Annotated in this window: 56 protein-coding genes and 1 pseudogene (1 of these 57 only partly in view); 26 read left to right on the forward strand and 31 right to left on the reverse strand. The window is 44.3% G+C overall.

Annotated features, from left to right (window positions below; genetic code table 11):
- The 3 genes from arcC to nfsA all read left to right on the forward strand — a co-directional run.
- Positions 1-307: the 3' end of a carbamate kinase gene (gene arcC / locus L1D37_RS07905; protein WP_239847485.1), read on the forward strand. It extends 602 nt beyond the left edge of the window; only the last 307 of its 909 coding nucleotides appear in the window; the start codon falls outside the window, past its left edge; the stop codon is at positions 305-307.
- Between the two features lie 125 nt (positions 308-432).
- Positions 433-1,053, forward strand: a complete 621-nt coding sequence (locus L1D37_RS07910; protein ID WP_176679185.1) for a TetR/AcrR family transcriptional regulator — start codon at positions 433-435, stop codon at positions 1,051-1,053.
- A gap of 94 nt (positions 1,054-1,147) precedes the next feature.
- Complete coding sequence (nfsA, locus tag L1D37_RS07915) at positions 1,148-1,870, forward strand: oxygen-insensitive NADPH nitroreductase (RefSeq protein WP_239847486.1); 723 nt, start codon at positions 1,148-1,150, stop codon at positions 1,868-1,870.
- 121 nt (positions 1,871-1,991) lie between these two features.
- Here nfsA and L1D37_RS07920 read toward each other — a convergent pair whose 3' ends face one another.
- Together L1D37_RS07920 and L1D37_RS07925 are read right to left on the reverse strand one after the other, a co-directional pair.
- Entirely contained in the window at positions 1,992-3,524 is a 1,533-nt protein-coding gene (locus L1D37_RS07920; protein WP_239847487.1) for a phospholipase D family protein, read from the reverse strand.
- A gap of 205 nt (positions 3,525-3,729) precedes the next feature.
- Positions 3,730-4,299: a TetR/AcrR family transcriptional regulator gene (locus tag L1D37_RS07925; RefSeq protein ID WP_239847488.1), complete on the reverse strand. Its 570-nt coding sequence runs from the start codon at positions 4,297-4,299 to the stop codon at positions 3,730-3,732.
- Between the two features lie 93 nt (positions 4,300-4,392).
- On the opposite strand from L1D37_RS07925, the gene L1D37_RS07930 reads away from it, so the two are divergent.
- From L1D37_RS07930 to L1D37_RS07955, 6 genes are all read left to right on the forward strand, one after another.
- Complete coding sequence (locus L1D37_RS07930) at positions 4,393-4,926, forward strand: dihydrofolate reductase family protein (protein ID WP_239847489.1); 534 nt, start codon at positions 4,393-4,395, stop codon at positions 4,924-4,926.
- Between the two features lie 235 nt (positions 4,927-5,161).
- Positions 5,162-5,953: an oxalate:formate antiporter gene (locus tag L1D37_RS07935; protein ID WP_239847490.1), complete on the forward strand. Its 792-nt coding sequence runs from the start codon at positions 5,162-5,164 to the stop codon at positions 5,951-5,953.
- Positions 5,954-6,195: 242 nt separating this feature from the next.
- Positions 6,196-6,693, forward strand: a complete 498-nt coding sequence (locus tag L1D37_RS07940) for a hypothetical protein (RefSeq protein WP_176679180.1) — start codon at positions 6,196-6,198, stop codon at positions 6,691-6,693.
- Positions 6,694-7,269: 576 nt separating this feature from the next.
- Complete coding sequence (locus L1D37_RS07945) at positions 7,270-8,670, forward strand: thrombospondin type 3 repeat-containing protein (RefSeq protein WP_239847491.1); 1,401 nt, start codon at positions 7,270-7,272, stop codon at positions 8,668-8,670.
- Positions 8,646-9,788, forward strand: coding sequence for a hypothetical protein (locus L1D37_RS07950; RefSeq protein WP_239847492.1), 1,143 nt, complete (start codon positions 8,646-8,648; stop codon positions 9,786-9,788). The genes L1D37_RS07945 and L1D37_RS07950 overlap by 25 nt, the downstream gene beginning before the upstream one ends.
- Before the next feature lie 508 nt (positions 9,789-10,296).
- A complete protein-coding gene (locus L1D37_RS07955) occupies positions 10,297-10,587 on the forward strand; it encodes a putative quinol monooxygenase (RefSeq protein ID WP_239847493.1) in 291 nt (96 codons plus the stop codon).
- A gap of 122 nt (positions 10,588-10,709) precedes the next feature.
- On the opposite strand, the gene L1D37_RS07960 is transcribed toward L1D37_RS07955, so the two are convergent.
- Genes L1D37_RS07960 through L1D37_RS08025 form a run of 14 tightly spaced genes read right to left on the reverse strand, consistent with a single transcriptional unit; the run spans position 10,710 to position 22,409 of the window.
- Positions 10,710-11,330: an OmpA family protein gene (locus L1D37_RS07960; protein WP_239847494.1), complete on the reverse strand. Its 621-nt coding sequence runs from the start codon at positions 11,328-11,330 to the stop codon at positions 10,710-10,712.
- A gap of 8 nt (positions 11,331-11,338) precedes the next feature.
- Positions 11,339-12,949 (reverse strand): TadE/TadG family type IV pilus assembly protein, encoded by a 1,611-nt coding sequence (locus L1D37_RS07965; protein WP_239847495.1) that lies wholly within the window; start codon positions 12,947-12,949, stop codon positions 11,339-11,341.
- Positions 12,949-13,494, reverse strand: coding sequence for a tight adherence pilus pseudopilin TadF (gene tadF / locus L1D37_RS07970; protein WP_239847496.1), 546 nt, complete (start codon positions 13,492-13,494; stop codon positions 12,949-12,951). The genes L1D37_RS07965 and tadF overlap by 1 nt, the downstream gene beginning before the upstream one ends.
- Positions 13,481-14,002: a TadE/TadG family type IV pilus assembly protein gene (locus tag L1D37_RS07975; RefSeq protein WP_239847497.1), complete on the reverse strand. Its 522-nt coding sequence runs from the start codon at positions 14,000-14,002 to the stop codon at positions 13,481-13,483. Before L1D37_RS07975 ends, tadF begins: the two co-directional genes overlap by 14 nt.
- 3 nt (positions 14,003-14,005) lie before the next feature.
- Positions 14,006-14,719 (reverse strand): tetratricopeptide repeat protein, encoded by a 714-nt coding sequence (locus L1D37_RS07980; protein WP_239847498.1) that lies wholly within the window; start codon positions 14,717-14,719, stop codon positions 14,006-14,008.
- A complete protein-coding gene (locus tag L1D37_RS07985) occupies positions 14,719-15,570 on the reverse strand; it encodes a type II secretion system F family protein (RefSeq protein ID WP_239847499.1) in 852 nt (283 codons plus the stop codon). Before L1D37_RS07985 ends, L1D37_RS07980 begins: the two co-directional genes overlap by 1 nt.
- The gene (locus L1D37_RS07990; RefSeq protein WP_239847500.1) at positions 15,567-16,472 is read right to left on the reverse strand and encodes a type II secretion system F family protein; all 906 of its coding nucleotides are present in this window, start codon (positions 16,470-16,472) and stop codon (positions 15,567-15,569) included. Before L1D37_RS07990 ends, L1D37_RS07985 begins: the two co-directional genes overlap by 4 nt.
- A gap of 2 nt (positions 16,473-16,474) precedes the next feature.
- Positions 16,475-17,749 (reverse strand): CpaF family protein, encoded by a 1,275-nt coding sequence (locus tag L1D37_RS07995; protein ID WP_239847501.1) that lies wholly within the window; start codon positions 17,747-17,749, stop codon positions 16,475-16,477.
- Positions 17,746-18,990 carry a chromosome partitioning protein ParA gene (locus tag L1D37_RS08000; RefSeq protein ID WP_239847502.1) on the reverse strand — a complete coding sequence of 415 codons (1,245 nt, stop codon included), beginning with the start codon at positions 18,988-18,990 and terminating at the stop codon, positions 17,746-17,748. Before L1D37_RS08000 ends, L1D37_RS07995 begins: the two co-directional genes overlap by 4 nt.
- A complete protein-coding gene (locus L1D37_RS08005) occupies positions 18,990-19,475 on the reverse strand; it encodes a hypothetical protein (protein ID WP_239847503.1) in 486 nt (161 codons plus the stop codon). Before L1D37_RS08005 ends, L1D37_RS08000 begins: the two co-directional genes overlap by 1 nt.
- Complete coding sequence (locus L1D37_RS08010; protein WP_239847504.1) at positions 19,472-20,836, reverse strand: pilus assembly protein N-terminal domain-containing protein; 1,365 nt, start codon at positions 20,834-20,836, stop codon at positions 19,472-19,474. Before L1D37_RS08010 ends, L1D37_RS08005 begins: the two co-directional genes overlap by 4 nt.
- A gap of 2 nt (positions 20,837-20,838) precedes the next feature.
- The gene (gene cpaB, locus L1D37_RS08015) at positions 20,839-21,681 is read right to left on the reverse strand and encodes a Flp pilus assembly protein CpaB (RefSeq protein WP_239847505.1); all 843 of its coding nucleotides are present in this window, start codon (positions 21,679-21,681) and stop codon (positions 20,839-20,841) included.
- Between the two features lie 49 nt (positions 21,682-21,730).
- A complete protein-coding gene (locus L1D37_RS08020) occupies positions 21,731-22,279 on the reverse strand; it encodes a prepilin peptidase (protein WP_345779430.1) in 549 nt (182 codons plus the stop codon).
- Positions 22,203-22,409 (reverse strand): Flp family type IVb pilin, encoded by a 207-nt coding sequence (locus L1D37_RS08025; RefSeq protein ID WP_239847507.1) that lies wholly within the window; start codon positions 22,407-22,409, stop codon positions 22,203-22,205. Before L1D37_RS08025 ends, L1D37_RS08020 begins: the two co-directional genes overlap by 77 nt.
- 395 nt (positions 22,410-22,804) lie before the next feature.
- On the opposite strand from L1D37_RS08025, the gene L1D37_RS08030 reads away from it, so the two are divergent.
- From L1D37_RS08030 to L1D37_RS08050, 5 genes and pseudogenes are all read left to right on the forward strand, one after another.
- On the forward strand, positions 22,805-23,662 hold the full coding sequence (locus L1D37_RS08030) for a LysR family transcriptional regulator (RefSeq protein WP_239847508.1): 858 nt from the start codon (positions 22,805-22,807) through the stop codon (positions 23,660-23,662).
- Positions 23,663-23,964: 302 nt separating this feature from the next.
- Positions 23,965-24,403 (forward strand): annotated as a pseudogene (locus L1D37_RS08035) (transposase); the annotation flags it as partial.
- 286 nt (positions 24,404-24,689) lie between these two features.
- On the forward strand, positions 24,690-25,448 hold the full coding sequence (locus tag L1D37_RS08040) for a helix-turn-helix transcriptional regulator (RefSeq protein WP_239847509.1): 759 nt from the start codon (positions 24,690-24,692) through the stop codon (positions 25,446-25,448).
- A 65-nt stretch (positions 25,449-25,513) separates the two neighbouring features.
- Positions 25,514-26,701, forward strand: coding sequence for a GGDEF domain-containing protein (locus L1D37_RS08045; RefSeq protein ID WP_239847510.1), 1,188 nt, complete (start codon positions 25,514-25,516; stop codon positions 26,699-26,701).
- 166 nt (positions 26,702-26,867) lie between these two features.
- Positions 26,868-27,854 (forward strand): LysR substrate-binding domain-containing protein, encoded by a 987-nt coding sequence (locus L1D37_RS08050; RefSeq protein WP_239847511.1) that lies wholly within the window; start codon positions 26,868-26,870, stop codon positions 27,852-27,854.
- On the opposite strand, the gene L1D37_RS08055 is transcribed toward L1D37_RS08050, so the two are convergent.
- On the reverse strand, positions 27,829-28,710 hold the full coding sequence (locus L1D37_RS08055) for a LysR family transcriptional regulator (protein ID WP_239847512.1): 882 nt from the start codon (positions 28,708-28,710) through the stop codon (positions 27,829-27,831). The genes L1D37_RS08050 and L1D37_RS08055 overlap by 26 nt on opposite strands.
- Positions 28,711-28,994: 284 nt before the next feature.
- Here L1D37_RS08055 and L1D37_RS08060 point away from each other — a divergent pair, with 284 nt between their 5' ends.
- Positions 28,995-30,182, forward strand: coding sequence for an MFS transporter (locus tag L1D37_RS08060; protein WP_239847513.1), 1,188 nt, complete (start codon positions 28,995-28,997; stop codon positions 30,180-30,182).
- Positions 30,183-30,233: 51 nt separating this feature from the next.
- On the opposite strand, the gene L1D37_RS08065 is transcribed toward L1D37_RS08060, so the two are convergent.
- From L1D37_RS08065 to L1D37_RS08075, 3 genes are all read right to left on the reverse strand, one after another.
- Positions 30,234-30,794, reverse strand: a complete 561-nt coding sequence (locus L1D37_RS08065) for a sugar O-acetyltransferase (RefSeq protein ID WP_239847514.1) — start codon at positions 30,792-30,794, stop codon at positions 30,234-30,236.
- Between the two features lie 176 nt (positions 30,795-30,970).
- Positions 30,971-31,969, reverse strand: coding sequence for a LacI family DNA-binding transcriptional regulator (locus L1D37_RS08070; RefSeq protein ID WP_239847515.1), 999 nt, complete (start codon positions 31,967-31,969; stop codon positions 30,971-30,973).
- 110 nt (positions 31,970-32,079) lie between these two features.
- Positions 32,080-33,519 (reverse strand): 6-phospho-beta-glucosidase, encoded by a 1,440-nt coding sequence (locus L1D37_RS08075; protein WP_239847516.1) that lies wholly within the window; start codon positions 33,517-33,519, stop codon positions 32,080-32,082.
- 296 nt (positions 33,520-33,815) lie between these two features.
- On the opposite strand from L1D37_RS08075, the gene yegD reads away from it, so the two are divergent.
- The gene (gene yegD / locus L1D37_RS08080) at positions 33,816-35,168 is read left to right on the forward strand and encodes a molecular chaperone (RefSeq protein ID WP_239847517.1); all 1,353 of its coding nucleotides are present in this window, start codon (positions 33,816-33,818) and stop codon (positions 35,166-35,168) included.
- A 162-nt stretch (positions 35,169-35,330) separates the two neighbouring features.
- A complete protein-coding gene (locus L1D37_RS08085; RefSeq protein ID WP_239847518.1) occupies positions 35,331-36,245 on the forward strand; it encodes a DMT family transporter in 915 nt (304 codons plus the stop codon).
- 53 nt (positions 36,246-36,298) lie between these two features.
- Here L1D37_RS08085 and L1D37_RS08090 read toward each other — a convergent pair whose 3' ends face one another.
- Positions 36,299-36,823 carry a hypothetical protein gene (locus tag L1D37_RS08090; RefSeq protein ID WP_239847519.1) on the reverse strand — a complete coding sequence of 175 codons (525 nt, stop codon included), beginning with the start codon at positions 36,821-36,823 and terminating at the stop codon, positions 36,299-36,301.
- A 51-nt stretch (positions 36,824-36,874) separates the two neighbouring features.
- On the reverse strand, positions 36,875-37,264 hold the full coding sequence (locus tag L1D37_RS08095) for a VOC family protein (protein WP_239847520.1): 390 nt from the start codon (positions 37,262-37,264) through the stop codon (positions 36,875-36,877).
- Positions 37,265-37,473: 209 nt separating this feature from the next.
- Here L1D37_RS08095 and L1D37_RS08100 point away from each other — a divergent pair, with 209 nt between their 5' ends.
- Complete coding sequence (locus tag L1D37_RS08100; protein WP_239847521.1) at positions 37,474-38,370, forward strand: DMT family transporter; 897 nt, start codon at positions 37,474-37,476, stop codon at positions 38,368-38,370.
- Positions 38,371-38,469: 99 nt separating this feature from the next.
- Here the strand turns inward: L1D37_RS08100 and L1D37_RS08105 are convergent, their stop codons facing one another.
- On the reverse strand, positions 38,470-39,384 hold the full coding sequence (locus L1D37_RS08105; RefSeq protein ID WP_239847522.1) for a LysR family transcriptional regulator: 915 nt from the start codon (positions 39,382-39,384) through the stop codon (positions 38,470-38,472).
- 189 nt (positions 39,385-39,573) lie between these two features.
- Between L1D37_RS08105 and L1D37_RS08110 the strand changes: the two genes are divergently transcribed.
- Complete coding sequence (locus L1D37_RS08110) at positions 39,574-41,646, forward strand: alkyl sulfatase dimerization domain-containing protein (protein ID WP_239847523.1); 2,073 nt, start codon at positions 39,574-39,576, stop codon at positions 41,644-41,646.
- A gap of 129 nt (positions 41,647-41,775) precedes the next feature.
- Here the strand turns inward: L1D37_RS08110 and L1D37_RS08115 are convergent, their stop codons facing one another.
- Positions 41,776-42,690 (reverse strand): LysR family transcriptional regulator, encoded by a 915-nt coding sequence (locus L1D37_RS08115; protein ID WP_239847524.1) that lies wholly within the window; start codon positions 42,688-42,690, stop codon positions 41,776-41,778.
- A 9-nt stretch (positions 42,691-42,699) separates the two neighbouring features.
- Entirely contained in the window at positions 42,700-44,073 is a 1,374-nt protein-coding gene (locus tag L1D37_RS08120; RefSeq protein WP_239847525.1) for an MATE family efflux transporter, read from the reverse strand.
- Between the two features lie 329 nt (positions 44,074-44,402).
- On the opposite strand from L1D37_RS08120, the gene L1D37_RS08125 reads away from it, so the two are divergent.
- From L1D37_RS08125 to L1D37_RS08135, 3 genes are all read left to right on the forward strand, one after another.
- Positions 44,403-45,248, forward strand: coding sequence for an enoyl-CoA hydratase/isomerase family protein (locus L1D37_RS08125; protein WP_239847526.1), 846 nt, complete (start codon positions 44,403-44,405; stop codon positions 45,246-45,248).
- Positions 45,249-45,420: 172 nt separating this feature from the next.
- Positions 45,421-46,245, forward strand: a complete 825-nt coding sequence (locus L1D37_RS08130; protein ID WP_239847527.1) for an SDR family NAD(P)-dependent oxidoreductase — start codon at positions 45,421-45,423, stop codon at positions 46,243-46,245.
- A gap of 219 nt (positions 46,246-46,464) precedes the next feature.
- Positions 46,465-47,340 (forward strand): radical SAM protein, encoded by an 876-nt coding sequence (locus tag L1D37_RS08135; protein WP_239847528.1) that lies wholly within the window; start codon positions 46,465-46,467, stop codon positions 47,338-47,340.
- Between the two features lie 126 nt (positions 47,341-47,466).
- Here the strand turns inward: L1D37_RS08135 and L1D37_RS08140 are convergent, their stop codons facing one another.
- Entirely contained in the window at positions 47,467-48,051 is a 585-nt protein-coding gene (locus tag L1D37_RS08140) for a TetR/AcrR family transcriptional regulator (RefSeq protein ID WP_239847529.1), read from the reverse strand.
- 119 nt (positions 48,052-48,170) lie between these two features.
- Between L1D37_RS08140 and L1D37_RS08145 the strand changes: the two genes are divergently transcribed.
- Positions 48,171-49,061, forward strand: coding sequence for a DMT family transporter (locus L1D37_RS08145; protein WP_239847530.1), 891 nt, complete (start codon positions 48,171-48,173; stop codon positions 49,059-49,061).
- 9 nt (positions 49,062-49,070) lie between these two features.
- Positions 49,071-49,481, forward strand: coding sequence for a tRNA (N6-threonylcarbamoyladenosine(37)-N6)-methyltransferase TrmO (gene tsaA, locus L1D37_RS08150; protein ID WP_239847531.1), 411 nt, complete (start codon positions 49,071-49,073; stop codon positions 49,479-49,481).
- Positions 49,482-49,537: 56 nt separating this feature from the next.
- Here the strand turns inward: tsaA and L1D37_RS08155 are convergent, their stop codons facing one another.
- The 3 genes from L1D37_RS08155 to ascF form a co-directional block, all read right to left on the reverse strand.
- Complete coding sequence (locus L1D37_RS08155; RefSeq protein ID WP_239847532.1) at positions 49,538-50,155, reverse strand: bifunctional 4-hydroxy-2-oxoglutarate aldolase/2-dehydro-3-deoxy-phosphogluconate aldolase; 618 nt, start codon at positions 50,153-50,155, stop codon at positions 49,538-49,540.
- Between the two features lie 31 nt (positions 50,156-50,186).
- Positions 50,187-51,617: a 6-phospho-beta-glucosidase gene (gene ascB, locus L1D37_RS08160; RefSeq protein ID WP_239847533.1), complete on the reverse strand. Its 1,431-nt coding sequence runs from the start codon at positions 51,615-51,617 to the stop codon at positions 50,187-50,189.
- A 71-nt stretch (positions 51,618-51,688) separates the two neighbouring features.
- Positions 51,689-53,167, reverse strand: coding sequence for a PTS cellobiose/arbutin/salicin transporter subunit IIBC (gene ascF / locus L1D37_RS08165; RefSeq protein WP_239847534.1), 1,479 nt, complete (start codon positions 53,165-53,167; stop codon positions 51,689-51,691).
- 242 nt (positions 53,168-53,409) lie between these two features.
- On the opposite strand from ascF, the gene L1D37_RS08170 reads away from it, so the two are divergent.
- Entirely contained in the window at positions 53,410-53,934 is a 525-nt protein-coding gene (locus tag L1D37_RS08170) for a gluconokinase (RefSeq protein ID WP_239847535.1), read from the forward strand.
- On the forward strand, positions 53,931-55,727 hold the full coding sequence (edd, locus tag L1D37_RS08175) for a phosphogluconate dehydratase (RefSeq protein ID WP_239847536.1): 1,797 nt from the start codon (positions 53,931-53,933) through the stop codon (positions 55,725-55,727). Before L1D37_RS08170 ends, edd begins: the two co-directional genes overlap by 4 nt.
- Before the next feature lie 73 nt (positions 55,728-55,800).
- On the opposite strand, the gene L1D37_RS08180 is transcribed toward edd, so the two are convergent.
- Positions 55,801-56,808 carry a LacI family DNA-binding transcriptional regulator gene (locus L1D37_RS08180; RefSeq protein WP_239847537.1) on the reverse strand — a complete coding sequence of 336 codons (1,008 nt, stop codon included), beginning with the start codon at positions 56,806-56,808 and terminating at the stop codon, positions 55,801-55,803.
- A gap of 144 nt (positions 56,809-56,952) precedes the next feature.
- Positions 56,953-57,654 (reverse strand): lipoate--protein ligase, encoded by a 702-nt coding sequence (locus L1D37_RS08185; protein ID WP_239847538.1) that lies wholly within the window; start codon positions 57,652-57,654, stop codon positions 56,953-56,955.
- Positions 57,655-57,671: the final 17 nt, after the last annotated feature.

Here is a 57,671-nt window from a genome sequence, read left to right on the forward strand (position 1 = left end):
CGAAGCGGTCATCGACAAAGACATGACAGCGGCTCTTATCGCAGAAGAAATCGGCGCAGAACATTTGCTGATCCTCACCGACGGATCTCATGTTTGTTTAGATTGGGGGACCCCAAAAGAAGAGAAGCTTGAAAACGTGTCAGTTGAGCAAATGAAAAAGTACACTTTCCCAGCAGGTTCGATGGGGCCGAAGGTCGACGCATGTTGTCAGTTTGTGGAGAAAACAAAACAACACGGACACATTGGTGACCTGTCGAGTGCATTAGAGATCATAGAAGGAAAAACAGGGACACATATTAAAGCCTAATAACGGCTTATCATGCTTTATATAAATAAAGGGTAACAAAGTCTAAGTTTTGAATATTCCAATTGGAACTTTGATTAAAAACCCTTTATGTTTTTCGTGTTCCAAATAACAGTGAGGACCATTAGATGCGCAAAGTAACCACCGAAGAAAAGTTAATTCGAATTCATGATGCTGTTGTGCAACTAATGGAACGCCGTGAAGCGACTGATATTTCAATGTACGATGTTGCCAAAGAGTGTGGAATGGCAACATCCACGGTTTATCATCACTACCCGAATATTGAAAACTTATTCCACAACTTGTTAGACGACGTATTTATTGACTTCGATTCTCTGCTCGGTAAATGTATAGATGTGGAACATGTTAATCACTGGACTGATATCAATCGTATGATTGAAACAGCGTATGTGAATTACTATAACAATCACCCGATTGCTAAAAAGCTTATTTTAGGTCGTCATACATTTACAGAGTTAGGTCATGCAGACACAGAGAATGACTTAATTTTGGGCAAAGAAGTAGAAACGATTTATCGACAGTTCTTTGATGTTCCTCAGTTACCGCAATCAATCAATGTCTTCGCTATCTCGCTGCAAGTTGCTGATAAAATTTACTCTTTGTCCTATCGTCAACACGGTCACATTACTCCAGAGCTTGCAAATGAAGCCATCCGACTCACGGAATCATACCTACAATTGTACATTCCTCACATTTGCCCTAAAACGATGAAAAGCCAAACCCACTAGTCTTCAACAAAGGCTGTTTTGAGGTTTACCCCAACCTCAAATGTCGTTATGGTGATTTGTAATACATCATAAAAACAAGGACAGTCTGAGAGCTATGAACAGTACGATTGAGACCATTTTGGGGCACCGCTCCATTCGCCAATATACGGACCAACCAATAGAACAACAGCACCTCGATTTAATTGTTCAGGCAGGCCTTGCCGCGTCGTCATCGAGCTTACTGCAGGCTGTTTCTATCGTGAGAGTGACAGACAAAGAGAAGCGCAAACTGTTAGCAGAATACGCAGGCAACCAAGCTTATGTGGAGAGTGCTGCCGAGTTTTTGGTGTTTTGTATCGACTATCAACGCCACGCTCAGATTAACCCAGAAGTAAAAACCGACTTTACCGAGCTTACCCTGATTGGCGCCGTTGATTCTGGCATCATGGCGCAAAACTGTATGCTGGCGGCTGAGTCTCTTGGTTTAGGTGGCGTGTACATCGGTGGCTTGCGTAACAGTGCGCAACAAGTCGATGAACTACTGGAACTACCGCAACACACGGCCGTGCTATTTGGTATGTGTTTAGGTCACCCTGCGCAGCAGCCTGAAATAAAACCTCGCCTTCCTGCTCACGTGGTGATGCACGAAAACCAATATCAGCCGTTGAGCTTAGACGAAATCGCACGCTACGACGATTCGATGCAGAGCTACTACGCAAACCGCTCAAGTAATCAAAAGCAAAGCAGCTGGTCACAGCAGATCACACAAAAGCTGTCTGGTGAATCTCGCCCTCATATTCTGCCTTACTTGAACAGCAAGCTGCTGACCAAGCGATAGATCGAGAGCAGATCTAAAGACAGAAAAAGATTCCGATGAACGAGCTCTGTTTTCGCCATCACAAACAAAAATGTCAGCGTATTATGCGCTGACATTTTTCTTTTCTATGAGGTCGATTCTCTTAGAGATATTTCTCTATCGGGAGAAGCTGTAAGAAGCCTGACTGCATTCGTTCCCATTTTCCTGTTTCTGGCTCGCTGTCCCAACTTTGGTCACCTGAGTACCAATACACGTCACCGTCTTCAAGTTCCAAGCGCCAACTGTTGTCTTCGCTCATCGCCTGTTCGATGGTTTCAGCTAGTGTTTCAGCAATCGCTTTGTTCTCGATGATTAGCACCGATTCCGTGTTGAGGTAGGTCGAACGTAGGTTGAAGTTAAATGAGCCAATACTCGCGATACTGCGGTCAAATACGACAGATTTAGCATGCAGACCATAAGCCGTTTCAGGCGCACATTTAGACACGTCTTGGGTAGATGCTTCACACAACTTGGAATCTGGTTTTAGCTCAAACAAGTCGATGCCATGTTCTAACATGTCGTAGCGTCGACCCGCGTAAGCAGAGTGATTGGTCACCAAGTCATTCGAGGCCATTGAGTTGGTCAGTGCCTTTATCTCAACGCCTTCGTTGTTCAACGTTTGCCATTCTTCTAACTGACCGTCATCGAATACCAGGTAAGCCGACTCAAGCAAGATCTCTTGTTTCGATTCGCTTGCGAGCTGTCCTAACAGAACCGCCGTTGCTTTAGGTTCATCAGTATTGTCTGAATCGACAGGCACAGGGCGGTCGTAAGCAAAACGAGCATTCACCCAAGTCATCTCATTAAGCGCCTCTTTCAGCAAGCTATCTGCCGCTTCGCGATTTAAGGGTAACTCTGGGTAGTTTTTGTATTGTGGAACGGTGATATCGTCAATCTTTGAAAGATCCGGTTGTTCGTCGTCACCCAGCATATCAACAGGGTAAGACCAACGGCTGTCCCAATACTCAATAAAGCTGGTTTGGATCGTGGTAACGACTGAGCCCATCACCAATACATCACGATCTCGGAAGTTGATCTCGTCAGAAAGGTCGAAGTATTCATCACCAATATTACGCCCACCAACTACTGACAAGGTGCCATCAACGGTAAACGACTTGTTGTGCATACGACGGTTTAAGCGAGAGAAATCGCCAAGGAAGCTCAACCACTTACTGAAACCACGGCGTGTTGGGGTTGGGTTGAAGATTCGGATCTCGACGTTTTGGTGTGCATCCAGTGCCGATAATAAGCCTTCACGCTCATTGAGGTTAATGTCGTCCAACATCACTCGCACCTTAACACCACGATCAGCTGCGGCTAACAAACGACTCGCTAGGTATCTGCCCGATTCGTCAGAGTTCCAAATATAGTATTGAATATCAATGGTGTGCTCTGCACTTTCAACCAACGCCAAACGCTGTGCTAATGCATCCCAACCGGATTCTTGTAAGCGAACGGCGGTAGTCGCCTGCTCTGATGCTTGTGGTTGATATTCATCCGCTAAAACCGACAAAGTGCTTGGTCCATAAGAGGTGTACGGTTCTGCTGGGTGGTCAATGCCTTCTGGTAATGAAGAACAGCCGCCCAAAATAGCGGCCAAAACTAAGGTTAAACTGATGCGTTGGAGCACAGGCATGTGTCTGACTTCCTTTTCACGATGACGTCTTTAGAAACTGTCCCGACAGCTTTCGACTCACAAGCTGTTCAGGTCTATTCATTGATTATTACTGCTAAAGCCTGAAATTTATAGGTAATTATCCACTATAAATGAAACATCAGCACTCCGTCGCGAGCAGCACATCACTAAACCGCGCCCTGAAACCTTCATCTTGGTTCTGAAATTACTGCACTCTCAGCTGTTCGATACCCAAGCAGTAAAGGCCTAAAGGCTTCCTCACCATCTCGACCGTAATTTCCGTTCTATCTGGGTTGCAGTTGAGTGCTAGCGCATAGCCATGCAGGTAGTCCACCAGCAAATGAAGAGCGTCTTCCGATTGTTCTGATGTTAACTCCAAAGGGCTCATTACCGCTTCAAAGCGCTCGCTAAACACCTCAACAGGCCCAAGAGATTTCATCGTCAGCAGGGTTTCGAGCAACCCTCGATAGTCATTCAACACCGACAGATAACTCACGCTGAGTTGATAAAGGTTCTCTTGCCACACTTGGTTTTGCTCAGGCTGCGCAACTTCTCCTACCAAAGACACAGTGATCGATTCCAAGAGATCATTTTTATTCTTGAAGTAGTGGTAAATCGCCATCGCATCCACACCGAGCTCTGTCGCTAACCCTCGAATACTCGGTACTTTGCCACTTTCGCGCATCATGCTTTTGGCCGTATCTAAGATCTTGTCAGCGCTGAGTTGGCTTGATCCACTCTTTGGTCGACCTCGCTTTTGATCCTTGACAGTCATAACACCACCTCTTAAACTTAATTTCTACACTGTAGAATATTTTAATTTATTACGGTGTGGTTGCCAAGTTCCTGTTCAATTTCGGAGTTAAAAATGTCAAATATTGTCTTTATCGGCGCGAGTCTTGATGGTTACATTGCAGACAAACAAGGTGGCCTAGATTGGTTACACGCGATCCCAAATCCAGAGAGCGATGACATGGGTTACAACGCCCATACTGATCGCATTGATGCTTTGGTCATGGGCCGTAACACGATGGATATGGTGTTGAGCTTCGGTATTGATTGGCCTTACAGCAAGCCGGTATATGTCCTGAGTAACACCTTGACGGAAGTGCCTAAGGAACTGGAAGGTAAAGTGTTTCTGATGAAGGGCGAGTTAACTCAGATCATCGAGGGTCTGAACAGCAAAGGCATGAACAACCTTTACATTGATGGCGGCGTCACCATTCAAAACTTCATAAAAGAAGACCTGATTGACGAACTGATCATCTCGACGATTCCCGTCGTTCTTGGTGGTGGCTCCCCTTTGTTTGGTGACTTAGTTTCTCCTCTCGACTTTACACTGAAAGGCGTCACGACTTACCTTGATGAGATTGTACAAACTCACTACTTGCGTAAGCGTTAAACGGCTAACCCACATACTCGGGTTAATTATACTGATGAGCCAAAACTGACTTGGCTCATCATGAAATACCATCATGCTTGCTAGATTATCCCCCTGCCCACTTTGCCTTAGCTCTTGCCCAAGGCCGTTCTATATTCTATTGACAAGATATGCCGACATTGACATTCTGTAATGCTGCGTTGATTTTGCCGCACTAGCTGCACTGCAGTTCTAACTTTTTCAAGATAGGTAAAATATGAACTACCCAAGCACTCTTCCAGCACCTCACAAAACACTTCTTATCAAAGTGATTGATGTCTTGTCTCGAGACCCTCGAATTTGTGGTATTGCCGCAAGCGGATCTTTTGGATCTGACTCGATGGACAAATACAGCGACTTAGACTTTGTTATCGCAATCAACCCAGCCGACTACGAAAGCGTGATGCAAGAACGATTCGACATTCTTGATAACATTGGCGGTAAAGTTGCGGCATTTACTGGTGAACACGTTGGCGAGCCACGCTTAATTGTGTCGATATTTGGCCCAGAACCAGTACACGTTGATTTCAAATTTGTCTCTCTACCAGATGCAGCCGTTCGAGTTGATAACAACCATGTGTTATGGGAACGAGATAGCTTATTGACCGATGTATTCAGTACCGCTGAACCACACTATCCACAACCAGATCCACAATGGATTGAAGATCGCTTCTGGATCTGGACGCACTATGCAGCAACCAAAATTGCTCGTGGGGAATACTTCGAGACGGTTGAATTCCTCTCCTTCCTTCGTCAAAACGTGTTATCTCCGTTAGCCCTCAAGCAAGCTGGGCTGACGCCATCTGGCGTGAGAAAAATTGAAGAGCGACTGCCTGAATTTACACAAGCACTCGTAAAAACAGTCGCAATGCCAGAACGTGACGCATTGATCCCTGCACTCAAACAAGCTGTCACACTGTACCTTGAGTTAAGAGGTAACGAGCAAGTCAACATTGATGATCACGCTCAGTCATTTTGTCTTCAATATGTGGAAGATGAACTGAGCTAGTTCATACCAAATGAATCCACCCAAAGGGTGTAATTGTTCATCAACCAAAAACGCCGAGAGTGATTTGCTCTCGGCGTTTGTATGTTGCCCTTTGTAATCTGTTCGCCGCTTTTTGTTCGATGTAATGTATTCGCTATAGCCTTTAAATTGTCCTTCCAACCCGCAATAAAATCCTCCCTACCAAAACCTCCCCTAAAGTAGTACCATTTATCGTATCTCATTCTTAATGGTATCTGGGTCTTATGAAGCTTTTAGTCGATCGTACTGGTGAACAGTTTTTAGAAATTCTGGAAGAATCGGGAGACAAACTGACGGTTCAATTCATTAGCAATGAAGGCAATCGAAAGGGTAAACCGTTCCAAGATAGCTTGAGTGGCTTGTTCCTCACAGGTTGGAAGCCTCGCACGACCTCAACTGCCATTGGCCTAGAACGCTTTAAGCAAGGCAAGCTACAAGACCCGAAAGTGAGCTTTGCGCTTCACCAACTCTACCCGCTCGGCCGAGATGTAAAATTGCCTTCTGGTGATATTGCAACAGTCGCAAGTTATGCGAACACTCACAGCGATGGCTACTACATGTTTGTGCGCCTTAATGACGAATTGAAACGCCTGAAGATGACGCCAGAATGGGAACTGCTCCCTTCCGTTGTGAGATTAGCCCTGCCTTATTACCCTGCCCCAAGAAGTCAGCAAGAACTCGACAACATTGATGATTTTGATGCTTGGGCGGGCGGGTTTTAATCTTCATTCAAGGTAAAAAGTTACATTGGATGTTGGGTATGAAGAAAACCCAGACCTCTAATCAAAGATGCTTTTCCTAAAAGAAGTCCGCGTCATATTTAACACTACTCACCCACCCACTTGCCACTGATAAATATATTTCATTATTGCAATTCTTGACGGGAAGAGATTTTTGCATGTTGCTTCAGGTAAACACCAAACCAGTTTAAGCAATATGACTTGCTTTATGAAAACATTCTAAGAGAAAGACACATCACTTCTGCCTAAAACAACGCTATTAAAATAAAAACAAAAATTTACGATCAATTGAAAATTATCAATCGATAGTCGCCGAACCAATTCTACTTTGCTTCGAATACTTAAAATGTATTTTGATGCATCATGCAACCCTCACATTAGCCAAGCCATCAACCAATTAAGCAAATATTCATCAAAAGACCAACCATCAAGATTGATTTACATCAAGTTAGCATTTGATTTACACAATTCATACCTCAGGTGGGTGATGCCAACGCAACCATATTTTTTTAACGTGATTTCAATGCTAGGAACGGCACCTGAAAATATGGAGGCACTATGGAAGTATCTAAAACAGCTATTGCGTTGACACTAGCGACCAGCTCATTGTTGACAGCTTGTAGTGACAATGACAGCGCTTCTTTAAATAACACTGACCACGGGCAATATTCTATAACCGCCATTGACGGTTACCTTAAAAATGCCAAAGTTTGGCTCGATATCAATCATAACTTTGAACACGATCCCGCAACCGAACCTGTCGCCTATTCTAATGGTGAGGGCGTGGCGAACCTTGAATTGGATGGCTTCGAACTGCATGGGCTAAGCCCACAAGAGTATCCTGTTGTCGTGGCGGCAATTGCCAACCTTACAGAAGATCTTTCTAATCCAGGTCAAACAGTCACTTCCGACTTTCTTTTGTCAGCCCCCATAGGGGAAGATACCGTCACTCCTCTTAGTACCTTGGTACATCTGCATATCACTCAAAATTTCGCGGCAGGTACTGACACGACAAAAGAGGAAGCGGTAAGCCACGTTGCCAACACTTTCAACCTCTCACCTTCGCAAGTACTTGGGGATTATATTGCAAGTAACGACGGTTCTTCAGAAGATAATGAGACGCTATTTATCGCAGAGAATATTGTCGCTTCTCATGTTTTGAACCTTAACTCACAGCAACTTGAACAATTGGCTAACACACCTACTGGCGAATCCGAGTTAGATGAAAAGCTAACCGTGGTTTCCGACAAAATTCAGCACGCACTCGAAACAACTGGGACAGAAAGCCCTGTGTATACAGAACAGGATTTCACTCAAGATGATGACGGAGATGGCGTTATTAATGTTGACGATCTATATCCCAATGACTCTTCCAAAGCAGGCGATCCTGACAACGACGGAGTCGATAGCATCCTAGATTTATTTCCCTACGATCCTAGAGAACATGCCGACAACGACTTAGACGAAATTGGTGACAATGCCGATACCGATGATGATAACGATGGTATTTCGGACGATTTAGATGAATACCCTTATGACATATCACGGGCGGGTGACCCTGATGGTGATGGCTACGACACGTTGGTTGATGCATTTCCCAATGATTCAACAGAATGGCAAGACAGCGATAAGGACAATGTGGGCGACAACCAAGACCTGTTCGACGATGACCCGACTGAGTGGAGTGATTTCGACCAAGATGGCGTTGGCGATACAGCCGACCTTGATGACGATAACGATGGTTACCCAGATCTAGAAGACCAATTCCCTAACGATGAAATGCAAGCAGGGGACAACGATAACGACGGAATTGACTCTGTCACAGACAACTGCCCTTTCGATGCCAATCCTTCACAGTCTGATATGGATGAGGATGGAATTGGAGACGCATGTGATAGTCATTCACAGCTTGACGCTACATGGAATCAAACTAAATGGAACCAATCAAACTGGCAGTAACCTTGCCTAAGGATAGAATTATGCGAAATATAAAACGGAACCTGGTCACTACTCTTTTGCTCACCACCACTTCCATAAGTTTGGCCCATGCCCAAGAGCTTGTTACCTTTTCAGCAGGAACCCCAGCGAAGGCAGAAGAAGTGAATGCTAACTTCTTATACCTTGAGGAAAAAATTGAAGCAGCTAATAATAGTGAAGACTCAACGGTATCTATTAACTGCAGTGATGATAGTCAGGCACTAAAAAACCTGCTGGACTCGACCTATTACCCAAGCCCGCTCACTGTAACATTCAGTGGTAATTGCACAGGCCCAATTACCATCAACAAAGACAACCTGCTTTTAAGTGGTGAAGACGGCAGTGTGATCTCTGGTGCAGTTGAAACAGCTGATGACCCAGAGCTCTACGCTTTGATTATTTTAGGTAAAAGTAATATTTCTTTTCAAAACTTTAATATTGCCTCGGGTATGATCGATATCGACAGAAACAGCTATGTTAAGTTAAGCAATGTTGCCCTTCCTGCACCTCAAATACTAGATGGTGAAGTGCTGGACAATATCTACATTAATTCATCAAACCTACGAATAAAACAAGGTAGCTTAGATAACCTTAAACTCGGTGCTTATCATGGTTCGTATATCCGTTTTGATAAAAACCTCACTGGTATATCACAATCAATTAGACTCGCTGGCAACTCTGTTTTAAAAAACAAGTTAAGCCCTTTAAACATTAATGATTCTTTAGAGCTTTACCTAAATGCGACCTTTTATGGCGGAGAATTAAAGGCGCATTCACTGGAGGTTGCAGACAGCTCGACGCTTGAAGCAGAAAGCATCTTGCTCTCAGGCTTTCTTGCTCTGAATGCAAACTCTTCTCTCTCTGTTGAAAAAATAGAAGCGAAAGCTATGGAATGCCACGCTGCTTCTTTTTACCTACCAGGCGATTTTACACTGACAGGTATAGACGAAGAGGCGGGCTTTGCATCATTTGAGGCTTATCATGGTTGCAATGCTGAGATAGAAGGAAGTGTTATCTTTGATGGATTATATGGAGTAGAGGCATGGAATAGCCGAGCCAACATCGGTGAGCATAGTGCCATAGATCACTACGACCTATAACTTATATAAGAAGAAAGACATAAAGATAGGTACTAGGTCATACATTTAATAAGACATAATTAAGTGCGACGCGTTGTTATTAGCGTGTCGCTTTTTTACTCTCTTCAACCCTGCTGTTCATTTTGGTCGTCAAAAACAAACTCATTCCACCATCACCAATCAAACCAGAATAGGAACTGCTCCCTTCTGTTGTGAGATTAGCGCTACCTTATTACCCAACCCCAAGAAGCCAGCAAGAACTCGACTACATTGATGATTTTGATGCTTGGGCTGGAGGGTTTTAATATTCATTAAACTATGTCCGATAGACTATAAACCTCGATTTATTATCAATTAATTTTTGATAATAATTCAAACGTAGCGCGGTTTATCGTTTTGAATATTCCTACTATTATTTATCCATCGACACAGATGAGGGCTCAATAAACATAGACCCGCTCTTGAGCTAATAAGCCCTGTGACAAAGACCAACACCACTTCGGTGAATCAAATAATATAGGTAATGAACATGACTCAACTGACTATCATCGCAAACATCGTCGCTAACGAAGATAAAATTGAATTGGTTAAAGCAGAACTACTAAAACTGATTGATATCACTCGTGCGGAAGAGGGTTGCATCAACTATGACCTTCACCAAGACAATGAAAATCCAGCGCATTTCACTTTCTACGAAAACTGGATGTCTCGCGAACTTTGGCAAACACACATGGGTAATACTCACCTTGCTGAGTACATGGCTGCAACGGAAGGTTGTGTTGCGTCATTCACACTGAATGAGATGACGAAAATCGCTTAAGTAAAGTCCAATAACCTTTTACGAGTAAGTACGCTGACAAGCTATCGAGTAAGATTTGAAAGCCCCGCTGCACTTCAGCGGGGCTTTTTCATTTGAGCAACGTTTGTATAGCTCACCCAACATTACTCAATAACCACATCTGCTCGGCGATTCAATGCACGACCTTGTTTATCATGGTTTGAGGCGATAGGTTGGGTTTCTCCCAAGCTTTTTATTGTCAGGTTCTGGCTGGGTACGCCCTCTTTTTTAAGTACTTTCGCTGTTTGGTCAGCTCTTCTGAACCCTAGGCCTTGGTTGTATTCTTCAGTACCAATAGCATCGGTATGGCCTTCAACTACCAACTTCTGCTCCGCTTCGGCAACCCCCAAGCTAAAGTGTTCCAATGTTCGTTGAGCCATTGGAGTGATAGCGTCACTATCAAAGGCGAAGTTCACGCGCATCGCGACAGGTGACTGGTCATTGAGCATCGAAGGCGATGCAACAAAGCTGTTGCAATCACCTAAACGGCGGGTCTGCATCACCTTGTCCAATAATACTTGTTGTACGTGATTTCCATCCGGGTAAGCCTCCACAACCAAATAGCCTTGTCGGTGCGTACCTATGCCGGTCACAGCCCCAATATCCACTGCATGTTGAAACTCAATCACACCGGTATCGCAGTAATATTGTTGAGGCTCTGATTGCGCCGAAAATGCGGTGAGCACCAACGCAGTTGCAAGGCTCAATGTCGAATTCCTGTTCATAAGCACTCCTAATAAAGTTGGGTCACACCGTTACTTTTCGCCCCACGGCGAATAAGCTCTTCAATACTTTCTTTTAGTTGTTCAAGGTTCGTCACGTCAATGATGTCTTTTGAGTCGAGAACACAATCTTGATAACCACTCTGTTGAGAAGCCTGGAAATCAATTCCAATTACACCAATGAACAATCCAGGAATGAGTTCTCTCGCTTTGTCACACATGCCAGCATCAACTAAGCCACCAAAAATGCCGTTATTAGGGCTCTCCTGACCATCAGTTAAGACAAACAACATTTTTAGTTTGTTGTTATAATCCTCGATCTCATCCGGATCATTCGTCTCTGGTTTACCAACAGCAAGCAATTGAAACCCTCGCAACATGCCTTGAAATGCTGCAGTACTTCCCCCGGCTTTCATATCGTAAACACCGTAAGTACTGTGCGATGTGCCATCAACATTGACGCCAAGAAGTGAAATCAGATTATTAGTTAGAGCTATATTGTTAAATTGATCATCAGCACTCGATCCATAACCTTTGTAGAGCTCAACACCTTCGATTTGGTAATAAGTACGTTTTAATTTAGGCGTTTGTACTGGCAAATCGACTGTTACTTTATTTGTAAGTAGATGATCCACACTTGCTTGGTAGTCCACATAATCAGTGTTATCAGGATATTCATCATGGCTAGAAGTAAGAACATCGTACGCACGTATTATTCTGCCCTTTACTTTTCCTGACTTATTCAAGTCTTTATCATCACATTCAGATACGTCTTCTACACAGTCAATTAGATAGCTGAGCTCGTAATCTCGTATCGCGTTCCAGTTTACATTGAGGTATTTTTTGCTAGTTAAATCTACTGTAACGTCTCCTCGATACATCAACTGAGACGCTGCTACGGTGATTCCACTAACCACTTCTCTTGTTCTAATGTTAAATGGAACAATACCTATGCGGTTTGCCCACTCATTATCAGTGTCATCAAGGGAACAAACCGTACGGTTCTTTGTTTTTACAACCTCATGACATAACACAGTCTCAGCTAGTGACCGAACCGCGTCTTTCAGATCATTGATTTTACAACTACTGTAAGTGCAACTTTTTCTACTTCCCCAACGCCAATTCATAGACCCTGAAAAATCAGAAACAAGCATCAAATCAATATTATTATCACCAAGTAGTACTGGGTATTTTTTCGCTACCGATTGACCTGTGATGACTTGTGTTTCATCAAATGATGGTATGAATTGACTGGCAAACCAGGATTGATGCGTTGTACTCGCAGCAACGCGATACTGAATGTGCTCTGGTGTTTCCGTTGCTTCTATCCACTCTTGATGTTCCCACTCCGAAGTGATACCAATATCCTTCGCTCCGCGAACATAGGCCTTAACATAATCTGTTGCTAACTTGTTGGTTTCATTCTCGTCTCGATAGTCAGCAATAGTGACAGCAATAGCTGCAGCCTCTAATGAATCATTCAAGCGCGCCGATGTTTGGATGTATCTCGTCCCCTCTACCGATAAGAAGGTAAAGCCCATAACAGGAACTAAGGCCAACGCTAGCCAAATGGCTGCAACACCTTGTTGCTTTTTTCTCAAACTCAAATTTGCTTTCATCATTACCTCCCCGTCATCACAGATGTCGAAGATAATGTTAATGTCTCAGAAGAGCTGGTGAAGACGCCAAACCAAGACGGATAGGTTTCACATACTGTCACGCTGTACAGTGGATATATCACTCCATCTTCAACTGGGACCAAGTTCTTAAATGTCTCACTATCAATCTCTGGCACGTCGCAATTTACGGTTTGTAGCGCCTCGCTCTCAATGTCGCCTCTCAACTCTCCCTGAGTCAGAGATTGAATATTAATCATCACTGAATCAGCTTCTTGACCAAGTAGCCGTGCTGCCAGCTTTTGCATATCTTCCAGTTGCTGCTGTTGAACGTTTAGGTTTGTTCCATCTTGAACATCACCGTCGTAATAGCGAGTCCGCTCTTTAAGGATGTTCACCAGCGCAAATGATGTGCGGTCTAGCGCAGATTGCATAAGTAGTTTGTGGCTTAAATCTGTCGAAAAAAGGTAAATCAAACACAAGACCATCAGCACTAAAGCAAGCTCGACAGTAAAAGAACCTGTTTGTAAAAGTCGGCTATTCGTTTTCATTTGGCCACTCCTCATGTTCGAGGTTCAACACCATAGTTCGAGAGATAGGCATGCTGATCGATGTAAACAAGTGAGTCATCGGTGAAAAATCGTAACTTACCGTCAACTCTGCAAGACTATAATCAAAACTCTCAACCTCACTGCTTTCACCGCCAAAGCTGATGGACGTGGTACCCGCTACAAACGCGGTATAATCGTCATAATAAACACCGGTAATTGAAAACTTATCCGGTGCCACTAAAAAACTCCACAGCTGCCCACTTTGATTAATCAATGCATCAAACTGGTCTTGATAGAACTTGTGTATGTCACTAGGAACATTACTGTCATGCAGTTTGATCTTGGTATTTCTTATCGTTTCTCGCAGTGAGTAATCCACTAAATTAGTCACATATACCTGATAACTACTCTCAAAAATAATCAGGGTAGACAAAATCAAAACCATTGCGCCTAATGCAAACTCAACAGCAGTCACACCCCTTTGATGTTTCCGAAGACTCATTTTCATACGTCACTCCTTACGCCCTATTTGGTAAAGGATATGGTGAATATCTTCATCACTGTAATCGGCTTCGAGTAACGAACGGGCATCCTGATAACGACCGAGTTTTGATAACGCCAGTGCCAAGTTAGCATTGACGGTTTTGTTTTGGGGTTGCTGTTCAATAAGAGGCGCTAATATAGACACCACAGAGCGGTAGTCGGATTTCGCTAAATAGACAACAGCGAGGTTATTCTTGACTGTTGCTTCATCATACCCTTGCAATCGAGCTTGATTGAACGCTGTTGTTGCAGATTCAAAATGCTCTAATCGAGAGTACGAAATGCCGATCAAGTTGTGCACTTGCGCGCCCTTATTGCCCAACTCAATTGAATCAAAATAGTGGGACAACGCCTCTTCGTCATTCCCTATATCTGCCGCCACTTGTCCCATCAATTGAGCGACTTGCTGATTGGCATAACCATGTTCACTGATATAACGGGTATAGAAACTCGCAGATTCAACATCACCAGTTTGATAATAGGCATGCGCAATCGCATCCATAGCTTCATAATCATCGGGATCCGTTTCCAAGCGTTGTCGATAATGTGCAATTACCCCTTGATAGTTACCAATACTCAGCATGTTTTGCATTGAGCTAGCTTGTTCATCAGGAGTAGATTGGCAGCCGACAAGAGAGGCGAATATCAGTTGGAGCGCCAATATACGGAATAATCGGTTCATTACTGGCCTCCCATTGCGTCCATAACTTGGATAATGCCCGGTGCTAAAATCAAAGCCACAATCGGCATCAGAATAAGCAAAATAAGTGGGACACTCATTTTTGAAGAGAGCTTGCCAACCTTCTCTTCAATCGTGAGTACTTGCATCTTGCGCATGTCTTCTGCCAAGTCCCCCAGCACTTGCGCGATTGAGGTACCGTAGTTCAAGTTTTGTAATATTGTCAGCACAAAGCTTTGCACGATATTGGTAGGCACTCTCTCAGAGAAGTCATTCAGCGCACGCTCAAGGCCAATCAGTTTCGCCGAGTCTGATGTGCGTTTAATTTGGTAGCAGAGATCCTTATCGAACGCCTCAAACTCTTGTCCCAAATAATCTAACGAGGCTTCGATTGTCATCCCGGTTTGCACACACACCGCCATCATATCTAGCAGATAAGGTAACTTTCCTGAGATCTTTCTGATCAGCAAAGCTTTGCGCATATTGAGTAGGATATCCGGCACAATGATGATTAACACCAACGCCATTGGCACCGCCATCATTCGCACCTGAACGGAAAGTTCGACAACAAACAGTATTGCGATGAAAACTAGCGCGACGGCGACTTTTAACGGAAAGTAGTACTTGGCGTAGTCTCGATGATACAGGCCAGCCTCAACCAATTTGACCTCTATCTCGCTGCGATAATGCTGTCCGAAACTGATGAAATAATTACCAATAAAAGAACCCATGGTTCGATGTGAACCTTGGACGTATTTCCCAATTCGTTCACGACGTTGTTGTTGGAAGTACAGCTCAAAGATTCCCCACAATACGGCGCCCAAAAAAAGAAGTATCGCAATGGTGCTATTCATAAGCTGACTCCTTTCACAAGCAACCAAACAATAAACAACCCCAATAACTCACTACCAATCACATAGATAATCACCCAATTACCAATAGGATGTTCCATCAGGATCTCTAAGTTGTGAGGGGCGATTTGGCTGATCAGTATAGTGAAACCAAGAGGAATGGCCGCGACGATCTTTGCAGAAACTCGAGCTTCGGAAGTCATCGACATTTTTTTCTTCTCAAGAGTTCGTGCGTCAACTAACACTCGAATCAATCGAGCGAGCACGTTCTTAAGTTGCCCCCCTCGGGCAAGGTTGGCTTTAAGCGTAAGTGTAAAGAACACAAACTCTGGGTAAGGGTAATGACGACAGGCGCGATCTAATACCACTTCTGGTGCCTCCCCCATTTTCAAGCGCTCACTCATGATCTTAAACTCATGGCCGATGGCGGTATCGATTTTCTCGCCAACGTAACCAATCGCATGCATTAAGCTATCACCCGCAGTCACTGCACTCATCAGCATATTCAATACATCAGGAAAGCTATTAGTAAACAACTTACGGCGACGATTAACCAAATATCGATAGCCTACAAACAGCAGCACCATCCACATGACGACAAACATCCAGAGCGAGCCAAATCGAGCAATTTCTGTCATCACATACCACAACATGAATGCCGTACCTAAAGTATATAAGGTGATGTAAAGTGCCGATCTTGGACCTAAAACATCGGCAACCAATCTGGCATCCGACATAAAACTCTGCCAACGCTTTCGATTCGTGAGTTCGTTAACATTGATGGCGTGCAAGTTCACCAAATCTCCACTGTCTTCGAAATCGAAGTACTGGTTAATTTTCTTTTTCTTGTCGCCTCTCATCATCAAAATAGCGATGGAGCCTAATATCAACGCAACCCAAAGCATAATTACCTCTCCCCTTTGAATGACTGCATCAACTCATCATACAAACCGTAAAAGTGAGCTTTTTTCACCAACTCTGAGCGTTGCATGATACCGCTAGTGACAAAATCACCGGTGACGGTGTCGCGATACTCACTATCATTGAAATCAAATCGGTAAATTTCTTCTAATACGACGTTGTCTCCCTCTAATCCAACAACCTCAGAGATGCTGGTGATTTTTCGCGAACCGTCTCTCAAACGGTTTATTTGAATGATAAGTTGGACCGCACTAACGATCGAACGGCGAATCGCATCAAGGGGTTGGTTCAGGTTCGCCATCATCACCATAGACTCAACACGAGCAATTGCATCACGCGGTGAATTGGCATGAAGTGTCGACATTGAGCCATCATGGCCTGTGTTCATGGCTTGGAGCATTTCAAACGCTTCACCACTACGACACTCACCCAAGATGATCCGATCAGGTCGCATACGCAGAGCATTAATAACAAGGTCTCGCTGAGTAACTGCACCTGTTCGCTCCACGCTTTCAGCACGAGTTTCCATACGCACTAAGTTCATTTGATGGAGTCGCAATTCAGCCGCATCCTCAATGGTCACGATGCGTTCATCATCCGCAACGTAATGAGACAATGCGTTGAGCAAAGTTGTTTTACCTGAACCTGTTCCTCCGGATATCAGCACATTCATTCGGCATCGAGCCGCTATCATCAATACTCGAGCCATATCTGATGACATGCTTCCGTAATTTACCAAGTCTTCAAAACCAATATTCTGTTCCCTGAACTTACGAATAGAGATGGATGTGCCATCAAGCACAATTGGAGGGATAACGATATTTACACGACTACCATCTTCCAAGCGCGCATCCACGGTAGGCGATAATTCATCGACTCGACGGCCGACACGCGAGGCGATACGCTTGGCTATTGCTAGCACCTGGTCTTCATTAACGAAGGTGATATCAGACTTTTGGATTCGCCCATTTCGTTCATAGAAAATACGCTCAGGTCCATTGACCATGATATCGGTGATGGACTGATCTTCGACTAAGGGCTGTAACGGACCAAGCCCAAAAATCTCATCGATCAAACTTTTCACCAAGCCCGCTTTCATCAAGCCCGTAATAGGTCGGCCATAGTTCGACACTAGCATCTCAACCGCATTACGAATCTGGCTTTCTAGCTCGTCTTGACTCATCTGCTGAGCCGCTTCCACATCCATGGCTTCAAAAATTTGGCTGCGAAATGCGAGGTACAATTCTTTATTTGAACTCATTTACGTGCCTTCTTTGTTAACCAATGTGAGAACAAACCATGCTCTACAGGTTGCCCCTGGATCAAACTAGCAAGGCTACAAATTGAATCTCGAATATGTCGGTCATGCTTATGTGCACTCTTACCATCGACAATGATGTGTGAAAGGTTGCTACAGTAGTCGAACAGCAAATCCACAGGTGTTCCCAAATAGTTCTCTAGCTCTTTAGAATGCAGCACAAAGGCTTTATGAGGGCGATGATGGTTCACAACGGTAAGCAAGCGCGTTTTACGAGATTGAGAAATACGTGCGTTTTGCAGTTTCTCTAGCAAGACTCTCGCATTACGTACAGAAGAAACCGATGCGTCGCTGACGACCACGACCACATCGTAGTTATCGATGAGTTCTTGAGGGATAACCTCAAAATCAACACTGCCCGAGAAATCTTCAATTACAAAGTTGGTCGAGCGAGAAAGCAGTTCATACAAGGTATTAGTATATTGCAGAACATCTTCTTGTTTCTTTTCGCTATCCAAGGCCAACAAGCGTAAGTTCTGACGAACTCGGATGAGATAACTTAAAGCGCCCTCTTCGTCCAACTCATGAATGGGTGCGGTAAACTCGTCGATGTTTTGGCGAGAAAAATCATCCAAGGAGAGCAAAACATCCATATTGCTGTGATTACCGTGGTGATCAACAACGATAGTGTCACTGCTTCGAATGGATAAGTACGACGCCAACTCACAACAAATGAACGACACCCCAAGCCCACCTTTTGCACCAACAACAGCAACACGCTTCGCTTTGCGGTGTTCGCTCACACCGGCAAACGATTTTAAGTTCTGCTCTACGTGCATTAAGAAGTCAGCCAAATCGGATTTACTAAAAGGCCAAAGCATGTAATAAAATCCAATATCACGAAGCGCCCGTATGGTAAAGATCGAGTCTTCTTTACCAATAACAATGATCCCTTTGTGAGTAGGGAGCTTGCTAGCAAAGCGTTTTGCATCTTCAACGACATCATTAGATTCACTGAGCTCAAAAAGAATGATTTCATCTTCTTCTTGTTCATCTATATGAGCGAGGTTAAAACGAAGTAACTTGGGTTCATCCCATCCTTCGAAGCGAAACACCTCTTGAACAAGATCTAAACACTCCTGAGTTTGGTAGATAAAGGTGCAGTGAATACCACTATTGTCCACTTTTTCTTGGAGAGTCGCTGATTGCGATTTACTACTTAGCGCCTTAGATAAATCAAACATTATTGACCTCCTATCAACCGCTGTTTATTCGCGACTTGCTTAATGCGTGCAGATTCTACGAAACAATTGATCTGCCCTGTTTTCTTAAACAACTCTATGGCCTGACACAACTCGGTATGGGCTGCTAACACCTTTGCTCTAATCGTGAGGTCAGCAATATTGTCTGGCGAGTAAATGTAATGAACACGCTTCGTCGCGCTCGATAACTCAGTCAATCCTTGCGTAGCCGCAGAAAATACTTGTTTGCTATTGTTATTTCGGTGCAACACCGTGTATTGGGCATATGGATCTTGCTGGTGAATTTTCTCAATTAATCTCGCAATCACTTTTTCTTGATCTTCATGTCCACGCAAATCAATATCAAACGAATGCCACTCTTCGTAGACCATGGCTTCTGCACCATTACCGGTGAAGTAACGTTCTGCAGAGCAACCACCAAGACTAACCAACAAAAGCATCAAACTGCATATTAGATAATTTCTCATTGGATGAATCCTCCTTCAGACAGCAAACGAATCGTCGCATCAGACTGCGGAGCCTTATGGTCATCCAACTCAATATTTAACCAGCGTGTCAGTGTGTTGGTTTTGTGGATATAAGGCATTTGGATTTCAGTAGAACGAATCGGCTTAACCAGGTTAACCGTCGCAACAATAATGAGCTCTGTCTTACGCCTTTCGGTGATGGCCTTACGAAATGCCGCGCCAATAATCGGAATGTCACCAATTAGTGGCGTTTTTTGCATCTCTTCATAGTCCGCACTGCTCATCAATCCACCCAGAATAAAGCTATCACCATCTCCTAGCTCAACCGTGGTCATAGCTCGTCTTGAAGCTAATTTGGGGACTTCAATACCAGCAGCGGTCACATAACCATCAACCTCGCTCACTTCCGGAAAGAGCTGCATGCGAATACGATCATCACTCTCTACTTTTGCGGTTAAGTCGAGGCGAATACCAAACTCTTTAAAGGTAATATTGACGTTGCTATTGGTTGAAACAATGACAGGTACTTCACCACCAACAAGGAAACTGGCGGATTCTCCGGACATCACGCTGAGATTAGGTTCAGCCAGAACCTGAGCGACTGAGTCGTTGCCAATAGCCGAGATAACACTAACAAGGTCTTCCGCCTCAAACTGATTGAAGACGAACTCACCCACATTAGAACCCACCGAACTCCAATCCACACCGATGGTTTCACCAAACGATTCGGTAACTTGAGCAATCGAAACTTTTACGTTTACCTGTCGTGTACCAGCCACTTCTAAACGCTCAATAATCCCTTCCCAAGTCATATTGCGCGCAAAGATCATGCTCTCCGGTTCTGACACAGATAACGTATCTGATTCAAACTCTAGCGTTTGTATTTCATTCCAACGCTCAACCTTTTCACGCCCCAATAACGTAGCGACCATGCGATAGATATCATCGCGCTGCTCTTCAGACTCAACCACACCACTGACCGCGACTTGAGGACCGACTGACTCTAACTTGATATCCAACTCAGGGTAGTAGAAGTCAATTTGACGGCGTACTTGGGTTAAGTTCAAATCGACAACTATTCGCTCAGATAACAGCACGTTCTCAGACACGCCATACACAAGCAATCGAGCTTGACCAATGCTATTGGCAAACACCACCACTGTGTTGTCGTTCATGACCTTGTAATCAGCCACGTCTGGGTTACTGATGAACACTTTGCCAATAGCTTCGTTCAACCGAATGTGCCTTGCATCATTCAGCGTGATATAGCGGTCACCACTCCATGCGCTAACACTGAATAGCAAAGCAAACAGCAGCGCCAACAAGGAAGAGTTTGCTCTTATAATTACTCTGTTTTCCATAACTAGAATCCTTCTGTGCTCGCTGTTTTGTTTGTTCCGCGATACTCTTCAATGCCGGTGTAATTGGTAATCACATTACGCACTTCCGCGTAAACAGGCTTTTTATAGGTTTGGCTTCGATACACTTCCATATGCATGGTGCGCTGCGCCAATGCTATGTTCGCTAACTGCTCTGGATGAATCTCAATCACCACAGTGCTGTAACCAGCTTTCGCTTCTTGACTCGGTTTAATGACCTTAGCGCTTGAGGTTTTACTTTCAGGATCGATATAGTCGATTGCTAGTACTTTGACGTGTTTTAGAAACAGCGAAGCTTTTACGCCATGAAACTCAGATGGGTGGTCGGCATTGTCTGCTAAATTACTGGAAGGTGAGCTCACAGTGAGAACATCGACAAACACGCCAGGGCGAATATAGTCTTCAACTAAATTCGTCGCGCTGACTTGCAGCGGATAGATGGTCATATCCTCAGAGATCAACAGGTCTATGTAACCAGCCCCTCCTTGCGGGGTTTGATATTCAGGAAGGATAATCTCGCCTTTGTTCAGGTCACGATTGAGTAAAGTTGAGGGTGAGAAATCAATCACCGTGTCTTCTTTGATGCCGTAAGAGAGTGCGTCTTTCAACACAAGCTGTTGCTTGGTGACATCCGACGTAGAAATCGGTTCGCCACGAGATAAGGAACGATTGAGCGACCAAACCGCGACGAATTGTTTAGTGACAGGTGCTGGTTGGTCAGCAGTGGTAGGAGACGCTTGTTGAGTCTGGGTTATCATGTCAATTAAACCATAACAACCGAAACCAAAGGCAAGCAACGCAATAAAAAGGACAATCCGCGATCTCATAAGTCGCCTCCATTCAACATCATTTAGAGATAGGGGTGACAGTGCTAAATCATATATAGTTCACCCAATGGCTAAAAATCATCACATAAAACCCAACACTGATTGCGACCCCATAAGGGATACCAGCATTGTATTGGCTATCATCTACTCCTCCATTCACGTTGGCTTTTATTCGTCGAACAAAGTTAAATAACAAATAAAAGCTGGCTAGGACTCCACCAGCTAACATGGTTAATAACAATGCACTTGGTAACAACTCCATCGGTAGGCTCAGTGACAGTACAGCAGCGTATTTAATGTCACCACCACCTAACAATCTAAATGAATAAACGATAACACCAGCTAATAGCACTATTGATGTTGTTGAAAAATATAAGCACCCTCCAAGAGAGAGAAGATAAACTTGTATGAACAATATTAACAATAGTGCTACCATCTTAATTATCCTGAACTTAATATCGATTAATGAGCAACAAGCACATACAGTCAGGAGAATAGTTAAATATAAAATCATCACATGATTAATAAGCTGTTGATAATGCGGTTTTGATGGCAGTAAAAGCAGTATCAAGGCTTTCTTTAATTCCTCCTGTACCATAAAATGCCGCGATCAAAACTGCTCCCATAGCCCCAGCAATCAACCCATATTCAATTGCAGTGACGCCACGTTCATCATTCTTAAAGGTGGTTAAAAAGGATTTTATTTTGCAATATAAGTTAGTCAACATAATGTGTACTCCTTGTGGTGGTGAACTTTACTATTAGTAATTAAATCTGTTGCTATAACTGTATACCTAAATAAAAATATGAACATTTTCACCATGATAAATTTTATCTATCAGCCATCTTATATAATTATCAACAATAAACGTTTAACGCTAAATATAATCATAACTCAGACTATATAAATTCAAATGTTTGATAAAAATCAAAATAACATCAAATAAACATAAAATAACTTATGTGAAATATGTCACAAATTTATCGCTATTTTAAGAAATTAAGGAATAAATAAAAATGAATCTATCACCAATATGGGTGAAGACAAATGTGCGACTTTTTAAGTAGTCTAAGAAGAGAACAACTGTCAGCCTTCCCTCATGTATCAATATAAGGATATATTATGCATCTCAGTTTTGAGCAATTATTGTCGTTCGTCACTATTGTCGATGAGGGTTCGTTTCGTGGAGCAGCCCGTAAGTTACATAAAAGTCAACCTACCATCAGTACAGCGATTCAAAGTCTAGAGTTAAACATAGGTTTTCCCTTGTTTAAGAGGGAGCAGAGGAAGGCGCTCTTAACGCACAAAGGGGCGCGCTTTTATGAAATGACAGCCCCCCTTATCACTGAATATCAGGCGTTGCTGCAGACTATGACGACAATGAATGAATCAGATCAAGTCGTATATCGTGTCGGTATTGATCCCCTACTTTCTAACCATACCGTTCGTCATGGAGTACACGAGTTTTCCAAAGCCTTTCCGGACACAAACCTCAAACTCGTAACTAGACCTAGTTCAGTACTAGGTGAGATGCTTGCCCATGGGGAACTCGATCTCGCGATTGCCAATCCCTACCATAAAAATATGTATGAATTTAGATTTACTGAGCTTTTTAACATCAACTTTTGGTGGGTTGCTCATAAAGCATTAATCTGTGATCAGGATGCAAGATTATTACTACTTGAAGGTTGCAAAGAAATTAATAATGCATCAATTATGAAACAACATCACATCTGGCAGTGTGAAGACCTCAATACCATTGTGAACCTTTGCTGCCAACAATCAGGCATCGCTCTACTTCCCGATTTTATCATCGAAGCATTGAATAATGAGCATCTTGTAAAGGTAAACAATCACCCCTATTTATTTGGCCGAAAAGTGACAACGGCTATCGTCAGCCAAGCGAATGAAAGTCAGAGTCGATACCATCAATGGTTCTGTGAACAACTGGCACCAAGGAAAGTTATTAGGATTGTGTAATACGTAAGCCAAATACCCCTTTTCTATCTATTGGTTAGGTACATTATAAATAAGTACTTAAATACTATTAGTTTTAAACTACCTCCTACATTTTTAGGGGAGAAGTTAATAGAAATTGATATCATTTGTAAAACTAGCATTTCCATATATTAAAATAGTACTCGTGATTTATATCAAAATTAGTAACCGTATAGGTAAGGGTTACTCCGTTCATATCGCTAGACATCTTCCATTGAGAAAAAGGGGTTCTCATGAGAAAAACGGCTTTGTTGCTTAAATCGATGGAACTAAATCAAAGCCTCATGTCTAAACCTCGTGACAAAACAACCAACTGGAAACAGTACAATAGAGCCTTGAACAACCGTCGTTCTCTAATCTTTTGGATTGATGAAGAAACAATAGCAACACAAACAAGGTAAGCGTGGTAGACCTCGCCGATTCAGCGACTTGGCGATCACTACCGCACTGATGGGAAACGCAGAGTATGGCGTAAGCTGCATATCGAAGTAGATACCAGCATCCACAAAATAGTCGCAGCAGAGCTGAGCTTATCCAACGTAACCGATGCCGAAGTGCTCCCCAATTTATTCAAGCAAACACGCCGTAAAATCATTGAGACATCTGGTGATAGCGCTTATCTCGCCACAAGAAGGGGCTGCCTTTTGGGAGCGAGGACACCCTCGTAATCTAGCGGTAGGTTGTCAGAAGCTCCACGGCTCTAACAAGAAGTGGAAAAAGCGGTTAAGGTAAAACAAGAACCAAAGTTACATGTTGCATTATAGCGATAATGGAAAGTTTTACAGCTCAACTTATATCTGATATTAGGGATATAGCATTGATTAACAATTATTTATAGTCAATTATAAAAAGTAAGGAATCGCATGTAATTTGATCTCAATCATTTAATTTATCACTTTGTTAAATTTTCTTTAAATTTCACCCAATAGGGTGATGATAGTAATCTAACAAAATGAATTAATATTAATACGTTCTATATCGATACAATTAAAAAAGTGTTGGCTACTGTATGGTTAAAAAAAACAATAACGAATTGACAGATCAAAATATCTCCTATCTTCCAAACGAACTGGAAATTGAAGTTCGTGAAGGACTAGAAAAAGTCGGAATTGAGCATGTTAGTCTTATCATTCTCTCTGAAGGTATGGACATAATCTTTGAAAATTTAGAAAGCCTTTCTAAACGAATATCCATCAGTAAAAGAATATCAGAAAACATCGAAAGTTATATTGATTCAACGCTATGCAATCAGAAAAACATCTTAAACTTTACCTACGACAATGTGCTAGAGAATCGAATATTTGATCATCAAAAACTATCAATAATCACCAAGCACCTAAGTAAATATTCTATTTTCTGTCCTCTAAACTATGAACATAAAATGGTTGCTATCTTTCACAGTGTAGAATCATTACCTGAGCATCAAACCAAGCAGTTAGAGCTTGTATCCAATATCATGGCTGCATGGTCTAACTCATGGGTTGCTCATAATACTATGATGCATTTCTGGAAAAAGTACTCAGAGCCCAAAAACATTGATATTACCTCTGCACTCACAAAGTCAGAGTTCAACGTTTTAGAGTTGTTAATAAAGGGTTTTACCGGGCCAGAGATATCTAGTATTCGAAATGTTTCAAAAGAAACGGTACGAACTCAAATCAAAAGTATTCTTCATAAAACTCACTGCCATAGTCAAAATCAACTGATATCACGATTCTCTCAGGCTCAATGGACTCTGAACTGTCACCATCGCGGAGTGTATTCTTGAAATAGCTAAACAATAACTTAAGTAGAGTATAATTTCATTTGCTTTAGACGAGAGAATAGGCAGTTATGAGTGTTCTTAACTTTCTTGTTATTAAAAGGAACATATTGATTTTTGGCATTAGCTTTCTAGTGTCGTGTCTCCATTATAACAGTATCAGTCGTGTAGTATATTCAATAGAGGTTGAGAAAAAGAAAAGAAAAGAGTTAATTTCAAATCTCATTGAGAATAATGTTGAATACAACCTCTCTATTTTCAAAGAGATTATTACTAGCTTTGAGGAAAATCCAATTTTAGAAAGTAAAACGTTATTCACAGGAAGGGTAGGACAAGCTCTTTTGCAAGAAGTCAAAAACCGCTTCACCTTAAATTATCACTTTGCAAAAATGCCTATTTCTAGTGCACGAAACATAATTCTTCATGACCGAAATAACCAGTTTTTCCTACTTTCAGGGGACCCTATTCGTGTTAGCTTCTCCTCTTCTTCACCGCTTAATTCTGAAGTCACTCCACAGCTGAAAGTAACCCCTATATCCCTACTTTCACTCAACTTGCACCAATTGGATACACAGAAAAATCGCTACTTCCACCTGATAAAAGTGCCTCTACCCGCACTCGATGGTAATGTGCTCGTCTTCGATGATGTGACAAGTTCAGTCATCCAGCTGAAAAATGAAATGCAGAGCCTTTTAGAGGTTCTATTGCTCATTCTTGCTAGCTATATTCTCTTGGCTACTTTTGCGCAGTATCAACACAATACAAATACCAAATTAACTTCTGACACTCTGACCGGCTTGAAAAATCGAACCTATCTACAATCAGCAAACGTTAGGATGAAGCATGAGCACCTAAAACACCCATGTATCTCGGTGATTGTTATCGACCTTGACCACTTTAAAGATATCAATGATCAGTATGGACATCCTACCGGAGATGAAATCCTCATCAGAGTAGCAAAGATTCTATCTGAAAATGTTCGCTGTAATGACGAGTGCTACCGCATCGGAGGCGATGAGTTCATTGTCATCGTTAAGTCTCAAACTCTTTCCGACACCAAAAAATTAGCAGAGAGACTAAGGGAAAGAATCGCTGAAGATGAGAAGCTTCGGATTATGTCAATGGGAGGAGTTTCAGCGTCATTAGGACTAGCAATATTATTACCTAACCAACCCGTCGAAGAAGTTGTTTCAATCGCAGATGAGATGCTTTACCAAGCTAAAAGACAAGGCCGAAACTTAGTGCAGAGCTACATTTAAACGCAGTTATTTCTGAACATAGCGCCTCTAGTTTGTATAAATGACCGCAAAGTCTACAAAACAAAGTCTATATTGTAATATTCTCAACTAAACATTATCTCAGCCAGTCATCAATTAACGGACTAGGCGCACGATACCCTTCATAGCCATTACTTTACATCGATTTATGAAACATTCCGATTTCAATCTAATTCCAATCTTCATTGCGGTCATGGAAGAACGAAATATCAGTGCTGCTGCACATCGTCTTAGCATTAGCCAATCAGCAGTGAGTCAAAGCATCCATAAGCTCAAGATACTATTTGATGATCCTCTTTTCTTTCGTGAAAGCCATGGTGTTTCACCCAGTAAGTTAGCAAAAAGCATTTACCCACACCTTGCCGACGCGATTCATCAAATTAGGCTCACCACTCCCCTTCTCTCTAACTTTAATCCTGAAACCAGTTCACGAAACTTCATGATCTCAACGGTGTCAGTCATCGGATTAAGTTTACTCCCTATCGTTTCCAACTTCATATTCAATCAAGCGCCCAATGTCACTGTAAATGTGGATTCAAATGCATCTAACTCGGATATGCAATCGCTACTCAGAAACCAATATGACATATCAATTGATATCGATTTTGGACAGTACTCAGGGCTTAAGTCCCAAGAGGTACTGAATGAGGAGTTATGCGTATTGTGCAGCAAGGATCACCCGCGCTTAACGACCTCTATCGTATCTGAAAACCAGTTTTTATTCGAAAAACATGTCGTGCACACCACGTCGAGCCAGAGGAAAACTTACTTACACGACAAAGGGTTGAGTTATGAAAAGATCCTAAGAGAACGTGATATCGTGTGGAGTGCTAACAGCATAGTGGAGATGATGAGTGTGATTGAAAATAGTCATCACATCAGTCTGTTCCCTAAACGATTACTCAGCAAATATCTAAAAAATTCAAACTTAAAGCTCATTCCTTGTGACTTCATTACCGAAAACATTAAGGTTGCTATGTTTTGGCATCCAGCACGACACAATGACGCCGGACATCGTTGGCTGAGGGAGATCGTATCTAAAGCCAATCATCACCTTGAGCTGGAGTTCAGTGATCCCGTCAGTGAATTAGGGACTTTAGAAATCCCTACTACAAATTCAGCCGAGGCTGTATGAAATCGATAAACGCGGAGATACGCTTGGATACCGATGACGACTTGTAGAACACCGCATTCACCAGTTCTCTGTCTGTGTGATTCAATTTCACTTTTTCCAATACAGGAACTAGCCGACCTTCCGAGATATCTTGCTGCACCATAAAGCCAGACAAACACGCAATGCCATTTCCTGCCAATACTAACTGCCTGATGGTTTCACCGCTGCTGGCTTTGACGTTTGGCTCAATATAATGGTGATTGGGCAACGGCCATTGATTAAGCACCTTATTATCCGAAAAACCGACCGTAAGATGACTGCTGAGATCGTCTGCCTTCTGTGGAATACCACGCTTCGCCAAATACTCTGGTGAAGCGACCATATACAACAAACTCTTACCCAATGGGCGTGCATGGAGTGTTGAATCGGCAAGCTTACCAATTCGTATCGCGACATCGGTGCGCTTTTCTAATAGATCAACAAAGCCTTCGTTTGAGGTTAGCTCGAGCTCGATATCTGGAAAAGCTTCATTAAATGATTGCACCAAAGGCACCAACTGATGAAATACAAAAGGGCTGGCTGCATCGACTCTTAATCGTCCTTTTGGCAGTTCACCGCGCGATACAATCTCCTCTTCAGCGCTCTGAATCATCTGCAAACCGAGACGAACAGAATCGACGAACTGACGTCCCTCTTCGGTTAGCTCGACACGCCTTGTGGTTCGGTTAAATATCGATACGCCCAATTGAGATTCAACCTTACTGACAGAGCGAGATACCTTCGCCACCTGAACATCCAACGCCTCTGCTGCCGCTGAAAAACCACCAGCATCAACCACGGTCAACACCATTTCCAAATCATCTGATCGCGTTAGCATAAGGATCCTTATCCACTCTCATCTTGGTTGAAGTTACTAGAGTGCTTAGTCGATTGAACGTTGTATCTGTTAAACACCTAACGGATTAAGTAGCTCACAACCTACCGTTTAATTACTCTGTATTATTGCAGATAACACAAAAGTTATTTGTTAATAGTGGCATTTTTCACAAATATATTTTGCTAGATAATCCTCCCCATCAAACGAAGCGCTCTTATTGCAGCCACAAACTGCCCCACTTTATCGCGCTCGATACTTAACACAGAATAGTAAGAGAGATGATTATGCCCTTAGCATTACTCGCATTGACGCTCAGCGCCTTTGCCATCGGAACCACAGAATTTGTCATCGTAGGCTTGATTCCTACCATGGCGAGCGACCTGAATGTATCACTGCCATCAGCTGGACTCTTAGTGAGTTTGTATGCGTTAGGCGTAGCGATTGGCGCACCAGTACTCACAGCTTTAACGGGAAAATGGAACCGTAAATTGGTGCTGTTAACCGTGATGTCTCTGTTTGTTGTCGGTAACTTATTGGCATGGCAGGCTCCGGGCTATAACACGCTAATCGCGGCACGTATTCTTACTGGCCTTGCTCATGGTGTGTTCTTCTCAATTGGGTCGACCATAGCGACAGGATTGGTCTCTAAAGACAAAGCAGCGAGCGCAATCGCGATCATGTTTACCGGTTTAACCGTCGCATTAGTAACGGGTGTGCCGCTGGGTACTTACATCGGCCAAACATTTGGCTGGCAAGCAACCTTCTTGATCGTTGCATTGCTTGGCCTTATCGCTCTGATTGGCAGCGCTATTTTAGTTCCGAGTAACCTTAAACAGCCACCAGCGGCTAAAATTTCAGCACAATTAAAGGTACTGACTCAGCCTCGCTTATTATTGGTTTACGCTATCACAGCGCTTGGTTACGGCGGCACATTTACAGCCTTTACCTTCCTTGCTCCAATACTTGAAAACGTGTCAGGGTTTGATTCAAGCTCTATCAGCTTAATCATGTTGGTTTACGGAGTTTCCGTCGCGGTAGGTAACATCTGGGGCGGTAAGATGGCCGATAAAATGGGCCCAATTAAAGCGCTGACAGTCATCTTCTCTGGTCTGGCAGCTATATTGGTGGTGTTCAACTTTACCGCAGTTAACCCATACGCATCAGTGGCGACCATTTTGGTTTGGGGTGCATTCGCATTTGGCAACGTACCGGGGCTACAAGTGTATGTTGTTAAACTGGCAGAGAAATACACACCAGACGCAGTAGATGTGGCATCTGGACTCAATATTGCCGCTTTCAACGTCGGTATCGCCATAGGCTCTTGGGGCGGAGGTTTGATTGTTGCAGAGTCAGGGCTAATGAACACCCCTTGGGTCGGTGCTGTGATTGTTTTAATTGCTCTTGGATTGACTCGATGCAGTGGTGCGTTGGATAAAAAGAAAGCTCAACAAGCTGTTCCATCTAACATCTAGCAAAAACAAAGCCCGAATCTAAGTTCGGGCTTTATCATTTAAATCTGATAATTAGGCGTTATCAATCGCTTTCAAAACTTTACACGGGTTACCGACTGCAACCACATTGTCTGGAATATCTTTGGTCACCACACTACCCGCACCGATCACACTGTTCTTACCAATGTTCACGCCAGGGCAAATGATCACACCTGCACCAATCCAAGCATTGTCACCAATCGAAATTGGAGTACCGAACTCTACACCTTCGTCAACACGACTCTTCACATCAAGCGGGTGTCCTGCTGTTAACACCTGAACATTAGGAGCGAACAGCACATTGTCGCCAATCGTTACTTCTGCGACATCTAGCACGACACAGTTGAAGTTGGCGTAAAAATTCTTACCCAGTTTGATGTTTGAACCGTAGTCGCAACGAAATGGCGGCTCTAAATAGGCACCTTCCGAATCAGGGATCAGCGTATCAATCGCCGTGCGCCACTCTTCTGTATCAGGGATACTATTGTTGAGTTTTTGTAGAACCTTACGACACTCGATTCGCTCGCCATACAGCTGCTCGTCCCATGCTAAATAAGGCTCACCAGCCAGCATTTTTTGTTTTTCTGTTTTCACGTTACTTACCTACTCTTTCACATTACTTACCTAATAATGGTCAACACATCGACCAAAAAACGCAATATCGCACATCTAATAAAACGGAGTAAGCAAGGTTTGAGCTCGATTTCAGAGATGTGTAGCCCATCACTTTTTGTAGGCTAAATATGAAATCGACTCTCTGTTAATTAAGCTTAAATACGCTGAACAACTGAATCACGAATCACTAAACTGCCCGTCGTACTCAAGGCTTGCGCTTGCTCAGTTTCACCGACAATTTGCAGAATCGCCTTTTGCGTCATTTGCTCTAATGGCACACTCACCGAGGTAAGGCTTGGTGTTAAAAACGCACCCACTTTACTGTTATCAAAACCCACGATAGAGATGTCTTTAGGCAATGAATAATCCAGCTCTGTTAACGCTTTAATCGCACCAATCGCCATGTCATCGTTTTCAGACAATATAGCCGTAAAGCTTGCTTTGCTTTCAACTAAAATTTGCGCGGCACGGTAGCCACTTTCCATCGTCCAATCGCCTTGAACAACGTTAGATTCGTTTAGCTTAATATCGTGCTTGGTGAGCACATCTTGATAGGCTTGATAACGCTGTTCATCGGTCGACGAGCCTGCTTTACCACGAATGACCGCAATCTCTATATGACCCTGCTCGATGATGTGTTCAACCATCAAACAAGCACTTTGGTAATGGTCTGTGGTGATTGCATGATTGGGCTTCGAAGGCATTTCTCGGTTGAGCACTAAAATCGGCGTATCAGTGCTTTCGATAATCTGCGCTATCTCACTTTCCGTTAAACATTGCGGATAAATGATGATGCCGGCGCATTTCATGTCGAGTAGGAAATTGATCGCCTTCCTTTCGTCTTCAGCACTGTGTTTACCATCGGTGATAACCAGTTGGTGATTCGATTTTTCGCTATAAGAAGCCGCGTGATACATCAAGGAAGAGAAGTAAGGGCCGTTGAACAGCTCATTGGTGATAACAAAGCCGATGAAGTTGGTCTTCTTGGTCGCCAATTGCTGAGCTAACAGGTTTGGTCGATAGCCCGTTTCTTGAATCGCATCAAAGACCTTTTTCACCACATCAGGGCGCACGATATTCTTGCCATTTAAGACACGAGAAACCGTCGACTTTGATACACCTGCGCGGTTCGCGACATCAAGCATTGTGACCATTTGCTTATTTTCCTCATATAAAAAATTAGCCGACATAAGCCGACTAATTTAATGCTAATTCATATTGCGTATAACTTTATATTGTTTGTAACTACGCAGCACAACGCATTCTAAATAGTGGCACCATTAGATGCAATCACACCTTTATACCACTCGAACGACTTCTTGCGTTTGCGCTCTAAAGAACCAGATTGATCGTTGTGCTTATCTACGTAAATGAATCCGTAGCGCTTTTTCATCTCACCTGTGGTGAACGACACCAAATCGATACAGCCCCAAGGGGTATAACCCATCAGGTCAACGCCATCAATCGCAACCGCTTTTTTCATCTCTTTAATGTGGTCGCCAAGGTAAGCAATGCGGTAGTCATCATTAATGCTGCCATCTTCCTCAATGGTATCGACCGCGCCAAAACCATTTTCAACGATGAACAATGGCACTTCATAACGCTCATAAAGAGAAGCTAAACAGAAACGTAAACCTGTTGGATCAATCGGCCAGCCCCAGTCGCTCGACTTAATAAACGGGTTATCAACCGAGTTTTGATGGCCGCCGTCCATAGCTTCTTCAGTCGATTGATGCGAAGAAGAATCCAGAGTATTCGACATGTAGTAACTAAAGCCTAAGTAATCGGCCTTACCTTCTTTTAGGATCTGCTCATCTTCAGGCTGCATTTCGATATTAAAGCCTTTGATAGCCCAATCACGCTTGGCGTAGCTTGGGTAGCGACCTCGAACCATCACATCTGAGAAGAAGTAACGATCACGCATCGCTTGCTGCGCTACCATGATGTCTTCGGGCTTTGAAGAACGAGGGTAGAAAGGCACCATCGCACACATTGCACCGATCTGAAGATCTGGGTTGATCTCGTGGCCTTTCTTAACCACCAATGCGCTTGCGACAAACTGGTGGTGGACCGCTTGATACATGGCTTCTTGCGGCTTTTCGTATTGTGGAAACTTCACGCCAGAGCATAACCAACCAAAGATGTCTGCCGAGGTGTTCATCTGGTTGTTGATCTCGTTAAACGTCATCCAGTACTTCACTTTGTGCTGGTAGCGTTCCATCACCGTAGTCGAATACTTAACAAAGAAGTCGATCACTTTACGGTTCATCCAGCCGCCGTATTCTTTGGCTAGATGGTAAGGCATTTCAAAGTGGCTCAGTGTCACTACTGGCTGAATATCGTATTTCAACAGCTCATCGAACAGGTCATCGTAAAACGCTAAACCCGCTTCACACGGCTCGGCTTCATCACCATTCGGGAAAATACGCGTCCAAGCAATACTGGTTCTAAAGCACTTGAAGCCCATCTCAGCGAATAACTTAATGTCTTCTTTGTAGCGATGGTAGAAATCAACCGCTACTTGGTTTGGGTAGTTTTCGCCGTCGATGACGCCATCGGTAATTCGACGTTGAACACCATGAGCACCAGCCGTTAACACATCGACCACACTCACACCTTTACCATTCGCATCCCAGCCGCCTTCTAGCTGATGCGCTGCAACCGCACCGCCCCATAAAAAATCGTTCGGAAATTCGTTGTTCATACCATTACTCGCTACAAGTTGTTCGTGAAAAGATCAGGATCAGAGAAGCGACTTCAACTCTGAAACCGATTTCAATAAAAGTAAAGATACAGACTGAAACCGGTTTCAACAATGCATTTTTGATCTTTTTTTGATCAGAGAGGGCTCTCACTACATTAGATAAACTTCAAATTCTCGTTTGACCCGTCTACAAGTGTAGGCTTTAGACTACGCGGCTTGCTTGTGGCATGACAAGCAATCCACAGGCTCAAATACGGCCTGTGAACCACGTAAAACTGTTAGATGAGGTAGAGATTATGGCTATTGGATTTGATTACGGAACCGCAAATTGTTCGGTTGCTCAGGTGGTGAATCAAGAGGTCAAACAGATCCCTTTAGTGGGCAATAACTACTACATCCCTTCAACATTGAGCGCGCCAACCGCAGAAACAGTTTCAGAGTATTTGTTTCGTTGTTTGGACATCAAACCGATTGGTGAAATCGGTGAAAGTGTTCTTAGTCGCGCAATGAAGATGAACCGTAATGAAGGCATTGAGGTTCAATCTGATGATGTACGTTTCGGGCAACCCGCGCTCGATCTTTACTTAGAAGACCCTAAAGAGATCTACTACGTTAAATCACCGAAATCGTTCCTTGGCACTATAGGGTTAAGGGATCTACAACTGTCATTTTTTGAAGATTTGGTCTGTGCCATGATGGCGAATGTGAAATGCCAAGCTGAGGCATCTATTCAACAAGATATCACTCAAGCGGTAATCGGTCGCCCGGTTAACTTTCAAGGCCGTGGTGGTGACGCATCCAACTTGCAAGCTCAAGGCATTCTAGAGAGAGCTGCCACTCGCGCTGGCTTCAAACAGGTTGAGTTTCAATTCGAACCTGTTGCGGCAGGGCTTGAATACGAATCAACGTTAACCGAAGAACAGAATGTGTTGGTCGTCGATATTGGTGGAGGCACCACCGATTGCTCGATGATACGTATGGGACCTAAATGGGTCGGAAAAGTTGAACGTTCTGAATCTTTACTTGGTCATACTGGCCAACTGATCGGCGGTAATGATCTGGATATTTTTGTCGCCTTTAAGAACTTTATGTCTGAGTTCGGTATTCACAGCTTACGCAAATCAGGCTTAGCAATTCCAATTACTCAGTTTTGGAACCCTATCGCCATCAATGATGTACAAGCTCAACGACGTTTCTACGGTAGCGATAACCTAATCGAGCTCAAGAGTTTAATGGGTGAATCTCTGGTGCCAGAGAAACTCGCTCGATTGATAAAGGTTCAACAGAACAGCTTAGGTTACGGCCTAATCAAAGAAGCCGAGAACGCAAAGATAGCATTGGGTGAACAAGCGCATTACGAGGCAAGTATCGACCTAAAAAATGAACTACTAACCATCCCAATGTTAAGCGAACATATGAAAGACGCCATTGCAGACCCAACTCGTAAAATACAAGCCTTAGTAAAAGAAGCTCTAGCCCAAAGCCAAACTAAGCCGGATGTGATTTACATGACGGGCGGTTCGGCTCGTTCACCTATTTTGCGTGACGCAATTCAATCAGTTGTACCGAGCACGCCTATCGTGGCAGGTAATTACTTTAGCTCAGTGACCGCAGGCTTGGCTCGTTGGGCAGACCTGCGTTTTAGATAACGACCTCGACTCGCTGTATCGCTGGCAAAATGAAAACCAGCGGCCTCTAGCAATGCCTTCATTGATTCTTCAATGGGGTATTGCTCGCTTACTACTCCCATCTATTGACCTGTCTACCAGTGTAGACCTTATGCTCTGCACTCACTTATCACGAGGTGTGTTATGTCTATCCATCGTTCCTTTGCAGTCCCTCAGCCGCTGCTTTCTTTTTTTAATGGACTATCCAATCCCGCAAAAGGAATTGCACTCGCTTTAATCTCAAACGCGCTGTTTATTTTAGTCGGCGTGATCGTGCGAGAGCTCAGCCAGACCATCGATATTTTCCAAATATTGCTATTCCGACAGCTGGTTTTTGTCACCCTACTGATACCCTCTATCGTCAGTAACATGGATGCGATGCTCAATCCTAAGATGGTGTCGATGCATGTATGGCGTGTCACCGGGGCATTCATCGCGCTCTACTTTAGCTTCTTAACCGTGAGTAACATCCCGTTTGCCGACGCAACGGCGTTAGGGTTTATAAAGGTATTATTTGTGGCAGTCATTTCCCGTCTGTTCCTACAAGAAAACGTAGGCTGGGCAAGAATGGCGACCATATTAGTGGGATTTACTGGGGTGATGTTGGTTGTGCAACCTACTCTAGAGAGCGAATCTCTGTTCTACGTTGGAACGGGCTTAGTGGCTGCGTTAGGCGCAGCAATTGCCGTTATCTGCGTAAGGAAAATGGCGAATGTAGAATCGAAAGTTGTGGTACTGGCTTATCAAGCGATCTTTGTTGGAGCCGTCGCACTTATCCCTGCGATCATTGAATGGCAATGGCCAACAGGGTCTGAACTGGCTTTATTGGTGTTGGTCGGCGTGATTTCTTCCATCGGCCAATGGTTTGGCGTCACTGCCTACAAGTGGGGAGAAGCGAACGTGGTATCGAATGTCGAATATTCACAGATGATCTACTCAATGATTCTTGGGTATCTGTTGTTCGCGGAATTACCAAACAGCTTGGCGTTAATTGGCGCGGCAGTGATCGTTTTCAGTGCGGTTATGCCCTTTGTAATCAAGCGAAAGAAAGCCCAGTAATTCACGACTTAAGGCCCCTACACATTTGATAGGGGCTATTTGTTATCCCAACATCAATGCTGCTCAAAATACTGGTCGTGTTGTGATTTACCAGACTGGTCTTGAGTTCCAGGATAGAACTGTACGAGTGTTTGATCGGCTAAAGTGAGGTGAATCCAACCTTCTTTGACTCTCAGCCAATTAGTACCGCTTGTCTCATAAACGCTAGGAAAACTGCCCCAGCCTGATTCTGATACTTGCAGTTCTTGGAAGCGATTAATCGGAGTGAGTTTGTTGCTGTTGAAGTCAGCATTGGTGTAAACCAGCAGAGGCTCGATAGCATCGGTTGGCTTAAACGTATAACAGCTGACAGACTCTGAAGTACGATCAAACCATTGGTAAGGCTGTGCACCAGTTAAATCATAAACGGTGCAGTCATTGAACTTAATCGCCCACTCTTGGTGAGCTTTAAAGCCGAGGTAGCCTATTGGCTGTGATGGTTCAGGCTTAGAGTCAGTCCCTGGCTCATAAACCGGTTCTGAGGTAGCACATCCCATAAGCCCAAGACTAAAAAGAAAAGTCACAGCACGCTTGATCATTGTAATACCTCAGTTCCGTTCGTAGATGAGTCACTCCATTAAGTCTCTACATTAAACGGTAAGTTCCAAGCGATTACCATCAGGATCGAGTACACAGCTCTCATAATAACCATCACCAGTTCTTCTTGGTCCATCTAAGCGCTCATAACCCTCTTCAACCAAGCGGCGAGTAAGCTCATCTACTGCCTGCTCCGACCCTAATGAAATAGCCATATGAATGAAGCCGGTGAATTGATCATAGATGTCATCTTTCGATTCAGGTACCGAGTCCATTTCCATGATCTCTAAACGGCTACCACTCTCAAAAGACAAGAAGTAAGACGAGAAGCCTTTGGTTGGGTTATGGTATTTCTGGTTAGATGTCGCACTAAAGTAATCTTCATAAAAGCGTTTAAGTACTTCGAGTTGTTTGGTCCAAATCGCGATATGTTCAATCTTCATTTTTATCACCTAATGTTTACGTATGACACTAGATTACTCGCCAAATAAGGAAGGATAAACAGAACAGAATTCATCAAAGATGTTCCTATTTAAGGAACGATTGAATTATCAAAATAACAACAATTAGCTGCACAGTATTAACATCTAAGTTTGTGTAATACATAGCTTTGATCCATAGTCGGGTTTTTACACAATCCGAGATTTACACTGTGAGCTTTTTAAAACTGATCATGCTAGCTGCAATATGGGGAGGCTCGTTCCTTTTCATGAGAATTGCGGCTAACCCTTTAGGCCCAGCAGTCCTAATTGAAGCGCGAGTTTTGTGCGCAGCAATCACCCTACTCTTGGTTTCTTTTTATCTGAAAAGGAAGCTCTCTTTTAATGCTCACGCTAAGCACTTTTTCATTCTTGGGTTGTTTAACACCGCGCTTCCTTTTCTATTTTTCGCTTATGCGGCTCAAACACTCAATGCGTCGACCCTTGCCATTCTTAACTCCACAGCGCCAATTTGGGCAGCGATCATCGGAGCGATTTGGACAAAAACAGCGCTTGAAAGCAAGGTATTACTCGGGTTAGGTATCGGCGTCACAGGCGTATGTGTGCTGGTCGGTTGGGATGCGATGAACATTGGGCAGGAAGCCATTGTTCCTATTTTTGCCGCAGTTATGGCGGCGTTTAGTTACGGTATCGCCTCTAACTACACCAAGACAGCTCCAAAAGTAGAAGCCTTCAATAACGCGCACGGCAGCATGTGGGCGGCAGTATTAATCGTATTGCCATTTGTGTTCTTCATTCCGATGAGAGAAGCCCCCGATCTCACGATTACCACGTCGGTCATCTTGTTGGGCGCTGTTTGTACTGGGCTAGCGTACCTACTTTATTTCAACCTCATCAATGAGCTTGGCGCACCTTCAGCACTATCAGTCACCTTCTTGATTCCAGTGTTTGGTATTCTTTGGGGGAACTTGTTCTTAGATGAAGCGATTGGTATCAACACCGTGGTTGGTTCCATTCTTGTTATCACAGGAACTATGTTGGTGACGGGCTTATCCCCAGCTCAGATGATCAAAAACGCACGTGAAAAGCGCCGACAAAAAGCGAGTTAGGCTCAAATCAATTCCGCCTTTAAAGCAATAAAAGTGGAACAATCAGATACAGAAACGGCCTCATTTTCGAGGCCGTCTTTATAAGTGTTGTCTAGAAATTTAACTGATTGCAGACTTGTTCATGTATTGTTGAATCTTGTTTCGCAGCCACTGGTGAGCCGAGTTCACATCGGTTCGTTTATGCCAAATCATATATTGCTGCATTGGCAGAATTTCAAACGGTTGATCTAGCACTTGCAGTTGGAAGGCTTCTGCAAATTGATTGGCAAAATCACGCGATGTACTGCCTACGCAATCTGAGCCCGACACCAATACACACATGGTCATCAGCGAGTCACACTCTGCGCTGACCTTACGTTGCTTGAGTGGCGACTTAGTGAAGTAATCCGCGGTATACAAGCGAGTACGACGCATCCTAAAAGTAACGTGCTTTTCGTTGTAATATTGTTCTTCGGTCACCGAGCCATTGATTCTGGGGTGTCCTTTTCTGGCAATGAGTACCAGTTCATCTTCAATTACTGGCTGCTTCATGTAGCCATTCACTTGCGGATAGTGAACATCAATGGCTAAATCCGCCTGCTGCATACTCAAGCTCTGCAATAACTCTTCTTCGTTATTCGGCACCATGTTGAACTCGATTGAGATATTACCCAGCGTATCATCTTGCTCGACAAGAGGTTGAAGCTTGGTGAGGCCAATCTCGTTAACCAGAATGCGAAACACATGATGCTGCTGAGTATCGAACTGCTTTAGGGTGCTGACTGCGTTAGTTATCCCCTCTAAGGCAGGTTCAACTCGGATTGCCAATTGCACCGCCGCATTGGTCGGAGTGATCCCGCGCCCTTCTCGAATAAAGAGATCTGTATCCAGTTGAGATTGCAGTCGCTTCAATGCACCGCTGACTCCGGGTTGAGTCATACCAAGGGATTCCGAGGCTAAGGTAATCGACTTTAATCGATACACTTCCAAGAACACGCTCAGTAAATTCAGGTCTAACTTTTCAACATCACTCACGGCTATCTCTCCATGTTCGCTTGAGGTCGTATCGAGCATACGACAAGGTTCGGTTTCAATAGGTCACTGATAAAGCGTACAACACATAACAGTTCGTGATGTGTTAAATAAAGCTTACTTTATTTTTTACTATATGTGTTAGTCATACAATTTCCTCATCGAAACGAAATTAGAATTGAAGAGGCGCTAATGACAACTTCACGTACTTTCAAGAACGCATCCCTGTTCCTTGCAATCTCTCTTGCATTCCCATCCATTGCAGCGAATCACGACCATGCACATTTTAGTGAAATTGGCGATCAAGGTGGCAAAGACGCGACCGAGATGACAGCAAAAGCCAACCAAGAATTTGCGAAAACGCTGAACTACTCAGACACGCGCGCCTTCGACAATAACAACAGAGGTCTGATCGCGAGCTTCGACCAAGAAACTGGCGATATCATCCGAAACAGCTTCAACTTTATCGAACCCAGTGTCACCAACGCCGACAAAGCACCAGACTCAGTCAACCCATCATTGTGGCGACAAGCGGTATTGAACCAAGCTGCCGAAGGCCTGTATGAGGTTGTCCCAGGTAAGGTTTACCAAGTTCGTGGTGCCGATTTAGCGTCTATCTCTTTTATCCGCAGTGACAACGGTTGGATCGCTTATGACGTTCTGCTCACTAAAGAGTCGGCGGAGAAATCGCTTAAGTTTTTCCAAAAGAATGTCCCTGACGGCGGTGACTTACCTATCGTCGCGATGATCTATTCTCACTCACACGCCGATCACTTTGGTGGAGCGAGAGCGATCAAAGAAGCGTATCCAGATGTAAAAGTGTATGGCTCTAAAAACATCACTAAAGAAATCGTAGATGAAAACGTATTAGCGGGTAACGCGATGTCTCGCCGTACCGCTTATCAATATGGCGCAACACTGAATCGCCATGAACACGGTATTGTGGATGCAGCACTCGCGAAAGGCTTGTCGACAGGTACCATCACTTACGTATTGCCGGATTACGAACTGAACCATAACGAAGAGATTGAAACGCTGGTTATCGACGGCTTAGAAATGCAATTCATGGATGCATCGGGCACTGAAGCCGCGTCTGAAATGGTGACGTATATACCAAGCATGAAAGCACTTTGGACGGGCGAACTGACTTATCAAGGCATGCACAACCTCTACACGCTACGTGGCGCAAAGGTGCGTGATGGCTTGAAGTGGTCTAAGAAGATCAACGAGATGTTGGTGACTTGGGGTGAAGAAACCGAGGTGCTGTTTGCTTCTCACTCATCGCCAATTTGGGGCGAGCAAGAGATCTCTGATTACCTAAAAATGCAGCGTGACGCGTACGGTTTTACTCACAACCAAACCCTTCGCTTGGCGAATAACGGCGTGGTTCTTCAAGACATTGGTGACGAGATCTACAAAGTAATGCCAGACAGCATTCAACAATCTTGGCACACCAATGGTTATCACGGCACTTATTCGCATAACGCTCGCGCGGTGTACAACATGTACCTTGGCTACTTCGATATGAACCCTGCGAACCTGAACCCGCTACAAATTCACCCGGAGTCGGTCAAATTTGTTGAATACATGGGTGGCAGCGATGCTGTGATTGAAAAAGCGCAGCAAGACTTTAAACAAGGTGAATACCGCTTTGTCGCAACGGCGTTGAACAAGGTTGTTCAAGCAGAGCCAGAAAATAAAGTCGCACGTGGCTTACTGGCCGATACTTACGAGCAACTGGGTTACCAATCTGAAGGTGCAGGTTGGAGAAACATCTACCTGACAGGGGCACAGGAGCTGCGTATCGGCACACAACCGGGCGCACCAAAAACGGCTTCTCCGGATGTATTAGCGAACATGACCATCGAAAACCTGCTGGATTACTTAGCAGTAAAAGTGGATTCATTGAAGGCACAAGACACGCCGTTCACCATGAACATTCAGCTGCCTGACGTGAAAGAGTTCTACTACGTAGAGATGTCGAACGGCAACCTAAACAACATTCAAGTGAGCGAACTGCAAGAGGCTGACACCACACTGATCATCAATAAATCAGACGTGTCTGACATCGTGTTGAAGAAAACGACACTCAATCAGCTTTTAGAAGAAGGACAAGCAGGCGTGAAAGGCGACAAGTCGTCTTTGAACAAGCTGTTGTCTTCACTAACAGAAGCCGACACCTCGTTTGAGATTGTCCCACGCCCGAATAAAGGCGAAGAAGTAGACGCTAAGCTATACCAAGATTCAGCTGTGCACGCTCATTAAACGCCCGATACATTAAACCTAATAAAAACAACAAGCAGTTAGCTAGAAAAAACGTTCTATAAAGAACATAAAAACAAGCCCCAACCTTCGGTCGGGGCTTTCTTGTGTATTGTGTCGTAGTTGGGTGATTTACTGCGTTTGACCGTTCACTTCACAGTCCCAATAAGATGGCGAACCATAATACTGAACAAAGTAATCGATAAAGACACGCACCTTAGGCGCAAGCAATTGAGCACTTGGGTATACCGCCCAAATTGCAGCCGCATCTTTCAACGGGTAATCCGGTAACACCTCAACCAATGTACCCTCAGCCAGCTGCTTGTAAGCAATCCATGACGCGCACATCGCAATCCCCAAACCATCAACACACACATCCCTTACCGCTTCACCATGATCGACACGAATCGCACCCTTTTTCTTGATGGTGACATCACCTTCGGGCGTATCAAATGTCCAACCTTCTAAACCGGTTTGATTGATACATTGATGCTGCTTTAGGTCTTCTGGCGTTTCCGGATAACCATGAGTAGCTAAGTATTCTGGCGACGCACACAAAATGCGTTTATCCGTAGAAAGCTTACGGGCGATCAGGCTTGAGTTTTGCAGCTCGGCATTACGGATCGCTACATCAAAGCCACCATCAACCAAGTCGACGATTGAATCACTCAGTGAAATATCGACCGACAAATCAGGATACTTAGCTAAAAAGCCTTTCAACGCGGGCATAACATGCATTCGACCAAACGATGACGGAGCCGATATTCGTAATACACCTTTTGGCAGTTCGTTACCGGTTCCGACAGACGCAACACCCGCCTCCACACTCAACAAAATTTGTTTAGCGTGAGGGAGAAATGCCATGCCCTCTTCAGTAAGAGACACCTTTCGCGTGGTGCGATGCACGAGACGAGCACCAAGGCTCTCTTCCAGCTTACCAATATGAATACTGGCAACCGGAGGCGACAACCCCAGTTCTTGTCCGGCTTGACTGATATTGTGCGTAGATGCGAGTCGCACAAACAATTTTAGATGTTCAATATTCATCAATATTTATTAGCCTGCGCTGAGTGTACACTGCTTATTGGCAGCAGCGGCACGAGGAATAATGTGAGTTTTAATATAGGCATTAAGCTTAAACCATGCAAAAGCGCCCGCTAAAACATTGGCGATGGTCGCAGCAATAACCGCATTGATCATATCTCCGGTTAGCGCCCCTAGCCATATTGCCGGAATGTAGAACACAAACAGGCGAGAGAAGGACACATTCAACGCTTTGCGAGGCACTCCCAATGCGTTAAACACCGAAGCCACCAACATACAAAGCCCCAATGGTCCATAGCTAAATGGTATGAACAACAAAGTCACCTCAAACCAACTTCGAATGCTCTGTTCTTCTGAAATCACAGGAATAATCCAGCCACTAAAAATGGCTAATAGTGCCGCCATCGCGGTGTGGAAAATCAATAGGAACTTCGCAGTAGTATTTAATAACTCAGGGATTTTACATCGCTGCTGCGCACCTAAGTAACGCCCTATCATAGGGGGAATCGACATGGTCAGAGCAAGTGAAAACACCAACATGAAGCTCTCAACACGTGCTAACAGGCTCCAAAAAGCCATCTCACTTGTGCCGATTCGAGCAATCAAAAGCACAGAAACGAACGCGCTTACCGCGGGTAGAATCTGATTCGCTGTAGTAGGAATGACCGTCTTAATTAACTCGAAGCTATAACCTCTGATCTGGTCATTACACGCACCATTAAAGCCAAACCACCCTTTACCTCGTGATTTAACCAACATGTAAATCGCACCGAATGCGTAACCAATGCTGGACGCAATCGCTGCGCCTGCAATGCCCATATCCAAGCCAAAGATCAGAATAGGGTCGAGAATCAGGTTGATCACACTCGCTGCCAAAAACATGCTGCCTGTCGTTTTGGTATCACCGTTTGCTCGATAAACACAGGTTGCCAAATAAAGCGCAGCGACAGTCAGTGCACTGAACAACCATAGCGGCCAATACACATTAAAAATCGACAACATAGATTGGTATTGCGCCTCAGACACATCATTGACAAACGATGCAAAAACAGAGTCGCTAAAAACCACTAACCCGACGCAAATCAAAGCAATGATTGTGACACCAAAGCCAACCGATAGCGTGGCGATTGAGGTCGATTTTCGTTGCTCTTTTGCACCCACCGCCTGAGAAATAATAGACGTCGCTGCCACACCAATGCCCACTTGAACACCCGTAAATGCCGCCTGAAATGGCAAGGTAATACCATGAACCGCCAGCTCATTCACCCCAAGTTGACCGATAAAAATCGAGTCGACCAGTTGCACCATCATGATCGCAAACACACCCAGCGTCAGGGGCAGCGTTTTATCAATAATGGTTTTCAAAGTCGCGGATCGCATCAACATAGGTCGGTTCACTCTCATCTGTTGTGTGGGGCATTAATGGCCTAGTTGAGCAGTATACGAAGCGAGAGTGAAATGATAAGAGCGCTAAAAGCTGAATGAGTTTTTAGTTTTCGTTAACAATCGAATTGGTAAGCACAATCAAAACAACAAGTCTCATTTAACACATTGAATTTATTTAATTTAGCAACAAAAAGAACACTCTTAATAATTCGTTAATAGTGTTTCGTTTAATGGTTAATTGTTGGTTTGAGCATTCCTAGCTAGCCTGAATTTAGGCCGCATTCACCACCGAATAGGCTGAAATGAAATCTTTCAGAAGGAATATGGAAATGGCATATCAAGGTTATACAACGTTTAAAGCTCAAGCCGAAGATGGGATTCTTACCGTCACTTTTGACTTCGGTACTGTGAATGTTCAAGGGCAAGAGATGCTTGCCGATTTAAATGGCTTAGCAATGAGACTGGAACGCGACCGTGACATCAAGGTTGTGGTATTCCAATCAGCAAACCCTGAGATTTGGGTCTGTCACTACGACACCAATTTATTAAAAGACATGTCGACAGAAGCTGTGTCTCGTGAAGAAGCAAAACTGCTCGACCTGCAATCTGTATTAGAGCGCATCAGCAAACTACCGCAAGCCACCATTGCCAAGCTTGAAGGGTTCGCTCGAGGTGGAGGCCATGAATTTGCACTGGCGTGTGACATGCGATTCGCCGCTCGCGGTAAGTATAAATTCATGCAAATGGAAGTGGGCATGGGCATCCTTCCTTGTGGCGGTGGCGCATCACGAATGGCTCGCCAAGTTGGTTTAGGTCGCGCACTCGAAATCATCCTAAGTGCTCGAGATTTTGATGCAGATGAAGCGGAAGCGTACGGCACCATCAACAAGGCTTTAGAGCCAGATGAGATCGGTGAATACGTTGACACGCTAGCGAAGCGAATTTCAAAATTCCCAGCAGAATCGATCAACGCATGTAAGCAAGCGGTGTACGAATCTATCGACAAACCTATCGAAGAAGCACTAAAAGCGGAAGCATACTGGCTGTACCAAGCAACCAGCAAAACCCCTGCGGTTAAGCGTTTCCAAATTGCCGATGAACAAGGTTTAGAGCACGATATCGAAAACCAACGTAACTGGGAAACTCTGGTTATGAACGTTCAAGACATCAAATAGCTCGTTCACTTCTCTTATTTGGGTCAGCCAAAATCTGACCCATTTATCTTCAAATTAGCCATTTTTTGTCCCATAGACTCACATTTGAGTCTTCAGCCTGTGAGCCAAATGCAACTATGTGTCATTAATCTTTGTTATAACGTTGTTCAAACTATTTTTTGAAGGATCAAAAATGCAAAAAATAATTCTGATCACAGGAGCCACAGATGGCATTGGTTTAGAGACCGCAAAAGCGCTGACTCAGCAAGGACACCACGTTCTCATTCATGGCCGCAACCCAGCCAAAGTCCACAAAGTCGTGACGGCTTTATCTCGCCTGTCTAAGAACGCCATCATCGAAAGCTACGTCGCCGACCTATCGACGCTCTCCGATGTTGATAAGCTCGCGACCCAAATCAAAAGCAACCATAAGCGACTCGATATACTCATCAACAACGCTGGCGTCTACAAGGTGTCGGACGTCACCACTCCTGATAATCTTGATGTGCGTTTTGTGGTGAACACTATTGCGCCCTATCTTCTGACCCAGAAGCTGCTCCCTCTTTTTGATACGACAGGTCGAATCGTGAACCTATCTTCAGCAGCGCAATCATCCGTAGATTTAGACGCACTTACCAGCCCAAACGCAGGCGAACTGGATGGTCCGGTTTACGCACAAAGTAAGCTTGCGCTAACGATGTGGTCTATTGAATTAGCCAACTCCTTATCGAAAGAGGGCACTTCGGTTATTCCTGTCAATCCAGCCTCTTTTCTCGGCAGCAAGCTAGTAAAAGATGCTTATGGCGTTGATGGTAACGACCTGGCGATTGGTGCGGATATCCTCTGTCGTGCCGCACTGTCAGAAGAATTTGCTAACGCTTCTGGGAAATATTTTGATAATGATTCAGGGTTATTCAAAGACCCTCACGCGGATGCATTAGACCCTACCAAAAACCGACAACTGGTCGCGGTGCTTGACCAGTTACTCGAAGAGAAGTTGTGCGTAGCGCACTCATAAATCGACGCTAACACGTTCATAGATAGCCCCCAACAAATAGCCGCGAACATCACCTAATCCGAGCACACAGTTTTTCCATTTCAATAAAGAATTGTGTGCTCATTCGATTATTAAAATTTCTTTAACACTGATTCCCTGCTTTGCCCAATTATCACCCAAGATGCAGATTGTTAGACTTGTCCCCGTCGAAACAATACAGGCTAAGGCCGAGGAGCATTTATGCGTTTTGAAGGCAAAGTTTATCGTCCTTGGATGGAAGCAGAGAGCGTTCTCATCCAGACAACATTGGGCTGCAGCAATAACCAATGTACCTTCTGCACGATGTTTGATGATAAGCGTTTCAAAGTAAGAGACATCAAAGACATCTTTGAAGATATTGATGCTGCGAGAAAGATCTACCCGCATGTAGAGTCTATCTTTTTGGTCGATGGTAACGTGATGGCAATCCGAACCGAGATGCTGATTTCGATTCTGGATTACATCAAAATCACCTTCCCAGAGATCAAGAATATTTCCCTGTATTCAGGCTTCAACGACTTCCGTCGTAAGAGCTTATCGGAGCTGAAAGAGATCAAATCGGCAGGTTTAAGCATGGCATATTCAGGCTTGGAGTCAGGTGACCCTATTGTTCTGGATCGAATTAAAAAACGCATGACACGTGAGCACGCTATTGAAGGCATGAACCTAGCGCGAGAAGCCGACATTAAAGTACTTGCTTCGTTTATCTTTGGTCTTGGTGGTCGTGAACGTTCAAAAGAGCATGCGATTAATACCACCAGCTTGCTAAACATCATGCAGCCAGATGCAATTGCACCTATGGCTTTGGCGGTTCAACCGGGCTCAGTATTAGAGAAAGAAGTGCAGCGCGGCGAATTTGTATTGCCAACACCATTGCAGATTTTAGAAGAAGAGAAGTACTTGCTCGAAAACCTAGAGGACTTCGATTGTTATTACTGGGGTGATCACGGGAACAATATCTCGCCAATGCGTGGCATGCTCCCTCAAGCGCGCAAGCCGTTTCTTGATAAGATCAATCAAGACATCGCGCATAACCCGATCACTAAGCAAAACGTAATTAAGACCTTTGCTTGGTAGTCGCTCGATTTAACTCTTAACGAATAAACGTAAACAAGCTAAACGACAGGCGTTGCCACTCCATATTATGGAATAATCAAAGTACAGCAGCGCCTAACGTATATCTTAGTTTTTAGGTTTAAAGCCCTAAGCCAAAGCCGCTAACAACAAGTCAGTACTCGCTTCAACATGCGCTTCAATCTCTTGTTCTGTTGGTGCAGGCATTCCCATCAACACACCATCTCTGATACTCATAACCATACCAAGCCACAGATTTATCTTGGTTTTCGGCTCTGCAATATTGAATCGGTCATTAAAAAACTGCATCAGCACTCGGTCGGTATCATCTGGGCCAACCTCCATAAAACGACTGACCAATTCGGGAGACTTACTGCCCTCTGCGATGAGCAGCTTAAATGTCGCGATGTGTTCACTTGAAAGATGGAACGCGACAAAGTCTTTTGCGAAACCCACCAATGCTTGTCGAGTATCTTCCTGTTGTAAATGCACCACCAATTTGTCGTCGGTTTGGCTGCCCATTTGTCTCAAGGTCGCTTCAAACAACACATCCTTAGACGAGAAGTAACGATAGAGCGTTTGCTTGGTCATTTTCGCTTCGCTGGCAACTCTGTCCATGCTGGTCTGCACGTAGCCTTCTGCCAAGAATATGTCTTTCGCCGCTTTCAAAATCGCGAGTCGTTTCTTCTCTTTGTTCTGCTCAATCTTGCTCATTACTTCATCCACCTCCAAACAAAGATCATACTTTAAAGTATGATCTTTATTGACTCAACCAATTTTAAAAATCATACTAGTCAGTATGATTTATTGATAGTGAAAAGTTGGATAGAGAAATGACGACAATGAACCTCCCGAAAACAGAAGTAAGAAACACACGAACCTTCGGCTTCACCCTCGCGATTGCAGGTGCTGTATTGATGAGTATTGATCCGATATTCATTCGCTATGCTGGCGTAAGTGGCTTCGACACGGCCTTCTTGTTTGGCTTGTTCAGCGCGATATCGATGCCGATCTTGCTTAAGTTCAACGACAAACGTGGAATCCGAAAAGCTGTGATTCAGAGCAGTTGGCCACTATTGGCGGCGGGCGGGCTTATGCTCGGCAGTGCATCGGGCTTGGTGTTCAGCATCAAGATGACTTCGATCGCTAATACCTTTGTGATCCTCAGTGCTGCTCCTGCTGTGGCGGCTATTTTCAGTTGGTTGATCTTGAAAGAAGCCACCAGCCGCTCAACCTTAATTGCGATTGTGGCCGTGATGATCGGCATTACGATCGTCGTCTCAGGTTCGTTTTCTTCGGGTAATTGGATGGGCGACGCTTTGGCGGTGTTCGCGGTGATCTGCCTTTCAATGATGTTTACCTTGCTGCGTAAATATCAAGATGTCAGCCGATTGGCGAGTGTTGGCTTAGGTGGCTTGTTACTGGCGATAGTGATGTTTTTCTTTGCAACACCATCAAGCTATAGCATTGAAACGTGGTTAATCATGGGCATGATGGGCTTGTTTACCGCTCCAGTTGGGCGTGTGCTTTCCATGGTTGCCACTCGCCACATTACCGCACCTGAAGTATCAATGACTCTGATGTTGGAGACGGTATTAGCTCCTGTCTGGGCGTTTATCTTCTTCACCGAGATCCCGCCAATGACCAGCATTATCGGTGGTGTCATAATCTTGATTACGATCTTCATCTACACCTTCGTGACCATGAAAAATGATGACAAATAGGAGCTAAATATGTCTGCAGAACTGAAATTCATTGGCCGAATTACCACCCCTTATTATTCGGTTTCAGAGTGCCCAAATAACATTCAACCGGACAACGGCCCAATCTGTGAAATCAAATTAGACGCTGAGTTCCAACAAGGTTTGCTTGGTTTAAACTCCGGAGACCACATCTTGATCTTATATTGGTTAGAAGGCGCGAAACGTGACGAATTGATACAAAGGTGGGACGAAGATACACCAACCAAAGGCACCTTCGCACTGCGCTCACCTCACAGGCCAAACCCAATCGGCGCAGCCGTGTTACCGCTTGAGAAAATTGAAAACGGCACAGTAACCGTAAGAGGTTTAGATTGCTTGAACAACACACCGCTGTTGGATATTAAGCCGGCGATCTATAAAGAGCTGAATGAAGGCAAATAAAAAGGGCCAGTATCAGCTGGCCCTTTCGTTTTCTATCTATGTCGCTATCTATCGAACTATCTCGAACCGATCGCTCGGACTAATTCCGCTATTCCATCCCAATCACCCTTATCCATTTTGTCGGTAGGAACCATCCAAGTCCCACCGCAGGCAACGACTGATTTTAGCGCTAAGTAAGAATCTACGTTAGCTGGGTTCACGCCACCTGTCGGCATAAAGTTAACTGGATAAACAGCCGTAAGTGCTTTCAACATGGAAACACCACCTGATGGCTCTGCAGGAAAGAACTTAAGTGTTTTAAGGCCCATTTCCATTGCTTGCTCGACTAGGCTCGGATTGTTAACCCCAGGTACAATCACAACGCCACGCTGCTGACAGTATTTTACCGTTGTTGGATTTAAGCCAGGGCTCACAATAAAATCAACACCCACGTCAATCGCAATATCCACCTGCTCTGTTGTTAATACAGTGCCAGCGCCAATCAATAACTCAGGATAGGCTTCACGCATCAAACGAATCGACTCTGCTGCCGCTTCTGTACGAAATGTCACTTCAGCACAAGGCAAACCATTCTCAACCAGTACTTTCGCAAGAGGAACCGCTTTGGCAACGTCGTTAATCGCGATCACAGGAACAATTCGAATATCTCTGAGTCGCTGTTCAATAGTTTTCATTATTCGTTTCTCTTATTTTAAACTGGGAAGATTACGCTAAATCACTGCCATTGCTCGCAATGACTTTTTTGTACCAGTGGAACGACTTCTTCGGAATACGATTTAACGTACCATTGCCTAGGTTGTCTCTGTCCACATAGATAAACCCATAGCGCTTGCTCATCTCTCCAGTCGACGCTGCGACTAAATCAATACAACCCCAAGGTGTATATCCCATCAATGGAACACCATCTTCCATCGCTTCATGCATCGCAACAATGTGCTGACGGAGATAATCGATACGGTAGTCATCGTTCACCTCACCCTTGTCATCTAACGTGTCACGAGCGCCTAAGCCATTCTCAACCAAGAAAAGCGGTTTCTGGTAACGATCATATAGGGTATTCATCGTGATACGAAGACCAGTAGGGTCGATCACCCATCCCCAATCACTTGCTGGCAGGTGAGGGTTTTTGATTGACTTGACGACGTTCGCTGCACTCGTATTTCCTGCATTCATATCAGCGGAAGCACAGCGTGAAGCGTAATAACTGAAAGAGATGAAATCGACAGTATTTTTCAGGATCTCGAAATCTCCTTCTTGTGTTTCAAGCACCACACCTTTGTTATCAAATACTTTTTGAGCATAAGATGGATAGTAACCACGTGATTGAACATCGATAAAGAACAGGTTCTCGCGGTCTTTTTCCATGGCCATGAGAACATCTTCAGGCTTACAAGAGTAAGGGTAGAAATTACCGCCCGCTAGCATACAACCCACTTGATTTTGCTCATCAACCTCATGGGCAATTTTAGTCACTAAAGCACTCGCCACTAGCTCATGGTGGGCAGCTTGGTATTTCACTTGATCGTGATTTTCGCCTTCTTGGAACAACAATCCAGCACCAGAGAATGGGCTTGCCAGTAAGATATTAATTTCATTAAAGGTTAGCCAATACTTCACCAAACCTTTGTAGTTCTCGAAACAGGTTCTCGCGTAACGGCTAAAGAACTCAATCATCTTGCGATTACGCCACGAGCCATACTCATTAACTAAATGCATTGGCACATCGAAATGGCACAAGGTTACTAGTGGCTCAATACCGTATTTCTTACACTCTTCAAAAACATCACGGTAAAAGTCTAACCCGGCTTGGTTCGGCTCTAGCTCATCACCTTTTGGAAAGATTCGGCTCCATGCGATTGATACACGGAACACTTTAAATCCCATCTCTGCCAGTAAGGCGATGTCTTCTTTATAACGGTGATAAAAGTCTATCGCGTTATGGCTTGGGTAAAACTCGTCTTCGCAGAGCGTCACCTTATCAACCTGACCAAGCTTAATTGGCATGCGGTTCTCACCGTAAGGGATCATATCTACGGTTGTAAGGCCTTTACCACCCGCTAAGTGAGCGCCTTCAGACTGGTTTGCGGCAATAGCGCCGCCCCATAAGAAATCTTCGGGAAATTGAATGTTTGACATCGAATACCTCGGAAACAATAAAAGTCACCTTACGATGAAGTAAGGTGACTGAATAAATTAATCAATTCTAATTAAGAAGCGGACACTACAGTGGTCTTCTCTTCTGCCTTGCCAGTTTCTTTCTTTGCTGGCTCTGAAGTTGCTTTCTCATCGGCATCATCTTCTGGAACATCTTCAAAGCCTAGAACTAGGGTTAGAACGAATGACAGAACAATAGACAATGCGATCAGACCGAACACCCAAACGATACTCATCGGGTCATTCACATCGAAGAACTGAACGCTCGTAAACAAGCTTGGCGCTGCCATCGAGTGACTCGCAAGGCCACCCATACCCGCTAGTGCACCAACGATGAAGCCAGTAATCATTGTTGCGATAAGTGGACGTTTAAGACGAACAAGCACACCGTACAAAGCAGGCTCAGAGATACCGGCGAAGATAGCTGAAGCACCCGCGGCTAATGATGTCTGCTTTAGTGCGCTGTTTTTGGTTTTGTAAGCAACAGCCAGACACGCACCACCCATACCAAGGTTGGCACCGATTTCTGAAGGCATAACCATACCTTCACGACCAGTCTCGGCAATGGTTTGAATAATTGTTGGAGTAAATACGCGGTGCATACCAGTAAGAACCAGTAGAGGCCACAGTGCACCCATGATAGCGACCGACAACCAACCTAATGTGTCATGAATTGTGTAAACAAGCGCTGAAAGTGCGGTACCCACCCAAATACCAAATGGACCGATAAGTACGATAGCAACCGGAGCTGCAATTAATACGATCAACATAGGTTTCAGGAAGTTTTTAGTCACAGCAGGGGTAATGCTATCTACCCAACGTTCTATGTAAGAAAGAGCCCAAGTCATCACAAGTACAGGAATAACCGTGTAGGTGTATTTTACTGACGTGATTGGGATACCGAAGAAATCAACGTGCTTGCCTTCTGCAGCTTGTGCCATCAATTCCATAAAGTTCGGGTGAATCAAGACGCCAGCAATAGCAATGGAAAGAGACATATTGGTCTTGAACTTGATCGATGCAGAAGCGGCAACCATAACCGGTAGGAAGAAGAAAGCACCATCGCCAATCGCTTTCAAGATAATCAAAGTTGGCGCATTTGGCTCAACCCAACCCAGCATCTCAAGTACCATGGCGAGCAGTTTGACCATTGAAGCGCCAATGATTGCTGGGATAAGAGGCGACATGGTGCCAACCAGTGCATCCAACATTTTCGCACCAATTGACTTAGCCGTTAGCTTCTCTTTTTTAGCAGGAACCTCTGACTCAGATACAGTGGATAGCTCACAAAGCGCCATCACTTCTTTGTATGCATACGATACCTCGTTACCAATGATAACTTGTACTTTGTCTCCATTATCAACAACACCCATCACACCTTTCAGTGCTTTTAGTTTGTTGATATCGACGCCATCTTGGCTGTGTAAAACGAATCGTAGTCGAGTCATACAGTGTGTCAGGGCTGCCACATTTGTCTTGCCCCCAAGATGCTCAACAACAGATTTCGCAATTGCGCGGTAATCGTTGGCCATTTTATCCCCCAAAGATCTCTTTCCAGTGATTTTTAAACGCGAATATAGTGAGATGTGACTAATTTTCAGTCAGTAGGATGCAAAAACAATCACAATTGTTGTGAATTGTTGTTTTGTGTCCTTCATCACACTTCCTTGAGTTACCGGTAACATGTTACCGATAACACTTATAAGATAAAGCCATATTTACAAGCGATGTTCAAAATTGAGATCACGCGCAAATTTGTTAAGAGGATTGAGTTATGGCTGGTAGTAGTGTCATCGTCATGGGTGTCAGTGCTTGCGGGAAAAGCACGATAGGCGAGCAGTTGGCAAAAAAACTTGGGCGTAAGTTTATTGATGGTGACGACCTTCATCCTCGTGCAAACATTCAAAAAATGGCGTCAGGCCAACCTCTTAATGATGATGATCGTATTCCATGGCTGGAGCGTGTTCGTGATGCAGCGTACAGCCTAGAAAGTAAAAATGAGCACGGCATTATTGTGTGTTCTGCGTTGAAGAAGAAGTACCGGGACCAAATTCGCGAAGGGAACAAAAACCTCACCTTTCTCTTTTTAGATGGCGATGTTGACCTGATCTTGCATCGAATGCGTCAGCGCCAAGGTCACTTCATGAAAGAGAACATGATTAAAAGCCAATTCGAAGCATTAGAAAGACCCGATCACGAACCAGATACGGTTGTAATCAGCATTGATGGCGATATTGATGACGTTGTGGACTGTGCTGCGATTGTGCTTTCAATGACTGATGAGGCAGAAACCGTATGACACTTCCAACTATCCAAGCAGTTACTCAACGATTAATCGAACGAAGCACAGCGGATCGTGAAGCGTTTCTAAACCGAACTCAACATCAAGCCTCTGCAGGCAAAGGTGGCAAAGGGCTTTCTTGCGGTAACTTAGCTCACGCTGTCGCGGCTTCTTGTTCCGATGAGAAACGCTCCATCCTTGATCTCACTAAGTCTAATGTGGCGTTAATCAGCTCTTACAACGATATGTTAAGCGCCCACCAGCCGTATCAACACTATCCTGATCAGATCAAAAAGGCGTTAGCTAAGTTCGGCCACACGTCTCAAGTTGCGGGTTGTGTTCCTGCAATGTGCGATGGGGTAACTCAAGGGCAACCAGGAATGGATATGTCTTTGTTTTCAAGAGACTTGATTGCTCAGTCCACGGCTATGTCGCTCAGCCATAACGTTTTTGATTCCACACTATTACTTGGAATCTGCGATAAAATCGCCCCAGGGCAGTTAATGGGAGCACTCTCCTTTGCACACCTGCCTACCGCCTTTGTTCCAGCAGGATTAATGGCAACCGGGATTAGCAATGAGGAGAAAGTCAACGTCCGCCAAGAGTATGCCGCAGGTAAAGTAGGAAAAAGCGCTCTACTTGATATGGAATGCAACGCTTACCACTCCGCTGGTACATGTACATTTTACGGCACCGCGAACACCAATCAGCTCGTATTCGAAGCAATGGGCTTGATGCTACCGGGCTCAGCGTTTATTCACCCTGACTCTGAATTGCGCGCATCGCTCACTCAGCATGCCGCCATTGAAATTGCGTCAATGACACCACAAGCTTCAAATTTCCGTCCACTTTCTGAAGTCTTTACCGCTAGAAGCTTAATCAATGGCATTGTTGCCCTACTCGCGTCAGGTGGCAGCACTAACCACAGCATTCACATGGTCGCGGTAGCACGCGCGGCAGGATTTATTCTGACTTGGCAAGACATCAGCGATCTATCCGATGTGGTGCCTTTGCTTGCTCGAGTTTATCCCAACGGGCCTGCAGATATGAATGCATTCCAAGCAGCTGGAGGAGTACCCGCGCTGTTGCGCCGTTTAGATCAAGCCAATTTACTGCACCGAGATGTCACACCTACCTTTGGCTCATTTGAAGATCAAATGAGTATTCCAGAGCTGGAAAATGGAAAGCTAACATGGAAAAAGTGCGAGCAGTCGGCAGACGCAAAAGTAATTGCAGGTCTAGAACAAGTATTCCAAAGCACAGGCGGAACGCGCGTCCTGTCAGGGAACCTTGGCAAGGCAGTGATTAAGGTGTCAGCTGTTGCAGAAGAGCAACGTGTAATAGAAGCACCTGCGGTAGTTTTTGATTGCCAACACAAGGTAGAAGCCGCATATCAACGAGGTGAGCTCAACAAAGACTGCATTGTTGTGGTGATAAACAATGGCCCAGCAGCAAACGGGATGCCGGAACTGCACAAGCTCATGCCGATTCTAGGCAACATACAAAAGCAAGGTTTTAAAGTGGCTCTCGTTACAGATGGTCGCCTTTCCGGAGCCTCAGGGAAAATCCCGTCTGCGATTCATGTCTCTCCGGAGGCTATTCGAGGCGGAGCCATTGGGCTTATTCGCGAAGGCGATATTCTGCGCTTAGATTGTGCGAGTGGTGAACTCAATAACCTCAACGACATGCAGTCTCGCCAAGCGAGAGTGTTTGAGGTAGACGCCAACCAACAAACCATGGGGCGCAACCTATTTAGCGTGATGCGCCAAAGCGTTTCGAGTGCAGAACAAGGGGCGAGTTTTATCGTCTAATTTTGTTATCGCTTAAATGTAAACGCAAAAGGGGCATCATTTCGATGCCCCTTTCGGTTTCCACGATACTTGGTTAAACGCTTTCGCCATCAGTGATGCGATAGCCCATATCCACTACCGTTTCCGCGACTGGCTCACCTTTCAATCGGGCAAGCAGTAGCTCGGCACTTTTCTTACCTATTTCATAACGTGGCGTATCCACACTGGTCAGTTTGGGGCGTATCGTTTGACCGATATCTAGAGCGTTATAGCCCACCACAGATAGCTGTTGCGGCACTTGGATTCCACGTTGCTGGGCAATGAGCAAGGTACCTATCGCGATGTCATCATTAGTGCAGAACACGCCATCTAGATCTGGATAATCTGCAAGAGCGCGATCAAGCAGATCCTCAGCCAAAGAGAAGTTAGAGTGCTGTTCAGTCAACACGTGCTTAGGCTCTAATCCAGCCTCATGCATCGCTTTGTCATAGCCTTGCAAACGCAATTTAGTTCGCGCATCCAGTCGAGCGCCAAAGTAAGCAATAGAGCACTTACCGGCTTCAATCATGCGCTTCACGACGTGATAAGAAGCATCGATGTGGTCTAAGCCGACAACCATATCAATCGGTTTACTCGGCAATTCCATGGTTTCAACCACAGAGACCCCAGAGTTCTTAATCATCTGTAACGTGCGGGGGGTGTGGTGGCTTTCTGTCAATATCAACCCATCAACTTGATACGAAAGCAGCGAAGCAATTTTTTCCTCTTCTTCCACAGCATCATAGCTAAAGTGAGCGAGCAACGTCTCGTAGCCGTTCTCTTTGGTAACCGTTTCGATACCTTGAACAAACGCGGCAAAGATTTGGTTTGATAATGAAGGGAGCAAGATACCGATCGCTTTACTCGACGACTTAGAGAGCATCGCTGGCGCTTTGTTTTCGATGTATCCCATCTCTTCAATAACCGCAGCAATTTTCTCGCGAGTTTTGGCTGCAACTGAATCGGGATTACGCATGTAACGAGAGACGGTCATCTTGGTGACGCCTACTTTGTCTGCCACATCTTGAAGTGTGGTTCGAGTTTTCTTGTGCGGCTCTTTCATAACTATGTGAACTCTTTATTATGTTACAAGTAACATTATAAAGTTTCCGCTCCCTCAACTTCAACCCATTCGTTCTCATCAACACATAGTTTTGGAATTTTTCGTCCCCCAACTAGTTCGTATAGAGTTTAAAGTAGACTCATACTACGCATACTTGATGAAGGTTTGGCTTAACTGCTGAAAGAGTGAATCTACGTTGGGTAGAGGCGTCACATGCGCGGACAACAGCGTATGAACCTGCGCATCAACCACGGTCGGGTTATCGCAAATTTGATTATAAAAATTCACTGGCGCAACGATGTTCTCTAAGTCAACGTCGAGCAAAATACAGGCTTGTGAAAGTACGATTTGACCGCCTCCTCGTTTCAACAAAACACGCTGAGCAGTACCCACTATTTTTTGTTTATTGATATTGAGGTTGTAGTCACCATCACAATAAGAACCGGGGGTTGCGTGTACATCCACATCAACGCCTAACTCTTTAAAAAACAGGGTTAAGACATTGCACAGGTGTAGATACGCTTTTTGGATGTTGTAAGCTTCATCACGAGGCCAATGATAAATGTGCGATAGGTTTATGATACCCGGCAATTGGGGAACGGGAGCGCCACCCGTTTTACGCGAAGTGAGTTGCCAGCCTTGCGTCTCGAGTTGCTTTCTAGACTCTAGTGTCACTGGCCACTTTTTACCTGAGGGCAAAACGAGTGTCGGCGTTTTTGCTTGCCAAAGCATTAAGGCTTGTCCAATCTCACCCGCCTGTATTTGCTGCAATAATTCAGCTTCTTTTTCAAATGCACGATCAACATCAATGTGTGGGTAACGTACGAGTTTATTCGTTAACTTCAATGCACTTTCCCTCTACA

The organism is Vibrio sp. Isolate33, from assembly GCF_022397895.1.
GTDB lineage: Bacteria > Pseudomonadota > Gammaproteobacteria > Enterobacterales > Vibrionaceae > Vibrio > Vibrio pomeroyi.

Excerpts from the sequence above, each read along its gene's own strand:
- L1D37_RS07940 (WP_176679180.1), top strand. The coding sequence starts at position 6,196 with ATGAAGCTTTTAGTCGATCGTACTGGTGAACAGTTTTTAGAAATTCTG.
- L1D37_RS07920 (WP_239847487.1), bottom strand. The coding sequence starts at position 3,524 with ATGCCTGTGCTCCAACGCATCAGTTTAACCTTAGTTTTGGCCGCTATT.
- L1D37_RS07960 (WP_239847494.1), bottom strand. The coding sequence starts at position 11,330 with ATGAACAGGAATTCGACATTGAGCCTTGCAACTGCGTTGGTGCTCACC.
- L1D37_RS08005 (WP_239847503.1), bottom strand. The coding sequence starts at position 19,475 with ATGAGAAATTATCTAATATGCAGTTTGATGCTTTTGTTGGTTAGTCTT.
- L1D37_RS07945 (WP_239847491.1), top strand. The coding sequence starts at position 7,270 with ATGGAAGTATCTAAAACAGCTATTGCGTTGACACTAGCGACCAGCTCA.
- L1D37_RS08050 (WP_239847511.1), top strand. The coding sequence starts at position 26,868 with ATGAAACATTCCGATTTCAATCTAATTCCAATCTTCATTGCGGTCATG.
- L1D37_RS07975 (WP_239847497.1), bottom strand. The coding sequence starts at position 14,002 with ATGAAAATGAGTCTTCGGAAACATCAAAGGGGTGTGACTGCTGTTGAG.
- ascB (WP_239847533.1), bottom strand. The coding sequence starts at position 51,617 with ATGTCAAACATTCAATTTCCCGAAGATTTCTTATGGGGCGGCGCTATT.
- edd (WP_239847536.1), top strand. The coding sequence starts at position 53,931 with ATGACACTTCCAACTATCCAAGCAGTTACTCAACGATTAATCGAACGA.
- L1D37_RS08170 (WP_239847535.1), top strand. The coding sequence starts at position 53,410 with ATGGCTGGTAGTAGTGTCATCGTCATGGGTGTCAGTGCTTGCGGGAAA.
- L1D37_RS07910 (WP_176679185.1), top strand. The coding sequence starts at position 433 with ATGCGCAAAGTAACCACCGAAGAAAAGTTAATTCGAATTCATGATGCT.
- L1D37_RS07930 (WP_239847489.1), top strand. The coding sequence starts at position 4,393 with ATGTCAAATATTGTCTTTATCGGCGCGAGTCTTGATGGTTACATTGCA.
- nfsA (WP_239847486.1), top strand. The coding sequence starts at position 1,148 with ATGAACAGTACGATTGAGACCATTTTGGGGCACCGCTCCATTCGCCAA.
- L1D37_RS08090 (WP_239847519.1), bottom strand. The coding sequence starts at position 36,823 with ATGATCAAGCGTGCTGTGACTTTTCTTTTTAGTCTTGGGCTTATGGGA.
- L1D37_RS08020 (WP_345779430.1), bottom strand. The coding sequence starts at position 22,279 with ATGGTACAGGAGGAATTAAAGAAAGCCTTGATACTGCTTTTACTGCCA.
- L1D37_RS08010 (WP_239847504.1), bottom strand. The coding sequence starts at position 20,836 with ATGGAAAACAGAGTAATTATAAGAGCAAACTCTTCCTTGTTGGCGCTG.
- L1D37_RS08120 (WP_239847525.1), bottom strand. The coding sequence starts at position 44,073 with ATGTTGATGCGATCCGCGACTTTGAAAACCATTATTGATAAAACGCTG.
- L1D37_RS08060 (WP_239847513.1), top strand. The coding sequence starts at position 28,995 with ATGCCCTTAGCATTACTCGCATTGACGCTCAGCGCCTTTGCCATCGGA.
- L1D37_RS08180 (WP_239847537.1), bottom strand. The coding sequence starts at position 56,808 with ATGAAAGAGCCGCACAAGAAAACTCGAACCACACTTCAAGATGTGGCA.
- cpaB (WP_239847505.1), bottom strand. The coding sequence starts at position 21,681 with ATGAGATCGCGGATTGTCCTTTTTATTGCGTTGCTTGCCTTTGGTTTC.
- L1D37_RS08075 (WP_239847516.1), bottom strand. The coding sequence starts at position 33,519 with ATGAACAACGAATTTCCGAACGATTTTTTATGGGGCGGTGCGGTTGCA.
- L1D37_RS07955 (WP_239847493.1), top strand. The coding sequence starts at position 10,297 with ATGACTCAACTGACTATCATCGCAAACATCGTCGCTAACGAAGATAAA.
- L1D37_RS08130 (WP_239847527.1), top strand. The coding sequence starts at position 45,421 with ATGCAAAAAATAATTCTGATCACAGGAGCCACAGATGGCATTGGTTTA.
- L1D37_RS07980 (WP_239847498.1), bottom strand. The coding sequence starts at position 14,719 with ATGAACCGATTATTCCGTATATTGGCGCTCCAACTGATATTCGCCTCT.
- L1D37_RS08095 (WP_239847520.1), bottom strand. The coding sequence starts at position 37,264 with ATGAAGATTGAACATATCGCGATTTGGACCAAACAACTCGAAGTACTT.
- yegD (WP_239847517.1), top strand. The coding sequence starts at position 33,816 with ATGGCTATTGGATTTGATTACGGAACCGCAAATTGTTCGGTTGCTCAG.
- L1D37_RS07935 (WP_239847490.1), top strand. The coding sequence starts at position 5,162 with ATGAACTACCCAAGCACTCTTCCAGCACCTCACAAAACACTTCTTATC.
- L1D37_RS07985 (WP_239847499.1), bottom strand. The coding sequence starts at position 15,570 with ATGAATAGCACCATTGCGATACTTCTTTTTTTGGGCGCCGTATTGTGG.
- L1D37_RS08055 (WP_239847512.1), bottom strand. The coding sequence starts at position 28,710 with ATGCTAACGCGATCAGATGATTTGGAAATGGTGTTGACCGTGGTTGAT.
- L1D37_RS08140 (WP_239847529.1), bottom strand. The coding sequence starts at position 48,051 with ATGAGCAAGATTGAGCAGAACAAAGAGAAGAAACGACTCGCGATTTTG.
- L1D37_RS08145 (WP_239847530.1), top strand. The coding sequence starts at position 48,171 with ATGACGACAATGAACCTCCCGAAAACAGAAGTAAGAAACACACGAACC.
- L1D37_RS07925 (WP_239847488.1), bottom strand. The coding sequence starts at position 4,299 with ATGACTGTCAAGGATCAAAAGCGAGGTCGACCAAAGAGTGGATCAAGC.
- L1D37_RS08125 (WP_239847526.1), top strand. The coding sequence starts at position 44,403 with ATGGCATATCAAGGTTATACAACGTTTAAAGCTCAAGCCGAAGATGGG.
- L1D37_RS08115 (WP_239847524.1), bottom strand. The coding sequence starts at position 42,690 with ATGAATATTGAACATCTAAAATTGTTTGTGCGACTCGCATCTACGCAC.
- L1D37_RS08070 (WP_239847515.1), bottom strand. The coding sequence starts at position 31,969 with ATGGTCACAATGCTTGATGTCGCGAACCGCGCAGGTGTATCAAAGTCG.
- tadF (WP_239847496.1), bottom strand. The coding sequence starts at position 13,494 with ATGAAAACGAATAGCCGACTTTTACAAACAGGTTCTTTTACTGTCGAG.
- tsaA (WP_239847531.1), top strand. The coding sequence starts at position 49,071 with ATGTCTGCAGAACTGAAATTCATTGGCCGAATTACCACCCCTTATTAT.
- L1D37_RS07950 (WP_239847492.1), top strand. The coding sequence starts at position 8,646 with ATGGAACCAATCAAACTGGCAGTAACCTTGCCTAAGGATAGAATTATG.
- L1D37_RS08000 (WP_239847502.1), bottom strand. The coding sequence starts at position 18,990 with ATGTTTGATTTATCTAAGGCGCTAAGTAGTAAATCGCAATCAGCGACT.
- ascF (WP_239847534.1), bottom strand. The coding sequence starts at position 53,167 with ATGGCCAACGATTACCGCGCAATTGCGAAATCTGTTGTTGAGCATCTT.
- L1D37_RS08110 (WP_239847523.1), top strand. The coding sequence starts at position 39,574 with ATGACAACTTCACGTACTTTCAAGAACGCATCCCTGTTCCTTGCAATC.
- L1D37_RS08085 (WP_239847518.1), top strand. The coding sequence starts at position 35,331 with ATGTCTATCCATCGTTCCTTTGCAGTCCCTCAGCCGCTGCTTTCTTTT.
- L1D37_RS07995 (WP_239847501.1), bottom strand. The coding sequence starts at position 17,749 with ATGAGTTCAAATAAAGAATTGTACCTCGCATTTCGCAGCCAAATTTTT.
- L1D37_RS08025 (WP_239847507.1), bottom strand. The coding sequence starts at position 22,409 with ATGTTGACTAACTTATATTGCAAAATAAAATCCTTTTTAACCACCTTT.
- L1D37_RS08045 (WP_239847510.1), top strand. The coding sequence starts at position 25,514 with ATGAGTGTTCTTAACTTTCTTGTTATTAAAAGGAACATATTGATTTTT.
- L1D37_RS08135 (WP_239847528.1), top strand. The coding sequence starts at position 46,465 with ATGCGTTTTGAAGGCAAAGTTTATCGTCCTTGGATGGAAGCAGAGAGC.
- L1D37_RS08030 (WP_239847508.1), top strand. The coding sequence starts at position 22,805 with ATGCATCTCAGTTTTGAGCAATTATTGTCGTTCGTCACTATTGTCGAT.
- L1D37_RS07990 (WP_239847500.1), bottom strand. The coding sequence starts at position 16,472 with ATGCTTTGGGTTGCGTTGATATTAGGCTCCATCGCTATTTTGATGATG.
- L1D37_RS07965 (WP_239847495.1), bottom strand. The coding sequence starts at position 12,949 with ATGATGAAAGCAAATTTGAGTTTGAGAAAAAAGCAACAAGGTGTTGCA.
- L1D37_RS08155 (WP_239847532.1), bottom strand. The coding sequence starts at position 50,155 with ATGAAAACTATTGAACAGCGACTCAGAGATATTCGAATTGTTCCTGTG.
- L1D37_RS08040 (WP_239847509.1), top strand. The coding sequence starts at position 24,690 with ATGGTTAAAAAAAACAATAACGAATTGACAGATCAAAATATCTCCTAT.